General features: G+C 66.0%; 54 protein-coding genes (1 of these 54 only partly in view). 27 read left to right on the top strand and 27 right to left on the bottom strand.

The features are described from left to right. The 7 genes from RSW2DRAFT_RS06970 to RSW2DRAFT_RS06940 form a co-directional block, all read left to right on the top strand. A protein-coding gene (locus tag RSW2DRAFT_RS06970; RefSeq protein ID WP_008029419.1) for a rod shape-determining protein crosses the window boundary here: on the top strand, positions 1-983 show its 3' portion. The gene continues 55 nt to the left of window position 1, outside the view; the window shows 983 of its 1,038 coding nt (coding positions 56-1,038); the start codon falls outside the window, past its left edge; its stop codon occupies positions 981-983. 40 nt (positions 984-1,023) lie between these two features. Next, on the top strand, positions 1,024-1,950 hold the full coding sequence (gene mreC / locus RSW2DRAFT_RS06965; protein WP_008029417.1) for a rod shape-determining protein MreC: 927 nt from the start codon (positions 1,024-1,026) through the stop codon (positions 1,948-1,950). Next, positions 1,943-2,482: a hypothetical protein gene (locus RSW2DRAFT_RS06960; RefSeq protein ID WP_008029414.1), complete on the top strand. Its 540-nt coding sequence runs from the start codon at positions 1,943-1,945 to the stop codon at positions 2,480-2,482. The genes mreC and RSW2DRAFT_RS06960 overlap by 8 nt, the downstream gene beginning before the upstream one ends. After that, positions 2,479-4,422, top strand: a complete 1,944-nt coding sequence (gene mrdA / locus RSW2DRAFT_RS06955; RefSeq protein ID WP_008029413.1) for a penicillin-binding protein 2 — start codon at positions 2,479-2,481, stop codon at positions 4,420-4,422. The genes RSW2DRAFT_RS06960 and mrdA overlap by 4 nt, the downstream gene beginning before the upstream one ends. A gap of 25 nt (positions 4,423-4,447) precedes the next feature. After that, positions 4,448-5,587 carry a rod shape-determining protein RodA gene (gene rodA, locus RSW2DRAFT_RS06950; protein WP_008029411.1) on the top strand — a complete coding sequence of 380 codons (1,140 nt, stop codon included), beginning with the start codon at positions 4,448-4,450 and terminating at the stop codon, positions 5,585-5,587. 37 nt (positions 5,588-5,624) lie between these two features. Beyond that, entirely contained in the window at positions 5,625-6,557 is a 933-nt protein-coding gene (locus tag RSW2DRAFT_RS06945) for a 2-hydroxyacid dehydrogenase (RefSeq protein WP_008029409.1), read from the top strand. 73 nt (positions 6,558-6,630) lie between these two features. Next, entirely contained in the window at positions 6,631-7,515 is an 885-nt protein-coding gene (locus tag RSW2DRAFT_RS06940; protein ID WP_008029407.1) for a DMT family transporter, read from the top strand. Positions 7,516-7,606: 91 nt separating this feature from the next. On the opposite strand, the gene RSW2DRAFT_RS06935 is transcribed toward RSW2DRAFT_RS06940, so the two are convergent. After that, the gene (locus RSW2DRAFT_RS06935) at positions 7,607-8,476 is read right to left on the bottom strand and encodes a MurR/RpiR family transcriptional regulator (protein WP_008029406.1); all 870 of its coding nucleotides are present in this window, start codon (positions 8,474-8,476) and stop codon (positions 7,607-7,609) included. Between the two features lie 201 nt (positions 8,477-8,677). On the opposite strand from RSW2DRAFT_RS06935, the gene RSW2DRAFT_RS06930 reads away from it, so the two are divergent. The 8 genes from RSW2DRAFT_RS06930 (at position 8,678) to RSW2DRAFT_RS06895 (ending at position 17,705) form a co-directional block, all read left to right on the top strand. Further along, positions 8,678-9,469, top strand: a complete 792-nt coding sequence (locus RSW2DRAFT_RS06930; protein ID WP_008029404.1) for an N-formylglutamate amidohydrolase — start codon at positions 8,678-8,680, stop codon at positions 9,467-9,469. 7 nt (positions 9,470-9,476) lie between these two features. Beyond that, entirely contained in the window at positions 9,477-9,983 is a 507-nt protein-coding gene (locus RSW2DRAFT_RS06925; RefSeq protein ID WP_008029401.1) for a TRAP transporter small permease subunit, read from the top strand. Further along, complete coding sequence (locus RSW2DRAFT_RS06920) at positions 9,983-11,308, top strand: TRAP transporter large permease (protein WP_008029399.1); 1,326 nt, start codon at positions 9,983-9,985, stop codon at positions 11,306-11,308. The genes RSW2DRAFT_RS06925 and RSW2DRAFT_RS06920 overlap by 1 nt, the downstream gene beginning before the upstream one ends. 55 nt (positions 11,309-11,363) lie before the next feature. Continuing rightward, positions 11,364-12,404 carry a TRAP transporter substrate-binding protein gene (locus RSW2DRAFT_RS06915; RefSeq protein WP_008029398.1) on the top strand — a complete coding sequence of 347 codons (1,041 nt, stop codon included), beginning with the start codon at positions 11,364-11,366 and terminating at the stop codon, positions 12,402-12,404. Between the two features lie 83 nt (positions 12,405-12,487). Then, a complete protein-coding gene (locus tag RSW2DRAFT_RS06910) occupies positions 12,488-13,852 on the top strand; it encodes a glutamine synthetase family protein (RefSeq protein WP_008029396.1) in 1,365 nt (454 codons plus the stop codon). Positions 13,853-13,872: 20 nt separating this feature from the next. Then, entirely contained in the window at positions 13,873-15,261 is a 1,389-nt protein-coding gene (locus tag RSW2DRAFT_RS06905) for an aldehyde dehydrogenase family protein (protein ID WP_008029394.1), read from the top strand. Next, positions 15,258-16,418, top strand: a complete 1,161-nt coding sequence (locus RSW2DRAFT_RS06900) for an iron-containing alcohol dehydrogenase (protein ID WP_008029392.1) — start codon at positions 15,258-15,260, stop codon at positions 16,416-16,418. The genes RSW2DRAFT_RS06905 and RSW2DRAFT_RS06900 overlap by 4 nt, the downstream gene beginning before the upstream one ends. Positions 16,419-16,463: 45 nt before the next feature. Then, positions 16,464-17,705, top strand: a complete 1,242-nt coding sequence (locus tag RSW2DRAFT_RS06895) for an NAD(P)/FAD-dependent oxidoreductase (protein ID WP_008029389.1) — start codon at positions 16,464-16,466, stop codon at positions 17,703-17,705. A 175-nt stretch (positions 17,706-17,880) separates the two neighbouring features. On the opposite strand, the gene RSW2DRAFT_RS06890 is transcribed toward RSW2DRAFT_RS06895, so the two are convergent. Continuing rightward, positions 17,881-18,867: a 2-hydroxyacid dehydrogenase gene (locus RSW2DRAFT_RS06890; protein WP_008029387.1), complete on the bottom strand. Its 987-nt coding sequence runs from the start codon at positions 18,865-18,867 to the stop codon at positions 17,881-17,883. Positions 18,868-19,018: 151 nt separating this feature from the next. On the opposite strand from RSW2DRAFT_RS06890, the gene RSW2DRAFT_RS06885 reads away from it, so the two are divergent. From RSW2DRAFT_RS06885 to RSW2DRAFT_RS06875, 3 genes are all read left to right on the top strand, one after another. Beyond that, on the top strand, positions 19,019-19,666 hold the full coding sequence (locus tag RSW2DRAFT_RS06885; RefSeq protein ID WP_040671772.1) for an SH3 domain-containing protein: 648 nt from the start codon (positions 19,019-19,021) through the stop codon (positions 19,664-19,666). An 82-nt stretch (positions 19,667-19,748) separates the two neighbouring features. After that, positions 19,749-20,630, top strand: coding sequence for a cation diffusion facilitator family transporter (locus RSW2DRAFT_RS06880; protein ID WP_040671804.1), 882 nt, complete (start codon positions 19,749-19,751; stop codon positions 20,628-20,630). Between the two features lie 68 nt (positions 20,631-20,698). Then, entirely contained in the window at positions 20,699-21,190 is a 492-nt protein-coding gene (locus RSW2DRAFT_RS06875; RefSeq protein WP_008029384.1) for a DUF6455 family protein, read from the top strand. 18 nt (positions 21,191-21,208) lie between these two features. Here the strand turns inward: RSW2DRAFT_RS06875 and RSW2DRAFT_RS06870 are convergent, their stop codons facing one another. Genes RSW2DRAFT_RS06870 through RSW2DRAFT_RS06855 form a run of 4 tightly spaced genes read right to left on the bottom strand, consistent with a single transcriptional unit; the run spans position 21,209 to position 24,349 of the window. Further along, positions 21,209-21,979: an ABC transporter permease gene (locus tag RSW2DRAFT_RS06870; RefSeq protein WP_008029383.1), complete on the bottom strand. Its 771-nt coding sequence runs from the start codon at positions 21,977-21,979 to the stop codon at positions 21,209-21,211. Further along, a complete protein-coding gene (locus RSW2DRAFT_RS06865; RefSeq protein ID WP_008029382.1) occupies positions 21,976-22,728 on the bottom strand; it encodes an ABC transporter permease in 753 nt (250 codons plus the stop codon). Before RSW2DRAFT_RS06865 ends, RSW2DRAFT_RS06870 begins: the two co-directional genes overlap by 4 nt. A 7-nt stretch (positions 22,729-22,735) precedes the next feature. After that, positions 22,736-23,503, bottom strand: a complete 768-nt coding sequence (locus tag RSW2DRAFT_RS06860; protein WP_008029380.1) for a transporter substrate-binding domain-containing protein — start codon at positions 23,501-23,503, stop codon at positions 22,736-22,738. Between the two features lie 45 nt (positions 23,504-23,548). Continuing rightward, complete coding sequence (locus RSW2DRAFT_RS06855) at positions 23,549-24,349, bottom strand: ABC transporter ATP-binding protein (RefSeq protein ID WP_008029379.1); 801 nt, start codon at positions 24,347-24,349, stop codon at positions 23,549-23,551. 78 nt (positions 24,350-24,427) lie between these two features. Between RSW2DRAFT_RS06855 and RSW2DRAFT_RS06850 the strand changes: the two genes are divergently transcribed. From RSW2DRAFT_RS06850 to RSW2DRAFT_RS06825, 6 genes are all read left to right on the top strand, one after another. Next, positions 24,428-25,063, top strand: coding sequence for a TetR family transcriptional regulator C-terminal domain-containing protein (locus RSW2DRAFT_RS06850; protein ID WP_008029377.1), 636 nt, complete (start codon positions 24,428-24,430; stop codon positions 25,061-25,063). Positions 25,064-25,079: 16 nt separating this feature from the next. Beyond that, positions 25,080-26,267 carry a pyridoxal phosphate-dependent aminotransferase gene (locus RSW2DRAFT_RS06845; protein ID WP_008029375.1) on the top strand — a complete coding sequence of 396 codons (1,188 nt, stop codon included), beginning with the start codon at positions 25,080-25,082 and terminating at the stop codon, positions 26,265-26,267. Further along, positions 26,264-27,829, top strand: coding sequence for a 5-guanidino-2-oxopentanoate decarboxylase (locus tag RSW2DRAFT_RS06840; protein WP_008029374.1), 1,566 nt, complete (start codon positions 26,264-26,266; stop codon positions 27,827-27,829). The genes RSW2DRAFT_RS06845 and RSW2DRAFT_RS06840 overlap by 4 nt, the downstream gene beginning before the upstream one ends. Before the next feature lie 215 nt (positions 27,830-28,044). Beyond that, a complete protein-coding gene (locus RSW2DRAFT_RS06835; protein WP_008029372.1) occupies positions 28,045-28,824 on the top strand; it encodes an amino acid ABC transporter permease in 780 nt (259 codons plus the stop codon). A gap of 12 nt (positions 28,825-28,836) precedes the next feature. Then, complete coding sequence (locus tag RSW2DRAFT_RS06830; protein WP_008029371.1) at positions 28,837-29,637, top strand: transporter substrate-binding domain-containing protein; 801 nt, start codon at positions 28,837-28,839, stop codon at positions 29,635-29,637. Between the two features lie 10 nt (positions 29,638-29,647). Next, positions 29,648-30,535 carry an amino acid ABC transporter permease gene (locus RSW2DRAFT_RS06825; protein WP_008029369.1) on the top strand — a complete coding sequence of 296 codons (888 nt, stop codon included), beginning with the start codon at positions 29,648-29,650 and terminating at the stop codon, positions 30,533-30,535. Here the strand turns inward: RSW2DRAFT_RS06825 and RSW2DRAFT_RS06820 are convergent. Beyond that, positions 30,532-31,359, bottom strand: coding sequence for a DUF1684 domain-containing protein (locus tag RSW2DRAFT_RS06820; protein ID WP_232209660.1), 828 nt, complete (start codon positions 31,357-31,359; stop codon positions 30,532-30,534). The genes RSW2DRAFT_RS06825 and RSW2DRAFT_RS06820 overlap by 4 nt on opposite strands. Before the next feature lie 95 nt (positions 31,360-31,454). Here RSW2DRAFT_RS06820 and RSW2DRAFT_RS06815 point away from each other — a divergent pair, with 95 nt between their 5' ends. Together RSW2DRAFT_RS06815 and RSW2DRAFT_RS06810 are read left to right on the top strand one after the other, a co-directional pair. Next, the gene (locus tag RSW2DRAFT_RS06815; RefSeq protein ID WP_008029365.1) at positions 31,455-32,828 is read left to right on the top strand and encodes an aspartate aminotransferase family protein; all 1,374 of its coding nucleotides are present in this window, start codon (positions 31,455-31,457) and stop codon (positions 32,826-32,828) included. Between the two features lie 7 nt (positions 32,829-32,835). Then, on the top strand, positions 32,836-34,230 hold the full coding sequence (locus RSW2DRAFT_RS06810) for a glutamine synthetase family protein (protein ID WP_008029363.1): 1,395 nt from the start codon (positions 32,836-32,838) through the stop codon (positions 34,228-34,230). 112 nt (positions 34,231-34,342) lie between these two features. Here the strand turns inward: RSW2DRAFT_RS06810 and RSW2DRAFT_RS06805 are convergent, their stop codons facing one another. The 11 genes from RSW2DRAFT_RS06805 to RSW2DRAFT_RS06755 all read right to left on the bottom strand — a co-directional run bounded on the left by RSW2DRAFT_RS06805 (position 34,343) and on the right by RSW2DRAFT_RS06755 (position 45,950). Further along, positions 34,343-35,266, bottom strand: coding sequence for an aromatic ring-hydroxylating oxygenase subunit alpha (locus RSW2DRAFT_RS06805; RefSeq protein WP_008029362.1), 924 nt, complete (start codon positions 35,264-35,266; stop codon positions 34,343-34,345). 72 nt (positions 35,267-35,338) lie between these two features. Beyond that, positions 35,339-36,313: a quinone oxidoreductase family protein gene (locus RSW2DRAFT_RS06800; RefSeq protein ID WP_008029359.1), complete on the bottom strand. Its 975-nt coding sequence runs from the start codon at positions 36,311-36,313 to the stop codon at positions 35,339-35,341. Between the two features lie 5 nt (positions 36,314-36,318). After that, positions 36,319-36,729 (bottom strand): carboxymuconolactone decarboxylase family protein, encoded by a 411-nt coding sequence (locus RSW2DRAFT_RS06795; RefSeq protein WP_008029357.1) that lies wholly within the window; start codon positions 36,727-36,729, stop codon positions 36,319-36,321. A gap of 13 nt (positions 36,730-36,742) precedes the next feature. Continuing rightward, on the bottom strand, positions 36,743-37,591 hold the full coding sequence (locus RSW2DRAFT_RS06790; RefSeq protein WP_008029355.1) for a branched-chain amino acid aminotransferase: 849 nt from the start codon (positions 37,589-37,591) through the stop codon (positions 36,743-36,745). Between the two features lie 28 nt (positions 37,592-37,619). Beyond that, positions 37,620-39,116: a sugar ABC transporter ATP-binding protein gene (locus tag RSW2DRAFT_RS06785; RefSeq protein ID WP_008029354.1), complete on the bottom strand. Its 1,497-nt coding sequence runs from the start codon at positions 39,114-39,116 to the stop codon at positions 37,620-37,622. After that, on the bottom strand, positions 39,116-40,144 hold the full coding sequence (locus tag RSW2DRAFT_RS06780) for an SMP-30/gluconolactonase/LRE family protein (RefSeq protein WP_008029352.1): 1,029 nt from the start codon (positions 40,142-40,144) through the stop codon (positions 39,116-39,118). The genes RSW2DRAFT_RS06785 and RSW2DRAFT_RS06780 overlap by 1 nt, the downstream gene beginning before the upstream one ends. Next, complete coding sequence (locus RSW2DRAFT_RS06775; RefSeq protein ID WP_008029349.1) at positions 40,141-42,264, bottom strand: ABC transporter permease; 2,124 nt, start codon at positions 42,262-42,264, stop codon at positions 40,141-40,143. Before RSW2DRAFT_RS06775 ends, RSW2DRAFT_RS06780 begins: the two co-directional genes overlap by 4 nt. Before the next feature lie 78 nt (positions 42,265-42,342). Then, positions 42,343-43,356, bottom strand: a complete 1,014-nt coding sequence (locus tag RSW2DRAFT_RS06770; protein WP_008029347.1) for a sugar ABC transporter substrate-binding protein — start codon at positions 43,354-43,356, stop codon at positions 42,343-42,345. A 27-nt stretch (positions 43,357-43,383) separates the two neighbouring features. Continuing rightward, on the bottom strand, positions 43,384-44,370 hold the full coding sequence (locus tag RSW2DRAFT_RS06765) for an ABC transporter permease (RefSeq protein WP_008029345.1): 987 nt from the start codon (positions 44,368-44,370) through the stop codon (positions 43,384-43,386). Positions 44,371-44,498: 128 nt separating this feature from the next. Beyond that, a complete protein-coding gene (locus RSW2DRAFT_RS06760) occupies positions 44,499-45,428 on the bottom strand; it encodes a LysR family transcriptional regulator (protein WP_008029343.1) in 930 nt (309 codons plus the stop codon). A 78-nt stretch (positions 45,429-45,506) separates the two neighbouring features. Continuing rightward, positions 45,507-45,950, bottom strand: coding sequence for a DUF2383 domain-containing protein (locus RSW2DRAFT_RS06755; protein ID WP_008029341.1), 444 nt, complete (start codon positions 45,948-45,950; stop codon positions 45,507-45,509). A gap of 227 nt (positions 45,951-46,177) precedes the next feature. On the opposite strand from RSW2DRAFT_RS06755, the gene RSW2DRAFT_RS06750 reads away from it, so the two are divergent. After that, on the top strand, positions 46,178-46,690 hold the full coding sequence (locus RSW2DRAFT_RS06750; RefSeq protein WP_008029339.1) for a DUF4405 domain-containing protein: 513 nt from the start codon (positions 46,178-46,180) through the stop codon (positions 46,688-46,690). Positions 46,691-46,718: 28 nt separating this feature from the next. Here the strand turns inward: RSW2DRAFT_RS06750 and RSW2DRAFT_RS06745 are convergent, their stop codons facing one another. The 9 genes from RSW2DRAFT_RS06745 to RSW2DRAFT_RS06705 form a co-directional block, all read right to left on the bottom strand. After that, entirely contained in the window at positions 46,719-48,191 is a 1,473-nt protein-coding gene (locus tag RSW2DRAFT_RS06745) for a mannitol dehydrogenase family protein (protein ID WP_008029337.1), read from the bottom strand. A gap of 13 nt (positions 48,192-48,204) precedes the next feature. Further along, a complete protein-coding gene (locus RSW2DRAFT_RS06740; protein ID WP_008029335.1) occupies positions 48,205-48,987 on the bottom strand; it encodes an SDR family NAD(P)-dependent oxidoreductase in 783 nt (260 codons plus the stop codon). Continuing rightward, a complete protein-coding gene (locus RSW2DRAFT_RS06735) occupies positions 48,987-49,757 on the bottom strand; it encodes an L-iditol 2-dehydrogenase (RefSeq protein ID WP_008029334.1) in 771 nt (256 codons plus the stop codon). Before RSW2DRAFT_RS06735 ends, RSW2DRAFT_RS06740 begins: the two co-directional genes overlap by 1 nt. Next, positions 49,758-50,756, bottom strand: coding sequence for an ABC transporter ATP-binding protein (locus tag RSW2DRAFT_RS06730; protein WP_008029333.1), 999 nt, complete (start codon positions 50,754-50,756; stop codon positions 49,758-49,760). A 7-nt stretch (positions 50,757-50,763) separates the two neighbouring features. Next, a complete protein-coding gene (locus RSW2DRAFT_RS06725) occupies positions 50,764-51,594 on the bottom strand; it encodes a carbohydrate ABC transporter permease (RefSeq protein WP_008029331.1) in 831 nt (276 codons plus the stop codon). Between the two features lies 1 nt (position 51,595). Beyond that, entirely contained in the window at positions 51,596-52,468 is an 873-nt protein-coding gene (locus RSW2DRAFT_RS06720; protein WP_008029329.1) for a carbohydrate ABC transporter permease, read from the bottom strand. A gap of 70 nt (positions 52,469-52,538) precedes the next feature. Beyond that, positions 52,539-53,846 carry an ABC transporter substrate-binding protein gene (locus RSW2DRAFT_RS06715; protein ID WP_008029327.1) on the bottom strand — a complete coding sequence of 436 codons (1,308 nt, stop codon included), beginning with the start codon at positions 53,844-53,846 and terminating at the stop codon, positions 52,539-52,541. A 102-nt stretch (positions 53,847-53,948) separates the two neighbouring features. Beyond that, positions 53,949-54,914 (bottom strand): sugar-binding transcriptional regulator, encoded by a 966-nt coding sequence (locus tag RSW2DRAFT_RS06710; protein ID WP_008029325.1) that lies wholly within the window; start codon positions 54,912-54,914, stop codon positions 53,949-53,951. After that, positions 54,911-55,579: an HAD family hydrolase gene (locus RSW2DRAFT_RS06705; RefSeq protein WP_008029323.1), complete on the bottom strand. Its 669-nt coding sequence runs from the start codon at positions 55,577-55,579 to the stop codon at positions 54,911-54,913. The genes RSW2DRAFT_RS06710 and RSW2DRAFT_RS06705 overlap by 4 nt, the downstream gene beginning before the upstream one ends. Positions 55,580-55,710 lie beyond the last annotated feature (131 nt).

The following is a 55,710-nucleotide window of genomic DNA, read 5'->3' as shown; positions in this document are numbered from 1 at the left end:
CCAACACGCTGGTTTATGTGCGCGGCAAGGGCATCGTGCTGAATGAACCCTCGGTGGTGGCCTATCATGTCAAGGACGGCAAGAAGGTCGTGCTGGCGGTGGGCGAAGATGCCAAGCTGATGCTGGGCCGCACGCCGGGCAGCATCGAAGCCATCCGGCCGATGCGCGACGGGGTGATTGCCGACTTCGATTCAGCCGAGGAAATGATCAAGCATTTCATCCGCAAGGTCCACAAGCGCACCACGTTTTCCAAGCCGAAGATCATCGTCTGCGTGCCGCATGGCGCCACCCCGGTGGAAAAACGCGCCATCCGCAACTCGGTGCTGCAAGCAGGGGCCCGCCGCGCCGGGCTGATTGCCGAACCGATTGCCGCGGCGATTGGCGCGGGCATGCCGATCACCGAACCCACCGGCAACATGGTGGTCGATATCGGCGGCGGCACCACCGAAGTTGCGGTACTCAGCCTTGGCGACATCGTCTATGCCCGCTCGGTGCGGGTGGGCGGCGACCGGATGGACGAGGCGATCATCAGCTATCTGCGCCGCCACATGAACCTGCTGATCGGTGAATCGACGGCCGAGCGAATCAAGACCAGCATCGGCACGGCGCGGATGCCCGATGACGGGCGCGGTGCCAGCATGACCATCCGTGGCCGCGACCTGCTGAACGGCGTGCCGAAGGAGACCGAGATCAATCAGGCGCAGATTGCCGAAGCCCTCGCAGAACCGGTGCAGCAGATTTGCGACGCGGTGATGCAGGCGCTGGAAACCACACCGCCCGACCTTGCCGCCGATATCGTGGACCGTGGCGTGATGCTGACCGGGGGTGGGGCGCTGCTTGGGGATCTGGATCTGGCGCTGCGCGAGCAGACCGGACTTTCGATCTCGGTCGCCAACGAACCTTTGAACTGCGTGGCTCTGGGCACCGGCAAGGCGCTGGAGTATGAAAAGCAGTTGCGGCACGTCATCGACTACGACAGCTAAAAGCGGGCGCTGACGCCCCGCGTGTGACCAAGAGGCAGCCGTGGCAGGAAACCGGACATCGGAGGACGAATTTTCCCGCCCCATCCGCCGGATTCTGGTGGGGGGGCTGGTGCTGCTGCTGTTCGCGCTGTTCCTGCTGTGGCGCATCGACAGCCCGCGGGTCGAACGCTTTCGCACCGCTTTGGTGGACCGGCTGGTGCCAAGTTTCGCCTGGGCCATGGTGCCGGTGACCAAGGCCGCGGGGATGATCGACGCCTTTCAGTCCTATGCCAGCCTTTATGACCAGAACCAGGAACTGCGCCGCGAATTGCAGCAGATGAAGGCGTGGAAAGAGGCGGCGCTGCAACTGGAACAGCAGAACGCAAGGCTCCTGGACCTCAATCAGGTGCGGCTCGATGCCAAGCTGACCCATGTCACCGGCATGGTGCTGGCCGACAGCGGCAGCCCGTTCCGCCAGTCGGTGCTGCTGAATGTAGGCTCCCGCGACGGTATCCGCGACGGCTGGGCGGCGATGGACGGGCTGGGGCTGGTGGGGCGCATTTCCGGCGTGGGCGAACGCACGGCGCGGGTGATCCTGCTGACCGACAGCGCCAGCCGTATCCCGGTGGTGGTGCAGCCCTCGGGGCAGAAGGCGTTGATGTCGGGCGACAATTCGCCTGCCCCGCCGCTGGAGTTTCTGGAGAAACCCGATCTGGTGCGCCCCGGCGATCAGGTGGTGACCTCGGGCGATGGCGGGGTGTTCCCGGCGGGGCTGCTGGTGGGGCAAGTGGCCTTGGGGCCGGACCGGCGGCAACGGGTGCGGATGGCCGCCGACTATGAACGGCTGGAGTTCCTGCGGGTGTTGCGCAGCCACGAATTGCCGCCGATCTCGCAAGCCGGTGCCATGGTGGCGCCGCCGCTGCCGCCACCGGAACTGATCGGGCCGATGCCGCTGCCCGAGGCCACACCCGGGGGCAGCAATGGTTGACCCGCACAACCGCGACCTGTGGTTGCACCGCAGCCTGTTTGTCGGCTTTGCTCTGGTGCTGTTCTTTCTGCGGATGCTGCCGATGGGCACCACGGCGGGCAGTTGGCCGGGGCCTGACCTGATCCTGTGCCTGACCCTCGCATGGGTGCAGCGCCGCCCCGATTACCTGCCGGTCTGGCTGATCGTCGGGGTGGTGCTGACCGAGGATTTCCTGCTGATGCGGCCACCGGGCCTGTGGACGGCGCTGGTGGTGCTGGCCGCCGAATTCCTGCGCGGCCGGGCGGCACTGATGCGCGAGCTGAGCATCGGCATGGAATGGCTGGTGATCGCGGGTCTGATGACCCTGATGCTGCTGGCTTATCGGATGGTATTTGCCGTGACGTTCGTGCCGCAGCCGGGGTTTGGCTATGCGATGATCCAGGTTCTGGGGTCGATTGTCTGCTATCCATTGGTGGTGGGGGCCTCACGGCTGCTGCTGGGAGTGCACAAACCGGCAATGGGCGAGATTGATGCGCGCGGGAGGCGGCTGTGAGACGCTCGAACCGCGACACCGAAGAAACCGCCCGCCAGGTCAACCGCCGGGCGCTGCTGATGGGCGGGGCGATGGCGGCCATGGTGGCGGTGCTGGGCGCCAGGATGCGCTACATGCAGGTCGAACAGGCCGACCAGTTTCGCCTGTTGGCCGAGGAAAACCGCATCAACATCCGGCTGATCCCGCCCAATCGCGGCTTGATCCAGGACCGCAACGGCCGCCTGATCGCGGGCAACGAGCAGAATTACCGCGTGGTGATCACCCGCGAGGATGCCGGCGACGTGGACGCGGTGCTGCACCGCTTGGCGGCGCTGATCCCGATGACCGACGACGAGATCGACAAGACCACCCGCGAGGCGCTGCGCCACAGCCCCTTCGTGCCGATCATCGTGGCCGACCGGCTGAGTTGGGACGATTTTTCCAAGGTGGCGTTGAACGCCCCCAGCCTGCCCGGCGTGTCGCCCGAGGTCGGCCTTAGCCGCATCTACCCCTTGGACACCGATTTTGCCCATATCGTCGGCTATGTCGGCCCGGTGTCCGAGGCGGATCTCGCCAAGCTGGAAGACCCCGACCCGCTGTTGCAGATCCCGAAATTCCAGATCGGCAAGATCGGGGTGGAGAAATGGACCGAAGACACCCTGCGCGGTCGTGCCGGGGCCAAGCGGATCGAGGTCAACGCCCTGGGCCGGGTGATGCGCGAGCTTGACCGGCGCGAAGGCGTGGCGGGGTCGGATATCCGCCTGACCATCGACGCCGCCGTGCAGAACTTCGCGCAGGTGCGGCTGGGCGACGACAGCGCCGCTGCGGTGGCGGTGGATGTGCAGACCGGCGACATTCTGGCGATTGCTTCGGCGCCGTCGTTCGACCCCAACCTGTTCGTGCGCGGCATCAGCCAGCGCGACTATGCGGCGCTGACCGAAAACGACCACCGCCCCTTGGCCAACAAATCGGTGCAGGGTGCCTATCCGCCCGGTTCGACCTTCAAGATGGTGACGGCGCTGGCGGCGCTGGACGCGGGCGTGATCGACACCGAAACCAGCATCCGCTGCCCCGGCTATTACGAGGTCGGCGGGCGCAAGTTCCACTGCTGGAAGCGGGCAGGCCACGGCACGGTGAACCTCAAGCGCGGGCTGGCGGAAAGCTGCGATGTGTATTTCTACGAGATCGCGCAGAAGGTCGGCATCGACAAGATCGCTGAAATCGGCCGCAGGCTGGGCCTGGGCGGGCGGCACGATCTGCCGATGTCAGCGATCACCGAAGGCGTGATGCCCGACAAGGCGTGGAAAGTGGCGCGCTACAAGAAAGACTGGGTGATCGGCGACACCATCAACGCCGCCATCGGTCAGGGCTATGTGTTGACCTCGCCGTTGCAACTGGCGATGATGACGGCGCGGATCGCCAGTGGGAAAGCCGTGCAGGCCCGGCTGATCCACATGATCGACGACAAGCCGGTGCCGATTGCCGAAGCGCCGTCGCTGGGCTTTGATGCGGCCAATCTGGCGGCAGTGCAGCGCGGCATGTTCGAGGTGATGAACGGCGGCAACGGCACCGCGCGCAGCGCGCGCATCGACGATGACACCATGCTGATGGCCGGCAAGACCGGCACGGCGCAGGTGCGCAACATCTCGGCGGCCGAACGGGCCTCGGGCGTGGTGTCCAACGACCAGTTGCCGTGGAAATCGCGCGACCACGCGCTGTTCGTCGGCTTTGCGCCGTTCGACAACCCGCGGGTGGCGGTGTCGGTGGTGGTGGAACATGGCGGCGGCGGCTCGGCGGTGGCGGCACCGATTGCCCGCGACATCCTGCTGCGCTGCCTGCATGACGGCATCCCGCCGCTGTCGGCCTATCCGGCGGCGCAGCGCAACCGCATCGACAGCCAGTTCAAGGCGATGAAGCTGCGCGACCCGGACGGCGTGCTGCCGGGCAAGTCGCAGGCATGAGGGGCCCCAGAATGAATGGTCGCAGATGAGCTTTCTGGAATACCGCATCAAGATGGTGCCGACGGGGTTGCAGAAGTTCCTGCACCTGAACTGGCCGCTGATCCTGCTGCTGACCGCGGTGGCGGCGGTGGGCTGGCTGATGCTGTATTCGGTGGCGGGCGGCAATATCGACACCTGGGCCAAGCCGCAGATGCAGCGCTTTGGTGCAGGTCTTGGGGTGATGCTGTTCATCGCCTTCGTGCCGATCTGGTTCTGGCGCAACCTGTCGGCGCTGGCCTATCTGGTGGCCATCGGCTTGCTGCTGGTGGTGGAGTTCTTCGGCCACACCGGCATGGGGGCGCAACGCTGGATCAACCTTGGCTTCATCATGCTGCAACCTTCGGAGTTGATGAAGGTGGCGCTGATCATGTTGCTTGCGGCCTATTACGACTGGTTGCCGGGCGACCGCACCTCGCGTCCGGTCTGGGTGCTGGTTCCGGTGATACTGATCCTGTTGCCGACCGCGCTGGTGCTGACCCAGCCCGATCTGGGCACCGCCTTGCTGTTGATGCTGGGCGGCGGCGTGGTGATGTTCTGCGCCGGGGTGTCGTGGATCTACTTTGCCGTGGTGATCGGCGCCGGTATCGGGCTGGTGGCCACGGTGATGCTGTCGCGCGGCACCACCTGGCAATTGCTGCACGACTATCAGTTCAAGCGGATCGACACTTTCCTTGATCCCGGCTCGGACCCCTTGGGTGCCGGTTATCACATCAGCCAGGCCAAGATCGCGTTGGGTTCGGGCGGCTGGGGCGGCAAGGGCTTCATGCAGGGCACGCAAAGCCGGTTGAATTTCCTGCCGGAAAAGCACACCGATTTCATCTTTACCACGCTGGCCGAGGAGTTCGGCTTTATCGGTGCCTTCTCGCTGCTGACGCTTTACGCGCTGATCATCGGCTTCTGCGTGATCTCGGCGTTGCAGAACAAGGACCGGTTTTCCAGCCTGCTGATCCTGGGGGTGGCGGCGAACTTCTTCTTCTACTTTGCCGTCAACATGTCGATGGTGATGGGGCTGGCGCCGGTGGTGGGGGTGCCATTGCCGCTGGTGTCCTATGGCGGCTCGGCGATGCTGGTGTTGCTGGCCAGTTTCGGGCTGGTGCAAAGCGCGCATGTCCACCGACCAAGGTAGCGGGGACGGTGGTTTCGGGATGACAAAGGGGGGCGGCATGGCGGTGCGGGTGGGGTTCGCGGCGGGGGCTTCGGCTTGGCCGGAGTATCAGGTGCCGCTGGCGCGGGCTTTGGCCGAGGTTGGGGTGGTGGCCGAGGTCTCGACGCTGCTCGATGATCCGGCATCGGTGGATTATCTGGTGGTGGCCCCCGGCGGCGGCATCGAGGATTTCTCGGCCTTCGTGAACGCGAAAGCCGTGCTCAGCCTCTGGGCCGGGGTGGAAAAGATCGTCGGCAACGCGACGCTGACCCAGCCGCTGTGCCGGATGGTGGACCCCGATCTGACGCAGGGCATGGTGGAATATGTCGTGGGCAACGTGCTGCGGCATCACCTGGGGCTGGATCGCTATATCCGCGGCGGCACCGGCTGGGACCAGCAGGTGCCGCCGCTGTCGCGCGAGCGGTCGGTGGTGATCCTGGGGCTGGGGGCGCTGGGGCAGGCCTGTGCGGCGGCGCTGATGGCCTTGGGGTTTCCGGTGACGGGGTGGAGCCGGTCAGCGAAATCGGTGCCGGGGGTGGCATGTGTGTCGGGCGAGGATGGTCTGCAGGCGGCGTTGCGGCGGGCGGAAATTCTGGTGACGTTGCTGCCGAAAACCCCCGAGACCGAGGGGATGCTGGACGCGCGGCGTTTGGGCTGGTTGTCGGATGGCGCGGTGATCATCAATCCGGGGCGTGGGGCGCTGATCGACGATGACGCCTTGCTGGCGGCGCTGGATGCAGGGCGGTTGGGGCATGCAACGCTGGATGTGTTCCGCGTTGAGCCCCTGCCCGCTTCGCACCGCTACTGGAGCCATCCGCGCGTCACCGTGACGCCGCATATCGCCGCCGACACCCGCGCAGAAAGCGCCGCCCGCGTGGTGGCCGAAAACATCCGCCGCGGCGAGGCGGGCGAGCCTTTCCTGCATCTGGTGGACCGCGCCTTGGGATATTGAACGCCAAGGCGTCGGGAACGGGACAGACGCGGGGCTTTGGCCTTTTCACATTGGGCCAAAGACGGGGATTGGCATGAAATATCAGACGGGTGTGCTGCTAGTGGTGCTGGCAGGGGTGCTGTGGTCGGCGATGGGGCTGGCGATCCGGCAGATCGACGAGGCGGGCACCTGGGCCGTGCTGTTCTGGCGCTCGGCCGGGATGGTGCCGGTGCTGTTTGGCTATATCGCCTGGGCCTCGGGCGGGCACCCCTGGCAGCGGATGCGCAAGGTCGGGGGCGCCGGGGTGATCGGCGGGCTGGGGCTGGTATTCGCCTTTGCCGGGGCGATTTACGCCATTCAGGCGACCACGGTGGCGAACGCCGTGTTCCTGTTCGCCGCCTCGCCGTTCCTGACCGCCATTCTGGGATGGTTCCTGCTGCGCGAGGCGGTGCGCGGTGCCACCTGGATCGCCATCGCCGTGGCCGGGGTCGGCATGTTCATCATGGTGCGTGAAGGCCTGGCAGCCGGGGCGGCGGCGGGCAATATCGCGGCGCTGCTGTCGGCGCTGGGCTTTGCCGCCTTCACCATCACCCTGCGCTGGGGCCGGCTGGAGGACATGATGCCCGCCGTGGTGCTGGGCGGGATATTCTCGATGATCGTGGCGGCGGTGGTGTTGCAGGTGACGGGGCAGCCGTTGGGGGTGCCGCTGCATGACATCGGCATTGCCATGGCCATGGGGGCGCTGCAACTGGCCACCGGCATGGCGCTTTACACGCTGGGCAGCCGGGTGATCCCTGCCGCCGAACTGACGCTGCTGAGCATGGTCGAGGTGCTGCTGGCACCGATCTGGGTCTGGGCCTTGATGGGCGAGACCGCCTCGGTCGGCACCTTTGTCGGCGGGGCGGTGCTGATGGCGGCGGTGGCCGGGAATGCGCTTTCGGGGATGCGCAGGAAGCCGTTGGCGCCGCCTTTGACGTGACGCGGCAGCGTGGCGGCAAGGTGCCTCCGGCGGGGATATTTTCGCAGAGGTGAATGTGGAAGATGCGCGGGGGCTGTTGATCTGGCCGGTTTCAGCGGTGGCGGCGGAAGAAGCGGGCGCGGGCGTAGAGGTCTTCGAGGCGTTTCAGGCGGCCCTCGGTCTGGTCCCAGGTCAGGCTTTGCACCGCGGCCAGCAGGGTTTCCACAAGCACCAGAATGGTGACCGTGCTGTCCCAGGCCGAGGGGGCTTCGATATGGCACGACAGGGTATGGCGGGCGCGGGTGGCGGCGGGGGATACCCAGCGGTCGGTGATCAGGATCACTTCGGCCCCCTGCTCGCCCGCCATGTCCACCAGTTGCAGCACGGCGTTTTCATAGCGGCGGATGTCGAACACCAAGAGCACATCGCCCGGTTTCATGTCCAAAAGCGCCGGGGGCCAGGAATTGGACATGTTCGACAGCAGCGTGACCTCGGGGCGCACCGATTTCATCAGCGTGGTGAAATAGTCGGCCATGGCATGGGTGATCCGCCCGCCCACGGCAAAGATGCGGCGGGACGGGTCGGCCAGCAGGGCGCAGGCGGCGTCGAACTCGGCATGGTCGATCCGCCCCAGCGTCGCCTGCAGATTGCCCACAACCGCATCGGCAAAGCGGTTCAGGATATGGGTGTCGGGCACGCCCTCTGCCCAGCGGTCGTGCTTGGCCAAGGGCGAGATCAGCATCGCCTCGACCTCGGATCGCAGGGCGTTCTGGTAGTCTGGATAGCCCTTGAACCCCAGTTTCTGCACCAGCCGCACCACCGTCGGCGTGGAAACCTCGGCGGCCTTGGCCAGCGCCGTGATCGACGCGAGGGCCGCCACCGGGTAATGCCGCAGCATGTGGGTGGCCAGTTGCCGCTCGGCCCGTGTCATCTCGGGCAGGGCGGCCAGCATCTGGTCTTCAAGGGTCACGCCGGGCAGCATCGGGGCCTCGTTATCAAAGCGGGGCGCGGCCAGCGAAGACGCCGGATGCGGCGGATGAGCGCCCGGGTTGCCGCAAAATCATGCAGCAAACAGAAAACATTGTAACAGATTCTGCGCAACAGAATAATTCTTGACAGAAACCGCCGTGGCAGAGGACGTTGACCGCACGCAGGGGCCTGACCCGGGGGACGACTCGCCGCAATGACTGCCACCAATGCCGCATCAGGGGGCCGCTTTCCGGCCGTGATCGAGAATGACGATGCCGCGGGGCGGATCGTGCTGGTGTGCGAGCATGCCTCGAACGCATTCCCGGCCACCTGGGGCGATCTGGGGCTGACCGCGGCACAGCGGCAGGCGCATATCGCCTGGGATCCCGGCGCATTGGGGCTGGCGCGGGGCTTGGCGCAGCGGCTGGGGGCGGTGCTGGTGCATGCGCCGGTCAGCCGGTTGATCTATGACTGCAACCGGGCGCCCGACAGCCTGGGCGCAATGCCTGCGCGGTCGGAAGTGTTTGATATTCCGGGAAATGCCGCGATCACGCCCGCCGACCGGGCGGCGCGTGCCGAGGCTGTGTATCTGCCGTTCCATGCCGCCTTGCACGCCCTGCTGATGCAACGGCTGGCGCTGGGCCGCGCGCCGGTGGTGATCACCATCCATTCCTTTACCCCGATCTATCACGGCAAGCCGCGCAGCCTTGAATTCGGGGTGATTCACGATGCCGACCCGCAGCTTGCGCAGGCGATTCTGGCGGCGGCGCGGGCCGGCAGCCGGTTGAACGCCGCACTGAACGCGCCCTACTCGGCGGCAGACGAGGTGACCCACACCCTGCGGTTGCAGGCCACCCCCTATGGCCTACCCAATGCGATGCTCGAATTCCGCAACGACCTGATCGCCACGCCGCAGGCCGAGGCGGCGATGGCGGATATCGTGGCGCCGCTGCTGGCGCAGGCGGTTTCCACCCTTGCGCCTGCCCCGCAAGCCAAGGCAGGATAGGCGCGCAATGCCCCGCAGCATCATCATCTTCGTGCGTCTGGTGGACCGGCTGAATTACGGCGTCGGCCGCTTTGCGATGTATCTGCTGTTCGTGCTGATGGGCATCCTGTTGTGGTCCACCATCAGCAAGGCGGGCGGCGCCCCGTCGCTGTGGACGCTGGAAATGGCGCAGTTCACCATGGTCGGCTATTACATTCTGGGCGGGCCTTATTCGATGCAGATGGGCAGCCAGGTGCGGATGGATCTGGCCTATGCCCGCTGGTCGGACCGCAAGCGCGCCTGGTGGGATGCCTTCACCGTGCTGGCGCTGATCTTCTATCTGGGGGTGATGCTCTGGGGCGCGGTGGACAGCTCGATCTACTCGCTGACCTACAACGAGCGCAGCCCGACCGCCTGGCGACCCTACCTCTGGCCGGTCAAGCTAGTGTTCTGCCTTGGCTTTTTCCTGATGATCCTGCAATCGCTGGCCTTCCTGTTCCGCGACATCGCCACCATTCGCGGAGAGACCATCTGATGCCGTATGAGATGATTGCGGTCCTGATGTTCTCGACCATGCTGCTGATGATGCTGACCGGGCAGCGGGTGTTCGGGGTGATCGGCTTCGTGGCGGTGGTGGCATCCTTGGCGCTGTGGGGCACCGGCGGGCAGACCATGGGCTTTTCAGCAGCGATGAAGCTGATGAAATGGTATCCGATGCTGACGCTGCCGATGTTCGTGTTCATGGGCTACGTCATGTCGGAATCCCGGCTGGCCGAAGACCTTTACAAGATGTTTCACGTCTGGTTCGGGCCGGTGCCGGGGGGGCTTGCCATCGGCACCATCCTGCTGATGGTGATGATTTCGGCGATGAACGGGCTGTCGGTGGCGGGCATGGCCATCGGCTCGACCATCGCGCTGCCGGAACTTTTGCGGCGGCGTTATGACAAGCTGATGGTGACCGGGGTCATTCAGGCAGGCTCCAGCCTTGGCATCCTGATCCCGCCTTCGGTGGTGCTGGTGCTGTATGCGATGATCGCGCGCCAACCGGTCGGGCAGTTGTGGCTGGCAGGCGTGATGCCGGGATTGCTGATGGCCGGGGTGTTCATCCTTTACATCGCGGTGCGCTGCACGCTGAACCCCGCGCTTGGCCCGGCCTTGCCCGCCGAGGAGCGTGCCCTGATCACCAGGGCCGAGAAGTTCCGGCTGCTGCGGGCGGGCGTGTTGCCGCTGCTGATTTTCGGCACCATGATGGGGCCGTTCGTCTATGGCTGGACCAGCCTGGTCGAAAGCTCGGTAATCGGGGTTGCGGCCACGGTCGGGGCGGCGGTGATCAAGCGGCGCTTCACCATGGAAGTGTTCGAGGTCGCCACCCGCTCCACCCTGGCGATTTCCTGCATGTTCATGTGGATCATCCTGGCGGCGCTGTCGTTCGGCGCGGTGTTCGACGGGCTGGGGGCGGTGAAGGCGATCGAGGGGCTGTTTGTCGAGCAGATGGGCCTTGGGCCCTGGACCATCCTGATCCTGATGCAGCTTTCCTTCCTGATCATGGGGATGTTTCTGGACGACACCGCCATGCTGGTGATCGTGGCGCCGCTGTATGTGCCGCTGGTGGGGGCGCTGGGTTTCGACCTGATCTGGTATGGCGTGCTTTACACCATCACCTGCCAGATCGCCTATCTGACCCCGCCCTTCGGTTATAACCTGTTCCTGATGCGGGCTTTTGCACCGCCCGAGATCACCATGATCGACATCTGGAAATCGGTGGTGCCCTTCGTGATCCTGATGGTGATCTCGCTGGTGCTGATCATGGTGTTCCCGCAGGTCGCGCTGTGGCTACCCGAAACTGTTTACGGAAAATGACATCCCGAGGGGCGGGCAGAACCGCCCCCGCCAACCCCAACCAACGGAGGCTTCCATGACCACAAGACGCAAGTTCCTGACCACCGGCGCGCTGGCTGCGGGTGCGGCCACGCTGGCAGCACCTGTGGTGCGCGCCCAGGCCGCCCCGATCAAGTGGCGGCTGCAAACCTATGCCGGTGCCGCCTTGGGCGAGCATGTGATCAAGCCGGCGATCGACAGCTTCAACAAGATCGCCGAAGGCCAGATGAACATCGAATTGTATTTCGCCGACCAGCTTGTGCCCACGGGCGAGCTGTTCCAGGCGATGCAGTCGGGCACCATCGACGCCGTGCAATCCGATGACGACAGCATGGCTTCGCCCACCGAAGTCACAGTGTTCGGCGGCTATTTCCCGCTGGCGCTGCGCTACTCGCTGGATGTGCCCGCGCTGTTCAACAGCTACGGTCTGGATGCGATCTGGAAGGAAGAATACGCCAAGGTCGGCGTGCAGCACATCAGCGCCGGGTCGTGGGATCCGTGCAACTTTGCCACCAAGACCCCGATCAACTCCCTGGCCGACCTGCAGGGCAAGCGGGTGTTCACCTTCCCGACCGCGGGCCGGTTCCTGACCCGCTTCGGCGTGGTGCCGGTGACGCTGCCGTGGGAAGATGTCGAAGTGGCACTGCAAACCGGCGAGCTGGACGGCATCGCCTGGTCGGGCATCACCGAGGATTACACGGTGGGCTGGGCCAACGTGACCGAGTATTTCCTGACCAACAACATCTCGGGCGCCTGGATCGGCCATTTCTTCGCCAACATGGACCGCTGGAACGAGGTGCCACCGCATCTGCAGGAACTGCTGAAGGTCTGCTTCGAACAATCGCACTACTACCGCCAGCACTGGTATTGGGCGGGCGAGGCCAGGCTGCGGGTCAACGAGACCAAGCTGAAGCTGACCACCATCCCCGATGCCGAATGGGCCAATGTCGAGGCCGAGGCGGTGAAGTTCTGGGACGAGATCGCCGCGGAATCCGAGGTCAAGGCCAAGGTGGTGGCGGTCATCAAGCAATACAATGAAACCATGACCAAGGCCGGCGTGCCCTATCGCTTTGGCTGATGCAATTGGCGGGGTCGGCATTTGCTGGCCCCGCTTCTCCGCCCCTTGCCGGGGCATAGACCCGCTAAGGAACGAGGCGCGACATGCCTGCAAACCTGACCTTCGACGCGCTGATCGACGCCGTGGCGCGTGGCGAGATCGACACCGTCGCCGTCTGTATCGTCGATATGCAGGGCCGCCTGATGGGCAAGCGGTTCGAGGCGAATTTCTTCGTCAACGGCGGCCATGACGAGACGCATTGCTGCAACTACCTCTTGGCCACCGACATGGAGATGGTCACCGTTCCCGGCTACAAGGCGTCGTCCTGGGCCGCGGGTTACGGCGATTATGTGATGAAGCCCGACCTTGCCACCCTGCGCCGCATCCCCTGGATGCCGGGCACCGCCATGGTGATGTGCGACGTGCTGGACCATCACACCCACCAGCCGGTGCCGCATGCCCCACGTTCGATTTTGAAAGCTCAGGTCGCCCGCGCCAAGGCGATGGGGTTCGATGCGATGATGGCCACCGAGCTGGAATTTTTCCTGTTCGAGGAAAGCTTTAGCGCGCTTTTCGACAGTGGCTACAAGACCCTGACCCCGATGGCCCGCCACAACGTCGATTATTCGATTTTTGGCACATCGGCCGACGAGCGGGTGATGCGGGCGGTGCGCAACGGGCTTTATGGCGCCGGTATCCCGATCGAATGTTCCAAGGGCGAAGCCGACGCCGGGCAAGAGGAGGTGAACGCGAGATACTCCGACGCGCTGGACACCGCCGACATGCATGTGATCATCAAGACCGGGGTAAAAGAGATTGCGCAAGCCGCTGGCGCCTCGGTCACCTTCATGGCCAAGTATGACCACCGCCGCGCCGGGTCTTCCAGCCATGTGCATCAATCCCTGTGGCAGGATGGCAGACCGGCGTTTCAGGATGCCGCCGACAGCCACGGCATGTCGGCTGTGATGAAGCACTACATGGCCGGGCAACTGGCGCATGCTGCGGAAATCACCTACTTTCTGGCGCCGTTTGTGAACAGCTACAAACGCTTCGTGGTCGGCATGTTCGCCCCCACCAAGGCGGTGTGGAGTCTTGACAACCGCACCGCAGGCTTCCGGGTTTGTGGCGCGGGCACCAAGGCAGTGCGGGTGGAATGTCGGATCGGCGGCGCCGACCTGAACCCCTACCTCGCCTGTGCGGCGCTGCTGGCGGCGGGGCTGGACGGCATCGAGCAGAAGATGGAACTCGAACCGGAGGCCCGCGGCGACATCTATCAGGCGGGGGCGGTGCGCGAGATACCGAAAACGCTGGGCGAGGCGGCGGCGGCGCTGCGCGAGTCGCGCATGCTGCGCGCGGCCTTTGGCAGCGAGGTGGTGGACCACTATTGCCACGCCGCCGAATGGGAAATTGCGGAACAGAACCGCGTCGTCACCGATTGGGAAGTGGCGCGGGGATTTGACCGGGCCTGAGTGGCCCAAGTGAGGGAACGATGACGAAACCTATCCAGTTGATCTCGCCGGTGGACGGCTCGGTCTATGCCGAACGCACGCCTTTAACGCGCGAGGCCGCGGTGGCGGCGGTGGCGCGCGCCCGGGCGGCGCAGAAACCCTGGGCGGCGCGGCCCCTGGCGGAACGCATTGCGCTGGTCAAGGCCGGGGTGGCCAAGCTGAACGAGATGAAGGACCGGGTGGTTGAAGAACTCGCCTGGCAGATGGGCCGCCCGACCCGGTTTGGCGGCGAGTTTGGCGGGGTCAACGACCGCACCAATTACATGTCCGACATCGCGGAATCCGCCCTGGCGCCGATCGTTGCGGAAAGCTCGGACCGCTTTGAACGCCGCATCATGCGCGAGCCGGTGGGCGTGGTGTTCATCGTCGCACCGTGGAACTACCCGTATCTGACCACCATCAACACCCTGGCCCCGGCGCTGATCGCCGGCAACAGCGTGATGCTGAAACACGCGAGCCAGACCCTGCTGGTGGGCGAGCGGCTGGCCGAGGCGTTCCATGCCGCGGGCGTGCCTGCCGATGTGTTCCAGAACGTCGTGCTGGACCATGCCACCACCGAACACCTGATCGGCAGCCGCGCCTTCAACTTTGTCAACTTCACCGGCTCGGTCGGCGGCGGGGCGGCGATGGAGAAGGCGGCGGCGGGCACGTTTACCGGGCTGGGGCTGGAACTGGGCGGCAAGGACCCCGGCTATGTCCGCGCCGATGCCGATCTGGACGCGGCGGTGGACAGCCTGATGGATGGCGCGATGTTCAACGCCGGTCAGTGCTGCTGCGGCATCGAGCGGATTTATGTGCACGAAAGCCTGTATGACGCCTTCGTGGAAAAATCGGTGGCCTGGGTGAAGGCGCTGAAACTGGGCAACCCGTTTGAGGCCTCCAGCACGCTTGGCCCGATGGCCAACAAGCGGTTCGCCGCCGTGGTGCGGGCGCAAACCGCCGAGGCGATTGCCGCCGGAGCGACGCCGTTGATCGACCCCGCTCTGTTCCCCGCCGATGACGGTGGCGCCTATCTGGCCCCGCAGATTCTGGTGAACGTCAATCACTCCATGCGGGTGATGATGGAGGAAAGTTTTGGCCCGGTTGTTGGAATAATGAAAGTCAAGGACGACGCCGAGGCGATTTCCCTGATGAATGACAGCCCCTACGGGCTGACATGTTCGATTTGGACAAGTGACGCCGAAGCCGCCGCCACCATCGGCGCGCAGGTCGAAACCGGCACCGTGTTCATGAACCGCTGCGATTACCTCGACCCGGCGCTCTGCTGGACCGGCTGCAAGGACACCGGCCGCGGTGGCAGCCTGTCGATCCTGGGCTTCTATTCGGTGACGCGGCCGAAATCCTACCATCTCAAGAAGGTGACGAAATGACCCATAGTGTTCCCAACCGGAACTGGTCCTACCCCACGGCGATCAAGTTTGGCGTCGGCCGGGTGGCCGAACTGGCCGAGCATTGCAAGGCTGCGGGGATCAAGAAGCCCTTGCTGGTGACCGACAAGGCGCTGGCAAGTCTGCCGATCACCGCAAACGCGCTGGCGGTGCTGGACGCAGGCGGTCTGGGTCGCGCGGTGTTTTCCGACGTTGACCCGAACCCGAACGAGACCAACATGGCCGCGGGCATCGCGGTCTATCTGGCGGGCAAGCATGACGGGGTAATCTGCTTTGGCGGCGGCTCGGCGCTGGACCTGGGCAAGATGATCGCGCTGATGGCGCATCAGCCGAAAGCCCTGACGGTGTGGGAGCTGGAGGATATCGACGACTGGTATACCCGCGCCGATGCCAGCAAGATCGCGCCGATCATCGCGGTGCCGACCACCGCCGGGACCGGCTCGGAAGTGGGTCGCGCCGGGGTGCTGACCAATTCGGTCACCCACAAGAAGAAGATCATCTTCCACCCCAAACTGCTGCCGGTGGTGACGATCTGCGACCCGGCTTTGACGGTGGGGATGCCGAAATTCATCACCGCAGGCACCGGCATGGACGCGCTGGCGCATTGTCTGGAGGCCTATTGCAGCCCGTTCTACCACCCGATGAGCCAGGGCATCGCGCTGGAGGGCATGCGGCTGGTGTTCGAGAACCTGCCGAAGGTTTATGCCAACCCGAATGATCTGGATGCGCGGGCGCATATGATGTCGGCAGCCGCCATGGGCGCGGTGGCGTTCCAGAAGGGTCTGGGGGCGATTCACAGCCTGTCGCACCCGATCGGTGCGGTTTACGGCACCCATCACGGCACCACCAACGCCGTGGTGATGCCGATGGTGCTGGACTACAACCGGGCGGAGATTGAGGAGCGGATCGACCGGCTGGCGGCCTACCTTGGCATGAAGGGCGGTTATGCCGGCTTCCACGAGGCGGTGATGCAATTGCGCGCGGCGCTGGGCATCCCGGCCAACCTGTCGGCGATGGGCGTGCAGTTTGCCGATCTCGACATGCTGACCGACATGGCGCTGGAAGACCCGTCCTGCGGTGGCAACCCGGTGGTGATGACCAAGAAGAACACCCGGGCCTTGTTCGAGGCCTGCATGTAAGGCTTTGGCCGGGCTGATGAAAGCCCGGCCAAGCGAAAGGCGCCGATGACCCAGCACCGCACCACCGATATTGCCGTGATCGGTGCCGGCGTCGTCGGCATGACCATCGCTTTGCGGCTGGCACAAGCGGGCCGCGAGGTGGTGTTGATCGACCCCGCGCCGCCGGGGATGGGGGCGTCTTACGGCAATGCCGGAACGGTTGCCGACTATGCGGTGATGCCGGTGGGCACGCCGGGGGTGCTGCGCAATCTGCCGTCCTTGATGTTCGACCGCAACTCGCCGCTGTCGATCCGCCATACGGCTTTGCCAAGCCTCGCGCCCTGGCTGATGCGCTTTGCCCGCCAGTGCCTGCCCGGCCATGCCGCGCGCAATGCGCAGGCGATTGCGGCGTTGCTGGCCACGGCCTCGCCCTCCTGGCGCGACCTCGCCGCCGAGATCGGCGGGGCGGCGCTGATGCAACAGCGCGGTTGTCTGTATCTTTATCAGACCGAAGTCGCCCTGCGCGGTGCTGCCGCCGATCTGGACCAGCGGCGCCGTTTGGGCATTGCGGTGGAGACTTTGGACCCGGCGCAGGTGGCGGCGCTGGAGCCGGGCCTGCCCGCGGCGGCGGGAGGGGCGTTTTTCCCGCAGGCGCGGTTTCTGACCGATCCGGGGCGGATGATGCAATTGCTGGCCGGGGCGGTGACCACGGCGGGGGTGGAACTGCTCGCGGCAAGGGTCGAACAGTTGCAGCGACTGGTCGATGGCGTGGCGCTGACCGGGCCGGGATTGCAACTGCATGCCCGGACGGTAGTGATCGCCGCTGGTGCCCATTCCCGCCGCATGGCCGCCATGGCAGGCGACGCGGTGCCGCTGGACACCGAGCGCGGCTATCACGTGGAATGGGAGATGCCGCAGCCGAAGCTTTCCCGCCCGGTCTGCCCGACCGCGCGCGGATTTTACCTGTGCCCGATGGACGGGCGGCTGCGGGTGGCGGGCACGGTGGAACTCGGCGGGCTGACCGCCCCGCCCTCGCCGCATCGCATTGCCCGGCTGGTGGAAGGCGCGCGGACGATTTTTCCCGACCTGGGCGCGCCGGACCGCGAATGGATGGGGTTCCGTCCATCGATGCCCGACAGCCTGCCGGTGATCGGCCCGTCGCGCGCCGGGGCCGAGGTGATCCATGCCTATGGCCACGGCCACATCGGCCTGACGCTGGCGCCGATCACCGCGCGGCTGGTCTGCGACGTGATCGCCGGGCGTCCGACCGAAGTGGATATGGCGCCCTATCTGCCGGGGCGGTTCTGACTTCAGCGACAGGTGGGGGCCAGCCCCCCCAGCCCGGCCACGGGCCAGGCGTTCGTCGCTGAAAACCTTCCACTGGAAGGTTTTCCGGGCGCGCCTCACCCCGGGATATTTGCACAAAGGAGAATGGAGGCAGGCAAAGGGTTTCAAATCCGCTGCCCAGCCCTGCGAAGGGGGCTTACATCATCCCCGGCAGCACCTGATCCGGCGGGCGGTGGCCGTCGGCGAAGGTCTTGATATTGATGATGACTTTCTCGCCCATCTCGGTGCGGCCCTCGATGGTGGCCGAACCCATGTGCGGCAGCAGCACCACGTTGGGCAGTTCGCGCAGGCGGGGGTTGATCTCGTGGCCATGTTCGAACACATCGAGCCCGGCGCCTGCCAGTTCGCCCGCCCGCAAGCCGCGGGTCAGGGCGTTTTCGTCGATCACCTCGCCGCGCGAGGTGTTGACGATCACCGCCGAGGGTTTCATCAGCTTCAGCCGCCGCGCGTTCATCAGGTGGAAGGTCGAGGGCGTGTGCGGGCAGTTGATTGACAGGATGTCGATGCGGCTGACCATCTGATCCAGCGATTCCCAGTAGGTCGCCTCCAGTTCCGCCTCCAGTTCCGGGCGCAGGCGCTTGCGGTTGTGGTAGTGGATCTGCATCCCGAAGGCCTTGGCCCGCCGCGCCACCGCCTGACCGATCCGACCCATGCCGAGGATGCCCAGCCGCCGCCCGCCGACCCGGCCGCCCAGATGCGCCATCGGCGCCCAGCCCTGCCAGGCCCCGGCCTGCATCTCGGCCAGACCTTCGGGGATGCGCCGCGTCACCGCCAGGATCAGCGCCAGCGTCATGTCGGCGGTATCCTCGGTCATCACGCCGGGGGTGTTCGACACCAGAATCCCGCGCTGCCGGGCGGTGGAGACGTCGATATGATCGACCCCCGCGCCGTAGTTGGCGATCAGCTTCAGCTTGTCGCCCGCCTGCCCCAGCAGCCCTGCGTCGATGTGATCGGTGATGCAGGGCACCAGCACATCGGCCCGCCGCATCGCCGCCGCCAGCTCGTCGCGGGTCATTTTCGTATCGGGATCGCGCAGTTCCACGTCGAACAGCTCTTTCATCCGGGTTTCCACCACCTCGGGCAAGCGTCGCGTAATGACAACACTCAGGCGTTCTGCGGGCATGACGATCCTCACTGCACTTCCAAATCGGGCCTTGTGGTGGCAAGGTGACGCCAAGTGGGGCGGCATACAAGCCCCGGACGACAATGGTTGGGCACGAGTGGCGAAATCCGGGCGCGTTTGCGGGCTGCGGATTGAAGGGCGGGCAGGCAGGATGATCGGCAAGACGGCTGGCAACAGGGTTGCGGCGCTGCTTTTCGCAGGCGCTTTGGCGATGGCACAGATCGGCGCTGCCGAGGAGGCGGGCGAGACCTCGCTGCCCGATCTGACCGGCGTTGCCGGGGCGGCGCCTGTGATTGCGCCAGTTGTGCAGCCCCGGGCCGCCGCCGAGACCGCCATGGTGCCAGTGGTGGCGACCCCGCAGCACGACCCCAACCGCGGGTCGGTAACCAATCTGCCGCTGCCACGCTATGTGACGCTGAAGAATGGCGAGGGCAATGCGCGGCGTGGGCCGGGGCTGACGCATCGCATCGACTGGGTGTTCACCCGCGTCGGTATGCCGCTGCGCATCACCGCCGAATACGAGCACTGGCGCCGGGTCGAGGATGCCGAGGGGGCTGGCGGCTGGGTGCATTACTCGCTGCTGTCGGGGGTGCGCTCGGTGCTGGTGGCGCAGGACATGGCGGGTATTCACGCCTGGCCTGCCCCTGACGGCGAGGTGATTGCGCAGGCCGAACTTGGGGTAATTGCCAAGCTGCTGGAATGTCTGCCCGACTGGTGCCGCATTGCCGTGGACGGTGAAAAGGGCTGGGTGCCGAAGGCGGCGCTGTGGGGCGTCGATCCGGGCGAGGTCATCGAGTAGCCTTGGCCGCCGCTTGCGCTATGGTGCCGGTTCGGGGTAGCTGTCGGCTTCCCGATCCGGGGCGGCGCGCATGGGGCGGCAGATGGCACAACCAGATGGTATCCGGCTGAACCTGTCGGCGGGGCTGGCCTCGGTCGCGGTGGCGGGCGTGCTGGTGGCGCTGAAGCTTTGGGCTTTGGGCGAGACCGGCGCCTTGTCGGTGGCGGCATCCTTGGCCGATAGCGCCATGGATCTGATGGTGTCGCTGGGGGCGATGGCAGCACTGATCTATGCAGCACGTCCTGCGGATGAGGATCACCATTTCGGCCACACCTCGGTCGAGGATCTGTCGGCGCTTGGGCAAGCCTTGTTCATCCTGATTTCGGCGGCGGTGATCTGTTGGGCTTCGGTGCAGCGGCTGGCCGATCCGCAGGCCGGGCGGCTGACGCAAGAAACCACCGGCATGGTGGTGATGGGGGTTTCCATCGCGCTGACGCTGGGGCTGGTGCTGTGGCAGGGCCGGGTGGCGCGGCGCACCGGCAGCCGGGTGGTGCAGGCCGACCGGCTGCATTATCTGGGCGACCTTCTGCCCAACATCGGCGCGATTGCCTCGCTCTGGGCCTCCAGCCGTTTTGGGATGGCGCAGATTGATTCGGTGGTGGCGCTGGCGGCGGCGGGGATGATGGTGCTGGGGGCGGTGCGGATCGGCAAGGGCGCCTGGGACGCGCTGATGGATCGGCGCGCTGACCCTGCGGTGATCGCGGGCATCGCGGCGCTGGCGCGCGACTGGCCGGGGGTGCGCGGCTTTCACGACCTGAAGACCCGCACCGCGGGCAGCCAGATTTTCGTGCACCTGCATGTGGAACTGGATGGTGAGCAGTCGCTGCGCGAGGCGCATGCCATTGCGGCCGGGTTGAAGGCGGCAATCATCCGCGATTATCCGATGGCCGATGTGATCATCCATCAGGATGTGGCGCGGGTCTGAAACGCTTCACGCTTTGGTAACCGGTATCTGTCAGCCTGTGGGTTGCAGGTAACCGCGAGGAAGCGTCGATGCCAAACACCCGGCCACCCACGCCCGAGGGCTATCAGGGCCAGATCGAACTTATGGCGCTTGAAATGGGCGTCGATCTGGAGGTTTCTGTGGCCAAGGATATTGTCAGCCTTGGGGCGGTGGAACGGATGATGCGCCATTGCGCCGCCTGTTCCGACCACAAGTCCTGCACGGCGTTTCTGGTGGCCCAGCACGGCCAGATCGAGGCGCCGCCGTCGTTCTGCGTGGACCGAAAGCTGATCCTGTTCCTGCATGATCTGATGCCGAAACCGGTGGTGGTGCATATGCCCGAGGCGGAGGAGGCCGAGGCCGAAGCGGACAGTGCCGATATGCCATTGGTCGAAGCTGCTGACGCCGGGCTGCCCGATGCCGATGATGCCGATGCCGATGCGCCCGCTGCGCCGGACTCCGAGGGCCACCAGGTCGACCGGATCGTGCCCGAGGCTGCACCCTCCACCGCACCTGCCCCGCGCCTGCATCTCAGCTTCTGACGCTTTGCGCCACCCGCCTCAGGCCACCCGCGCCGGAACCCGGTGCTCCAGCCAGCGGAAGGCCAGCACCAGCAGGCCGGTGATGGCCATATAGACCACCGCCAGCAGCAGCAGCGGTTCATAGACGATGAAGGTGTCCTGCCGCACCCGGCTGGCCACCGAATAGATATCGACCACGGTGATCGTCGCCACCAGCGGCGTTGCCTTCAGTTGCAGCACCACCTCGCCGCCCAGCGTCGGCAGGGCGCGGTGCAGGGCTTGCGGCAGCCAGATGCGGCGCAGGATGGTCAGCCGCGGCATGCCCATCGCCCGCGCCGCCTCCAACTGGCCGCGCTGCACGCCCTTGAAGGCGCCGCGCATCACCTCGCCCTCGTAACCGGCAAAGGAAAGCGTCAACGCCAGCACCGCATAGGGCCAGGCCTGCCGCAGATAGGGCCAGAGGCTGCTGTCCTTGATCCAGGGAAACTGCGGGAACAGCGAGCCCAAGCCGAAATACAGCAGCCAAAGCTGCAACAGCAGCGGCGTGCCGCGAATGACGGTGCAGAACACCCGCGCCGGGGCGGCCAGAAACCACGGCCCCACCGCCTGCGCCAGCCCCAGGGGCACCGCCAGCGCCATGCCCAGCACGGTGGTGACGACCAATATCCAGATGGTGCGCCAGATGCCCTGCCCGATCATCGGCAAGTATTTCGGCAGCCAGTCCCAGCGCAGGTTCAGCACGCACCACACCACCAGCGCCAAGGCCAGCACCAGCATCACCACCCGGTGCGGTTGCAACAGCGCCCTCATTTCGACGCCCCGCCCACACCGGGCTGGCCGCGCCGCGCCCAGGCCTCAAGCCGCCCGAATACCAGCCCCGACCCCAGCGAGATCGCCAGATACAGCACCCCCGCCGCCATGAAGAAGGTGAAATAGGCCTTGGTCGCCCCCGCCGCCTGCCTTGTTTCCTGCGTCAGTTCGGCAAAACCCACCACCGCCAGCAGGGCGGTATCCTTGGTCGCCACCAGCCACAGATTGGCCAGCCCGGGCAGCGCGAAACTCAGCATCGCGGGCAGGGTGATGCGGCGGGCCAGCAGAACCGGCGGCATCCCCATCGCCCGCGCCGCCTCGATCTGGCCCGCGGGCACTGCCAGAATGGCGCCGCGCAACACCTCGGTGGCATAGGCGCCCTGCACGATGCCCAGCACGCCGATCCCGGCGGCAAGACCGGAAAGCTGGATACGCTCGTAGCCCAGTGCCACCAACATCTGGTTCACCGCATCGGTGCCCGCATAGTAAAGGATCAGGATCAGCACCAGCTCCGGCACCGCCCGCACCACCGTGGTATAAACCGCCAGCAGGTCGCGCAGCACCGGGCCGCCGTAAAGCTTGCCATAAGCGCCGCAGATGCCGATCGCCGCCCCCAGCCAGAAGGCGCCAGTGGCGATCAGGATCGAATTCAGCAGCCCGCGCAACAGGTTCGCCCCCCAGCCGGGGGGCGACCATGCCAGCAGATCAAGGGTCGAGGCCGCCGCGGTGGCCCCGATGATCCCCAGCATCTAAGCCTCAGCCGCCGTAGATCGACGAGGCGAAGTAGGGCTTCGAGATCGCCTCGTAGGTGCCGTCGGCCAGCACCTTGGCGATGCCCGCGTTGAACTTGGCCTTCAGTTCCTCCTCGCCCTTGCGCAGCCCGACGCCGACACCAAGGCCCAGAATCGCCGGATCATCGGCCACCGCCCCCATCACCTCGCAGCAGGCCTTGCCGGCATCGGTGGCCAGGAAGGCATCCAGCGCGATGCTGTCGGCCTGCGTCGCGTCGATCCGCCCGGCGGCAAGATCCTGATCGGCCTCGTCCTGGGTCTGGTAGATCTTGATCTCGGCCGCGGTGGCCGCGAAATGCGCCTGCACATAGGCCTCGTGCACGGTGGAAACCTGAACGCCGATGATCTTGCCTTTCAAACCTTCGGCATCCGGGGTGATGGCAGCACCTTTGGCCGCCACGATCACCGTCGGCGTATTGTAATATTTGTCCGAAAAATCAATGGTCTGCATCCGTTCCTCGGTGATCGACATCGAGGCCATGATGGCGTCGATCTGCCCGCCGGTCAGCGACGGGATGATGCCGTCCCAGGCCACCGGCGTCACCACGCACTCCAGTTCCGCCGCCTTGCAGACCGCGCCGATCATGTCCACCTCCCAGCCGACCCAGTTGCCTGCGGCATCGGGGCTGGCAAACGGCGGATAGGGCTCGGCGGCGATGCCGACCTTGATCGGGGCGGCAACGGCGGCGGTGCCCAGCAGCAGGGCGGCGACGGTCAGGATGGTCTTTTTCATCAGGTAGGCCTCTCTGTTGAAGATGATCCGGGTTGGCCCCGGATTTCAGGAAACGGATTTCAGGAATTGCTTCAGCCGGTCGGATTTCGGCGCGCCGAACAGCGCTTCGGGCGGGCCTTCCTCCTCGATCACGCCATTGTACAGGTAGATGACGTGGCTGGCGACCTCGCGGGCGAATTTCATCTCGTGGGTGACCAGGATCATCGTGCGCCCCTCGGCGGCCAGATCGCGGATCACCCCCAGCACCTCGCCCACCAGTTCGGGGTCCAGAGCGCTGGTCGGTTCGTCGAAAAGCATGGCGCGGGGTTCGATGGCCAGGGCGCGGGCAATGGCGGCGCGCTGCTGCTGGCCGCCCGACAGGAAGGCCGGATAGGTCTGCGCCTTTTCCGCCAGGCCAACACGGGCCAGCAACGCCTCGGCCCGCGCCACGGCCTCGGCTTTTGGCGTGCCCAGCACATGCACCGGCACTTCGATCAGGTTTTCCAGAATGGTCTTGTGGGTCCACAGGTTGAACTGCTGGAACACCATGCCAAGATGCTGGCGCAGTTTCTCGATCTGGCGGCGGTCGGCGGGGCCACCGTCGGGGCGCAACGCCACCACCTCGCCGCCGATCACGATCCGGCCTGAGGTGGGGTTTTCCAGAAAGTTGATGCAGCGCAGCATGGTCGATTTGCCCGACCCCGAGCCGCCGATGATCGCCACCACATCGCCTTCGCGCGCGGTCAGCGACACGCCTTTCAGCACTTCCAGTTTGCCGAAAGATTTGTGCAGATTTTCGATCCGGATGGCTTCCGGCCGCTGGGTCTCGGGGTAAAAGGAAAACTGTGGCGGAATGTCGCTATGCATCAGGGCCCCGGCGGAATCGAGGTTGAAGTTAGCCGCCTCCCCTGCAATTATGCAAGCGTATAATAAGGGGGCAATCCGGTGACCGGCGAGCGGCGGAAATTTCGGCGCGAGGGCGAGGAGCGCAGGCGGGATGCGCTGATCGCCGCGGCGCTGGAGCTGGTGGCCGAGGGCGGCACCGGGGCTGCCACCGTGCGCGCCATTGCCGACCGCGCCGGAGTGACGCCGGGGCTGATCCGGCACTATTTCCAAAGCAAGGAAGACCTGACCCGCGCCGCCTATCGCGCGATGATGGACGCGATGAACGCCGACAACGCCTCGGTTCTGGAGACCGCCCCCGAGGCCCCCGAGGCACGGCTGGCGGCGTTTGTGGCGGCCTCGTTGCGCCCGCCGGTGGTGGACCCCGCGTCGATGGGCCTGTGGGCCGGGTTCATCCACATGGTGCAGCGCGACCCGGCGATGGCGGCGGTGCACGAGGCGACCTATCTGCATTACCGCGACCTGTTGCAGGGGTTGATCGCCGCCCTGCCCCGCGATACTGACGCCGCCACCCTGCGGGCGCAGGCGATTGCCTGCAATGCGGTGATCGACGGGCTGTGGCTGGAAGGCGGGGCTGCGCCGCACCAGTTCGGCCCGGACGAATTGGCGCGGATCGGCGTGACTTCGGTCGGAGCCATTCTGGGGATCGACCTGCTGCCGCACCTGCCAAAGCCTTGAAAATAAAGGAACTGCGATGAAATACGCCTCGATCACCGACCGGCTCGACGGCCTTGGCGGCGCCAAATGGACGATCCACGCCCGCGCCCGCGCCCTGAAGGCCGAGGGCCGCCCGATCATCGAGCTGACCATCGGCGAGCCGGATGTGCCGACGCCGCCCGAGTTGATGCGCACTGCCACCGCGGCGAAGCTGGCCGGCCGCACCGGCTATTCCAACGGCCGCGGCGAGCCTGCCCTGCTGCGCGCGCTGGCCGACCGCTACACCGCCCGGCGCGGGCGCGAGATCACCACCGATCAGGTGATGTGCTTTCCCGGCACCCAGACCACGCTTTTTGCCGTGCTGCTGGCGCTGGCCGAGGCGGGCGACGAAGTGCTGGTGGGCGACCCGATGTATGCCACCTATGAAGGCCTGATTGCCGCCACCGGGGCAACCTTGGTGCCGGTGCCGCTGCGCCCCGAACACGGCTTCCGGATGCAGGCCGAGGATATCGCCGCCCGCATCACCCCCCGCAGCCGGGTGATTTTCCTGAACTCGCCGCACAACCCCACCGGCGCCGTGCTGCACCGGGCCGAGATTGCCGCCATCGGCGCGCTGGCGCTGGCGCATGATCTGTGGATCCTGTGCGACGAGGTCTATGAGGAGCTGGTGTTTCAGGGCACCGATTTCGCCTCGCCCTTGGACGATCCGGCGCTGGCCGACCGGGTGATCGTGGCCTGCTCGATCTCCAAATCCCACGCCGCGCCGGGTTTCCGTTCCGGCTGGTGCATCGGCCCTGCCGATTTCACCGCCCGGCTTTTGCCGCTGTCGGAAACCATGCTGTTCGGCAACCAGCCCTTCATCGCCGACATGACGGCGCAGGCGGTGTCGCAGACCTCCCCCATCGCCGCCGGTATGGCCGAACGGTTCCAGCGCCGCGCCGCCCTGATCGCCCGGCGGCTGGACGGTGTGGCCGGGCTTGCGGTCAACCGCCCCGAAGCGGGGATGTTCGCGCTGATCGACGTGCGCAACACCGGGCTTTCGGGCGAGGATTTCGCCGCCGGGCTGCTGGAAACCAAAGGCGTCGCGGTGATGCCCGGCGAGTCTTTCGGCGCTGGCCTTGCAGGCTGGCTGCGCCTCAGCCTGACCCAGGAAGACGACCTGATCTCCGAGGCTTGCGACCGGATTGCCTGCTTTGCCGGGGCTTTGGGAAAGGACGCCGCATGACCACGGTCGGTCAGGCGCTGGTGGCCGGTCTGCACGCCCGCGGGGTTCAGGTGGTGTTCGGCATCCCCGGCGTGCACACCATCGAGCTTTACCGCGGCCTGCCCGGTTCCGGCATCCGCCACGTCACCGCCCGGCATGAACAGGGGGCCGCCTTCATGGCCGACGGCTATGCGCGGGTGTCGGGCAAGCCCGGCGTGGCCTTCGTCATCACCGGCCCGGGTCTCACCAACGCGCTGACCGCGATGGCGCAGGCGCGGGCGGACTCGGTGCCCATGCTGGTGATCTCGGGCGTCAACCGCCGCTCCAGCCAGGGCCACAACCTTGGCCTGCTGCACGAGTTACCCGACCAGACGGCGATGGTGGCCGCGCTTTGCCCCAGTTTTCAGGTCACCAATGCCGAGACGCTGGATCGCACCCTGAGCCGCGCCTTCGCCGCCCTGAACTCCGACCGCCCCGGCCCGGTGCATCTGCAGGTGCCGACCGATGTGATGGCGCTGGCTTCGGCCGATCTGCGCCCGCCAGCCGCCCCCCCGGCGCCTGCGCAAGCCGACTCCGCCGCGATCAAACGCGCTGCGGCAAGGCTGGCACAGGCGAAACGCCCGCTGATCCTGGCCGGTGGCGGCACCCGCCATGTCGGGGCGGCGTTGCAGGCACTGGCCGAGCGGCTGGACGCACCTGTGGTGCAGACCGTCAACGCCCGTGGCCTGATGCACGGCCATCCGCTCACCGTTGCCGCCAGCCCCAGCCTTGATGCGGTGCGCGCCCTGATTGCCGCCGCCGATCAGGTGCTGGCCATCGGCACCGAGCTTGGCCCCACCGATTACGACATGTATGTGCGCGGCGGCCTGCCCGAGCTGTCGGGGATGATCCGCATCGACCTTTGCGCCGACCAGCTTGCCCGCCACCCCGCGGCAATGACGCTGCAAGCCGATGCCGGGGCGGCGATGGCGGCGCTGCTGGCCGTGCTGGCACCTCGCCAAAGCGACGGCCCCGCCCGTGCCGAGGCCGCACGCACGGCGGCCCGTGCCGAACTGCCGCCCGCCCTGCAACAGCAACTGACGATGCTGGAGGCGATGCGCGCCGCCCTGCCCCGCAGCATCATCGTCGGCGACAGCACCCAGCCGATTTACGCGGGCAACCTTTTCTACGACCACGACCGCCCCGGCGGCTGGTTCAACGCCGCCACCGGCTATGGCGCGCTGGGCTATGGGCCCGGTGCCGCCGTCGGCGCAGCCCTTGCCGCCCCCGGCAGCGAAATCATCTGCCTGATCGGTGACGGCGGCCTTCAGTTCAGCCCCGGCGAGTTGCGCACCGCCGTGGACGAGGGCCTGCCGATCAGCTTCGTGGTCTGGAACAACGCCGGTTTCCGCGAGATCGCCGAGGCGATGACTGCCGCAGGCGTCCCCGTCACCGGCTGCACCCCCTCGCCCTTGAACCTGGAACCCTTCGCCGCCGCCTGCGACCTGCCCTTCACCAGCATCCCCAACAAACCCGCCGCCCTGCGCAAAGCCCTCGCCACCCGCCACGCGGGCCCCCGACTGATCGAGATTCGCGTCCCCTGACTCCCTACATTCTTCTCTGCCCGGCGCTCCGCGCGTTCCGGCCTGAAACGCTCCACTCGAGCGTTTCCGAGACGGCCTTCACCCCCGCCGGAGGCTCCAACGCCAAACGGCAGATTCTGCGGTAGCCAATCCCGCCCCGGCGTGACACCCTTGCCGCGATGACATCGGCACCCAGACCCTTCCCCGGCCCCAGCCCGCGCCGCGACCAGGCCCGCATGGCGCTGGTGCTTGCCGTTCTGGCGCTGCTGCTGTGGCTGGGCGGCAGCACCTTGCCCTACGACTGGCAATGGGCGCGGGCCTTTGGCTTTGTGCTGCGCTGGCAGGACGGCACGCCCGTTCCCGGCCCCTTGCTGATCGGCCTTGGCCAAACGCTGCGCATCGCCGCCCTTGCCGGGGTCATCGCACTGGTGATCGCCCTGATCACCGCGATCTTGCGGCTGTCCAATTCCATCTCGGGCCGCTGGCTGGCGCGGGCCTATGTCGAGGTGATCCGCAACACGCCGCTGATCGTGCAGATCAGCATGTTCTACTTCGCCATCGCCCCGCTGCTGGGGATCGAGCGGTTCTGGGCCGGCGTGCTGGCGCTGGCGCTGTTCGAGGCGGCCTTCCTGTCGGAGATCATCCGCGCGGGCATCCTTGGCGTGGCACTGACCCAGTGGGAGGCGGCGGCCTCGCTGGGCCTGACCCGCCCGCAGACCTACCGGTTGATCGTGCTGCCGCAAGCCCTGCGCGCCATGCTGCCGCCGCTGACCTCCTCGGCGGTGGCGCTGGTGATGGACAGCTCGATCGTCTCGGTGATCGCCCTTGCCGAACTGACCACCGCCGGGCGCAACGCCATCGCCGACAACTTCCTCAGCTTCGAGATCTGGTTTCTGGTGGCCGGGCTTTACCTGACCATCACCCTGACGCTTTCCGCCTTTGCCCGCAGGCTGGAGCGGCGCTATGTCAGCACTTCCGGCCCTGCCCGCGGGGCCCGCATCCGCACGATATCCTGAAAGGTTTCCCCGATGAACAGACGCGCCTTTACCGCCATCAGCCTTGCCCTTGGCCTTGGCCTCGCCGCCCCAGCATGGTCAGAAGACAAGCCGGTGATCGACCAGATCAAGGAAACCAAGGTGTTGCGCGTCGGCCTTGGCACCTTTGTGCCCTGGGCTTTCGTGAACAAGGACGGCGCGCTGGTGGGGTTCGAGGTCGATGTCGCCACCCGACTTGCCGCCGATCTGGGGGTAGAGCTGGAGCTGGTGCCGACCGCCTGGGATGCCATCATCCCGTCGCTGGTGGCGGGGCAGTTCGATGTGGTGATCGGCGGGCTGACCATCACCGAGGAACGGGCACAAACCGTCGATTTCACCAAGCCCTACGAACATTCGCAGACCTATGTGGTGGTCAACGCCAACGTCGCGCCCGAGATCACCACGCTGGAGCAGGTGAACGCGGCGGGCGTCACCATCTCGGCCCGGCGCGGCTCTTCGGCCAATCCGCAGGCCTTCTTCCCGCAGGCGACCGCCCTGCTGTTCGACGACGAGAACATGCAGATACAAGAGTTCTTCAACGGCAACGCCAAGGCGATCTTCACCTCGACGCCCACACCGGCGCTGCTGGTTGAACGTGACCCGGCGCTGGCCCGCATCCTGGAACCGGCGGTGTCGCAAAGCGACGAGGCCTTTGCGCTGCGCAAGGGCGATCCGGCCAGCCAGGCCGCCTTCAACGACTGGATCGACGCCCGCTGGGCCGATGGTTTCCTGACCGAGCGTTACGACTACTGGTTCAAGGGCCGCGACTGGGCGGCTCAGGTGGCACCCGAGTGATCCCGCACCGATGATCCCAGGCAGCGGCAAGGCACGGTTCGGGCTGATCGACGTTGTGGTGCTTTGCACCGTGGCGGCGGCAGTCTGGTTCGTGCTGGCGCGGCTGCAGACGGGCATGAACTACCGCTGGCAATGGGGCGTGCTGGCGGATTTCGTGATCCGCCGCGACCCCGTCAGTGGCGATTGGGTGCCCAACATCATCCTGCTGGGGCTGTTCACCACGCTGCGGCTGGCGCTGTGGGGCGGGGTGGTGGCGCTGGTCGTCGGGCTGGCAATCGGGTTGATGCGCGTTGTTCCCAGCCCCACGGCGCGGACGCTGGCCGCGGTCTATGTCGGGCTGATCCGCAACATCCCGCCGCTGGTGTTCCTGTTCATCTTCTACTTTTTCCTGTCCAGTCAGGTGATCCCGCTGACCGGGCTGCAATCGGCGGTGCGGTCGGCCAGCCCGCAGACGCTGGCGGCTCTGGAGGTGTTGTTCGGCCCGCCCCGGCAGATCGGGCCGTTCCTGTCCGCCGCCGCCGCCATCGGCCTTTACGCCGCCGCCTTCATCGCCGAGATCATTCGCGCCGGGGTCAACGCCGTCGGCACCGGCCAGATGGAGGCGGCGCAGGCTTTGGGGATGGGCTGGGCAAGTGCCATGCGGCGGGTGATCCTGCCGCAGGCGCTGGCGCGGGTCTGGGCACCGCTGGCCAACGAGTTCATCCTGATGATCAAGTTTTCGGCGCTGGCCTCGTTGGTCTCGGTGCCCGACCTGACGTTTCAGGCGCAGCAGGCCGGCATCACCACCCGCAGCATGTTCGAGGTCTGGCTGCTGGTGGCGGCGATCTATTTCGTGATCTGTTTCGGCCTTGCCTCGCTGTTCGGCGCGCTGGAGCGGCGGGCGATGCGGGCGCGTTAAAGCTGCGGCAGCAGTTCCCCGGCCTCGATGCGGAACGGCAGGATGTTCTGCTGCGGCGGCAGCGGGCAGATGGCGTGGTCGGTAAAGGCGCAGGGCGGGTTGAAGGCCTTGTTGAAATCCAGCGTGATCTGGCCGTCGCTTGCATCCTCGCCAAACAGGAAGCGCGAGGCGGCGTAGGTTTCCTGCCCCGCCGTCCGGTCGCGGAACACGAACATCGGTTTGCCCTGCTTCAGATGCGTCGGCAGCAGGTCGATGCGCTGGCCGTCGTGCTGAAACACCGCGCGATGGGTCAGGGTGACCGAGCTTGCCACGCCATTCACCATGTCGATGGCCAAGGCCTGCGGTGCGTCGAAAGCCTGCCAAGCGGCCCGGATGCACCAGGCCGGGTTGGTCGGGAAATAGCGCAAGTCGTTGAAATTGCGGCGATACGGGGCGTCGATGTCGCGCACCCGAAGCGCCGGGGCACCTTCGACCACATGCAGTTCCAGCAACAGCCCGGCATGGCGCAGCCGGGCGGGCGTTTCGGGCTGCGGCTGGAACGGCAGGGCAGCGCCACCTTCGGTCCGCAGGCTGGCGCGGCCATCGTCGTCCAGCACCAACACCCCCAGGTGCGCCGGGCCTGCCGTCAGCACCAGGTCATTGTCGGCGGCGCTGCCGACCCGATGCGTGCCGGGGGTCAACTCCAGCCGGTCGGTCAGGTTCAGCCAGCCATCCTCGGCGGCAAGGTCCGCCAGCCGCGCGGCGCGCCAGTCGGCAAGGGTGTCGGCATAGGCGGGGTCTATCATCGGTTGCTCCGGCGTGGCGGTGGTCTGCGGCCACAACATGCCAGCGCCGCCGCCACGTCAAGCCCGGCCAATCTGCCACCTTGAATTTGATCAAATCAGGTCGCATAAGGGAGGCTTGCAACCGCGGGGGCACCATGCCGGCTGAAACCGATCTGATCGCAGGCGTCCGACCCGACCGCCTTCAGGCGCTGGCCAGCCGCGAGTCGCGGCGCTATGGCAAAACCCGGCCGCAGACCCGGGCGGCGCTGGCGGCGGGTGCCGGGGCCTGGCTTGCCGGCGTGCCGATGCACTGGATGACCGACTGGCCGATGCCCTTCCCGCTGCTGGTGGCCAAGGCCAAGGGCGCGCGGCTGACCGATATCGACGGCTATGGCCTCGATGATTTCTGCCTGGGCGACACCGGCTCGATGTTCGGCCATTCGCCCAAACCGGTGGCCCGCGCCATCCGCAAGCAGGCGCGGCTGGGGCTGACCTATATGCTGCCCAGCGAAGACGCGCTGGAGGCCGGGCGGCTGCTGACCAAACGCTTTGGCGATTTTCGCTGGCAGGTGGCCACCACCGCCACCGATGCCAACCGCTTTGCCTTGCGGGTGGCGCGTGCCGTCACCGGGCGGCCCAAGGTGTTGGTGTTCAACGGCTGCTATCATGGCACGGTGGACGAGGCGATGGTGGAGATGCGCGACGGCAAAACCGTGGCGCGGCAAGGGCTTGTGGGTCAGGTTGCCGACCTTGGCCTGACCGCCACTTGCGTCGAGTTCAACGATGTGGCGGCAGTCGAGGCGGCGTTGCAAAGCGGCGAGATTGCCGCGATCCTGACCGAGCCGGTGCTGACCAACTCCTGCATGGTGCTGCCCGAGGCCGGGTTTCACGACGCCCTGCGCACCCTCAGCCGCCGCTATGGCGCGCTGCTGATCCTGGACGAGACCCATACCATCTCCAGTGGCTTGGGCGGTTACGGCCGGGTGCACAGCCTGTCGCCCGACATTCTGGTGGTGGGCAAATGCGTGGCGGGGGGGATGCCGACCGCCGTCTGGGGCCTGCGCCCCGATCTGGCGGAACGGTTTGCCGCCTACAATGCCACGCGCCCCGCGGGCCATTCCGGCATGGGCACCACGCTTTCCGGCAACCCGATGCAATTCGCCTGCCTGCGCGCCACCTTGCAGGACGTGATGACCCAAGACGCCTATGACCGCATGGAAAAAGGCGCCACACGGCTGTCGGCGGGCCTTGCGCGGGTGATCGACGCCCATCGCGCGCCCTGGCATGTGGTGCGGGTGGGTGCCCGGGTCGAGTTCATCTGTGCCCCCGGCCCGCTGACCAATGGCACCCAGGCCGCCACCGCCCATCACCCCGATCTGGAGGCCGCCCTGCATCTGGCGCTGCTGAACCGCGGCTGCCTGATTGCGCCGTTCCACAACATGATGCTGATCAGCCCCGCCACCCGCAAACGCCAGATCGACCGGCTGATTGCCGCCTTCGACGAAATCCTGACCCACCTTTTCACCTGAGTTTCCCATGACCCAAATCCCCAGCCCCTCGGGCTCTACCGTCGCCGAGGCCGAAGCCTTTCTGGCCGCCCATCCCGAAATCGAGGCCTTCGACATCGTGCTGCACGACGCCAACGGCATCGGCCGCGGCAAGATCATCCGGCGGCACGAACTGCTGTCGTTCTACAAGGGCGGGCGGCACCTGCCGATCTCGATCCTGGGGCTGGATATCTGCGGCGAGGATGTGCATGAAACCGGGCTGATCTGGGATCAGGGCGATGGCGATCTTCGGGCCTGGCCGATCCCGGGCACGCTGGTGGCGCTGCATGGCACCAGACCGGCGCGCGGCGAGGTGTTCATGTCGATGTATGATCTGGATGGCGCCAAGATGACCTCCGACCCGCGGCACGCCTTGCAGGCGCAGGTCGATGCGCTGGCCGCCGAAGGGCTTTACCCCGCGGGTGCGTTCGAGTTGGAGTTCTTCCTGCTGGCCAACGACCGTGGCCCGGATGGCAAGGTGCAGCCCGCCCGCGACGTGCTGGACGGGCGGGCTTCGGCCAAGACCGAAGTTTATTCGGTCGATCACCTGCACGGCATGTTGCCGCTGTTTTCCGACATCTACGCCGCCGCCGCATTGGCCGGCATCAAGGCCGAGACCATGATCTCGGAATACGCCCCCGGCCAGTATGAGCTGACGCTGCACTACCGCGCCGATGTGATGCAGGCGGCGGATGATCTGATGCGGCTGAAGCGCATCGTGCGCGCGCAGGCCCGCAGCCACGGCGTCACCGCCTGTTTCATGGCCAAACCGGTCGAGGCCTATGCCGGGTCGGGGATGCATTTCCATGTGTCGATGCTGGACGCCGCGGGCAAGAATGTGTTCGTCGAGGCGGTGGAGGGCCAGTGGTCCGACACCATCCTGCACGCCCTGGGCGGCCTGCGCGCCACCATGGGCGAGTCGATGCTGGTTTTCGCGCCGCACGCCAATTCCTGGCGCCGCTTTGCCGCGCAATCCTATGCGCCGGTCAGCCCGACCTGGGGGGTGAACAACCGCTCGGTGGCGCTGCGCATCCCGGCAGGCGACATCAAGGCCCGGCGGATCGAGCATCGCCCGGCCGGGGTGGACGCCAACCCCTACCTCGTGGCCGCCACCGTGCTGGCCGGCATCCGCCACGGACTGACGCACCAGATCGACCCCGGCCCGGAAACCACCGGCAACGGCTACACCGGCCCGCAGGACGCGCCGCCAATACCGGTCGATTGGCGGGGTGCGATCGAGGCGGCGACGGCATCGGAGTTCCTGAAATTCGCGCTGGGGGAAGACATGCACCGCACCTTCACCGCCATCAAGGCCGCCGAATACGCCCGCGTCGCCCGCACCATTTCCGAGGTCGATTTCGATCTTTACCTGCATACGGTGTGAATGTGGCCAAGGTCGATGGGTATTTGGTCCAGGAAGATGCCGATGCATTCTCCTTTGCACAAATATCCTCGGGGGGTCCGGGGGGCAGACAGCCCCCCGGCCTTGGCCGCCATCATGCCGGTAGCCGACTGGCCAGATAGCGGCCAAAGGCGCCATCGGGCAGGCCTGGGTCGCGGGCGTCGTCCTGCACCGCTTGCAGCAGCGTCATGACCTGTGCCAGCAGGGCCTGGGCGTCGGGGTCGTCGTGGTGGCCGGGGGCGAGGGCGGCGCCAAAATGCAACCGCACGGCATCGGCGCCATCGGGTGTCAGGCACAGATACCACAGGCACTTCGGGGTCAGGGTGATCAGCAGGCCGGGATAGATCGCCAGCAGCCAGGTCAGGTGACGCCGGTCGCCCGGCAGCGGCGTGCCTGCGGGTTGGGCGGCAGCAAGGTGCACCACATCGGTTTCCAGCACCGACTGACTACCCGCAGCGCCGGGCAGCGGCGCGCCGTTCTGGATGAAACTGCCGGCCAGCGCCTTCCAGTCGATCGGCCAGCGGAAATCTTCGCACAGGACCTCGGCATAACCCGTCATGTCGCAAGGTGCGATCCAGCGGGCCACCTCGGCCAGCGCCTCGGTGGGCCGGGCTGCCCCGGGGTTCAGCGTCAGCAGCAGCCAGCCCTGCCAGACCAGCAGCCGCAGCGGGTGCAGCGTGGTCTGCGCCTGGCACAGCCCCTGCCCCAGCAGGCTGGACGCGCCACGCAGATGGCCATCCAGTCGATAGCTCCACGCATGATAGGGGCAGGTGATCGCCGCCACCTTGCCACGGCCTTGCAGCAACGGCAGCTTGCGGTGCAGGCACAGGTTCAGCATCGCCCGCAACTGGCCGTCGGCATCGCGCAAGACCACCACCGGCTGATCGGCCACCTGAAGCGTCAGATAGCACCCCGGATCGGGCAGGCTTTCAACGCGACCGGCGCACAGCCAGTCGCGGCCGAAAATCTGCCGTGTCTCGGCTGCAAGACCTGCGGCAGCGGCAGTTGGATCGGGCATGGCGGCCTCTTGCGTCATTGCCGACAACATGGCGCTGTGTGGCGGCCATGCAAAGCGCCGATTGCCGCAGGCTCAGGCCAGCAAAACGCTGGACCCCGTGGTGCGCCGCGCCTCCAGATCGGCATGGGCGGCGGCGGCTTCCTGCAAGGGTCGGCAGTGCGGCGCCTGGGTTTGCAGGCTGCCGCTGGCCAGCCGGGCGAACAGATCAGCGCTGCGCGACATGAGTTCGGCGCGGCTGGCGATGAAATCGAACAGCACCGGCCTTGTGGCGGACAGCGAGCCGCCCTTGGCCAGATCGGCCAGCGCAAAGCCCTGAATCATCCCCGAGGCCTGACCGAAACTGACAAACATCCCGCGCCGGCGCAGGCATTGCAGCGACCCCGCCCAGGTGTCCTGCCCCACCGAGTCGTAAACCGCGGCCACCCCCTGCCCGGCGGTCAGATCGCGCACCGCCGCCACGAAATCGTCGCTACGATAGTTGATGACATGGGCATAGCCGTGCTGGCGGGCCAGTGCCACCTTCTCGGCCGAACCGGCGGTGCCGATGGCGGTGGCGCCCAGCGCCTTCAGCCATTGCCCCAAGAGCAACCCCACACCACCCGCCGCCGCATGCACCAGCACGGTATCGCCCGGCTGCACGGCATAGCAGGCATTGACCAGGTATTGCGCCGTCAGCCCCTTCAGCAGTGCCCCGGCGATCTGCACATCGGAAATGCCATCCGGCAGCGCCAGCAACCGCTCGGCCGGCACCACACGGCGCTGGCGGTAGGCACCATTTGACAGCACATAGGCCACCCGGTCGCCGGGGACAAAATCGGTCACGGCGGGGCCGACCGCCTCGACCACGCCTGCCGCCTCGGCCCCCGGGATCATCGTGGGCGTGGCCCAGGGGTAAAGCCCCGAGCGGTGATAGACATCGAGGAAATTCACCCCGATGGCGGTCTGGCGCAGCAACACCTCGCCGGGGCCGGGCGCGGGGGTGGCCAGGTCTTGCCATTGCATGACCTCGGGGCCGCCGGGGGCATAGGCGATCAGGGCCTTGTCCATTGGGGTCAGCCTTCGATCAGGAACACGGGGTCCACCGGCACCTGCAACGCCGTCACCAGATGGTTGGTCTGCGCCGCAAGTCCGATGATCGCCAGCAGTTCGGCATGTTGCGCCTCGGTCATGCCCTTGGCGCGGGCGGCGGCGGTGTGGGAATGGATGCAGTAGCTGCAGCCATTGGCGGTGGAAACCGCGATATAGATCATCTCCTGAAACGCCGGGCCGAGGGTGCTGTCGGCGGCCATCACCGCCTTCAGGCTGGTCCAGGTGCTTTGCAGCAAGGCCGGTTGATTGGCCAGCGCGCGCCAGAAATTGTTGACGAAATCCGATTTTCGGGTGGCGCGGATGTCGTCGAACACCGCCTTCACTTGCGGAATGGCCTCGGCCTCGGCGTCGGTCAGCAGTTTCACGGTTGCCATGATGTCCTCTCTTTCAGGCTTTCGCCCAATCCCAGTAAAGTTTGCGTGCCTGTTGCGCGATCGGCCCGAACGCCAGTTTCCGGTCGTCGAACCCGATCACCGGCACCACCTTCGAGACGTTGCCGGTGGAAAAGATCTCGTCGGCCTCGCGGAAATCCTGCACGGTCAGGGTGGTTTCATGCACCGTCACCCCGGCCCGGCGCAAAAGCCAGATCACCCGCTGCCGGGTGATGCCGTCCAGAAAGGTGCCGTTGGGCTGCGGGGTGAACACTTCGCCGCCCCGCGCCATGAACACGTTGGCGGTGGCAAGTTCGGCCACATTGCCGTTGGCATCGCAGGTCAGCGCGTTCTGGTAGCCGCGCGATTGCGCCTCGCGCACCATGCGGGCGTTGTTGGCGTAAAGGCAGGCGGCCTTGGCGTTGACCGGCATCACCTCCATGGTGGGGCGGCGAAAGCGGGTGGTGGTGATGGTAAAACCGGTCGGCGCCACCATCGGCATTTCTTCAAGGCACAGCGCGAAATCGGTGGACTCGGGCTTGGGCGGCAGGATGCCGGTGTCGGAAAGCTCGGCCCAATACATCGGCCGGATATAGACATCGGTGCCGGGGGCGAATTTCTTCAGCCCTTCGAAGGCCAGCGCCTGAATTTCCGGCCCGGTCAGCGTCGGAATCAGCCCCAGCGCCACGGCGGAATCGTTCACCCGGGCGCAGTGGCGGTCCAGATCGGGCGCCACCCCCTCGAACAGCCGCGCGCCGTCGAACACCAGCGAGCCCAGCCAGGTGGCGTGCGAGGCCGCCCCCAGGATGCGCACATCCCCCTGATGCCAGTCGCCCTTGTAATAGGTCCAGGTCGTGCGGGTCATTTCCTTGCTCCGTTCCTTGGGCGCCGCATCAATGCACCGCCGCATACATGATCTTTTCCTCGGTCGCCTCGGTGGGCGACAACTCCTCGACGATCCGGCCCTGACGGCACACCAGGATGCGGTCCGACAGGTTCAGAACCTCGGGCAGGTAGCTGGAGATCACCACCACCGCCAACCCCGCATCGGCCAAGCCGTTGATGATCTGGTGAATTTCGGCAATCGCCGCCACATCGACACCGCGGGTCGGCTCGTCAAAGATCACCACGCGCGGCGCCTGCACCAGGCCCTTGCCGATCACCACCTTCTGCTGGTTGCCCCCCGAAAGCTCGACCACGCGGGCGTCGGCGTTCAGCACCCGGATGTTCAGCCGCGCGGTCCAGTCGGCGGCCAGCGCCTTGATGTCGGCCAGCCGCACCACCCGCGCCTTGGCCTTGCCCGAGGCCAGCAAGCCGCCGAACAGGTTTTCGCCCACGCTCATCGTCTCGAAGATGCCTTCGGACTTGCGGTCCTCGGTGACATAGATGATGCCGTCGCGCACCGCCGGATAGGGCGTGACATAGCGCACCGGACGATCGTCCAGCGTGATGGTGCCGCCGCGCAGGAAGTCGCGCTTGGCGATGCCGGCCACGATCTTGAAGGTCTCGGTGCGACCCGAGCCGATCAGGCCGAACACGCCGGTGATCTGGCCCTCGAACACCGAAAACGAGGTATTGCGCACCATGGCGCCCATGGAAATATCCTGCACCGACAATACCTTGCGCCCCGGTTTGCGCAGGGCGGCATCGTCGCGCGCCTTGTAGATCGAGGCCGAAAGGCTGCGCCCGACCATGGCGGCGATGATGCTTTCGCGGCTGAAACTGCTGGTTTCCCCGGTGATGACCAATTCGCCATCGCGCAGGATGGTGATGCGGTCGGAAATCGCCAAAGCCTCCTCCAGCGCGTGGCTGATGAAGATGATCGACACGCCGCGCGCCTTCAGCCGGCGCAGCAGCGCGAAGAAATGCCGCTTTTCCTCGGGCGTCAAAGTGGCGGTGGGTTCATCGAAAATGATCACCTCGGCATTGTGATGCACGGCGCGGGCGATCTCGACCATCTGGCGCTTGGCGGCCCCCAGGGTTTCCACCATCGCCGTCGGATCGACCCCGAAATTCAGCGATTGCAGGAATTGCTGGGCGGAAATGGTGATGCCGCGCAGCCGGTTCAGGAAGCTTTCCGACCCCAGATACAGGTTCTGCGCCACCGTCATCGACGGCACCAGCGAGGTTTCCTGAAACACCATGGCAATGCCCGCCGCGAGGGCCGCATTGGGGGTGGCGAAACTGGTTTCCACCCCGTGATGGAACATCCGGCCCGAGGATGCCTGCACCACCCCGGCCATGATCTTGGTCAGCGTGGATTTGCCCGCGCCATTTTCCCCCAGCAGCGCATGAATCTCGCCGGGCATCAGGGTGAAATCCACACCGCTGACCGCAGGCACGCCACGGTAGGCCTTCGAGATCGCCTCCAGTTTCAGGATCGGTTGCATCAGCGCGCCTCCGCAGTGTGGCCCGCCGACAGCACGCAGTCGCCGCCCTTGGCCGCGATGTGCAGCTGGCCCTGATGCTCCAGCACCGAGGTGACGCCGTGGCGCGTGCCATTGGCGCGGCTGTGCAGGCTGAACAGCGGTGTCATGTCGGCCCCCAGCCGCACCACGAGGCCATAGGACCGGGTCGGTGACCAGGCCTTGTGCACCCCCAGCATGCGGATGCCGCCGCATTGCAGGGGTTCAAGGAAGCTGCGGCCCGAGGCCAGCGCCGGGGCGATCCAGAACGCGGGCGGCACCTCGGCCATCATCGCCAGCCGGTAATGGGTTTCCTGCAACACGAACTCGATCAGCCGGTTGCGCGGCGCAAACAGCGCCAGCCAGGCCCCACCTCCCGCTGCCGAGGCCAGCCGCGCGGGATAGCCGGGCAGGCTTTCCAGCATCGGCTGCGGTTTGCCCTGCCCCAGCCGCAGCAACCGGTGCCGCCACGCCTCGGAGACAATCACCCCCGCCGCATCGGGCAGCAGCCCGTAGGGCCAGGCCAGCCCTCCCGCCACCTTCTGCCAGCCGCCATCCTGCACCCAGACCGAGCCGGAGGCGTTCTTCATCATCAGATCCGCCGCCCATTGGCCGGGCGGCAGGCTGGCCGAGCCATTGGCCAGCCACAGCCGCCCGTCGGGGCCATAGGCCAGCGCTGTGATGCAGCGCACATCGGCGGGCAGGGCAACCGCCGCCCCTCCAACCGACAGGCTGCCATCCGCCAGCCCCACCGCCAGATCGCCTGTGGGCGAGACGGCAAGGGCCGTGACATCGGCCCCAAACCGCTGCACCACGTCGCCGCCCGGGTCCATCAGGTTCGCCCCGGAACTGGCCACCACCCGGCCCTGCCAGAACACCAGATTGTCGGGCGCGGGCATTTGCGCGAACACCGGCGCATCGTCCAGCGCGGTGTTGGGGCGGAAGGCCCCATCCAGCGGCGGGATGGTAACGGCCTTGCCGCGGAAGATATCCAGAATGGGGTCGAAGATCATGGCTTTGCCCCCCAATAGGCGCGCATCCCGGTCCAGTCGGGGTCGGCACCTTCGATTGCAAACCGGCCGATGCGGTTGTTGAAGATGCCGCCGATGAACAACTGCCCCTTGTGCTCGCGCATCGAGGTGACCATGGCATGCGACGCGCCCCCCAGATCGCCCATGGTCTGGATGATGCGGCCCTGTTCATCAAACTTCACCACGCCGCCGGTGTTGATGTTGGGAAACAGCCATTCATCCTGCGGCAGCCTGCGCGCCATCCGCTTGCGCATCGCTGGATGCCGCAAGGAAAGGTCGAAGCTGGGCGTGCGCATCCCCAGCCAGGCCATCCAGTATGTGCCATCCGAGGCGCGGTTGATGTTGTCAGGATAGCCCGGCATGTCGCGGATCACACATTCCGCCGTGCCCGCCTTTGGCCCTTCCAGCCAGTAGCGGTGAATCCGGCAGGCCCAGCTTTCGGCAAAGAACAACGACTTGTTGTCATGCGCCATGCAGACGCCATTGGTATAGCGATAGCCGTCCAGCAGCGTCTTGGTGGAGCCATCCTTGGGATCAAAGACCAGCAGCCGCCCGGTGGCGCGGTTCTCGATGCTGTCCAGCGTCCAGTCGTGGGCGTCGTAGCGCTTGGTGCTGTCGGTGAAATAGATCTTGCCGTCGGGGGCGATGTCGAGGTCGTTGGGGTCGCGCAGCCTTGCGTCATCGACGATCGAGGTCAGCGACCGCGCGGTTTCCGCCGAGAGCTTGGTCACCTGCCGGTCGGGCGAGATGGAATAGAGCCCCATGGCACCGACGCAGGAGATCAGGTTGCCGCTCGCGTCGAAGGCCAGACCCAGGGGAAAGCCGCCGACATGGGCGAACACTTCGGACCGCGTGTAGTCGGGGGCAAAGAACCGCACGATCTCGCCATGCCTTGTGCCGCAATACAGATGGTCGTCGGCATCCAGGATCACATCCTCTGGCCCTTCCAGCGCCCCCAGCCCGATGGCATCGGCCACCGACAGCCGGTTGTTCAGCGCATAGGGCGTGCCCGATCCGGGTTCGGCCGATTGCGTCGGCCCCATCGCCAGATAGACCGGCGCCACATAAACCTCGTTCAGCACCTTGTGGCGGTTTTTCAGCCAGCGGATGTCGATGGTGACGGCCACCGCCAGCAGCAGGCCCAGCACCATCTGGTTGGTGCCGGTGCCATAGCCCAGCCGGATCAACCCGTTGGTCATCACCAGCACGATGATGGCGCCCATCAGCCCCTTGGCCACCGAGCCGCGCCCGCCGCCAAGCGAGTTGCCGCCCACCACCGCCGCCGTAAGTGCCGCAATTTCAAGGCCTTGGCCAGTGCCGGGGCCAGCGCCCGACAGCCGCGTGGCGATCAGGAAACCGGCGGTGGCCGCCGTCAGGCCCGAGAAGACATAGGTCAGGAACACGGTGCGCCGCACCTTGATGCCGGCGTTGTAGGCCGAGCGGCGCGAGCCGCCCACCGCCAGCACATGCCAGCCGGGGCGCGAGCGGGTCAGCGCGATGTGGGTGACGATGGCCAGCCCGAAGGCCGCCCAGACCGGCACCGAAATTCCCAAGGCCGTGCCATCCCCGATGAAATCCCAGATGGGCGAGGTGGCGGACGACATCTGCACCCGGGATGCAAAAGCCACCACCAGAATGTCATAGATCGCCCGGCCGATGATGAAGGTCACCAGCGTGGTCAGAAACGCCCGCAGCCGCAGATAGCCGATCAGATAGCCGTTGATCGCGCCAAACGCCGCACCAACCGCCAGCGAGGCGGCAAAGGCCACCCAGACCGGCAGCTCGAAGATGAAAAAGCACGACACCGCGGCAAAGGCGGACAGCGCAAAGATCGACCCCACCGCAAGGTCGATGCCGCCGCCCAGCATCACCACCGTCAGGCCGATAACGACCAGCGAGAACTCGCCCAACTGGCGGGTGCTTTCCTGCAAGGACAACGGCTTGAAGAAGCCGGGGATCAGCGTGCCGAAGGTCGCCACCGTCACCACCAGCGCCAGGAACGGAATGGCGTTGTCGGTCCAGCGCTTGGTCAGGATCTCGCCGATCAGATGATCGGGCACAAGGTTGTAGCGCCAGGCTTGCAGCCGCTCTCGCAGGGTCATCAGCTATGCTCGGTCAGGAAGGGGGGCGGCGCGCGGGGTTTTCAAACCCCGCGCGCCGCCCGGTCGGGAAAGGCCGGCTCAGTTGCCCGCGGCGGCTTGCATGGCTTTCAGATCCCAGCAGCTGTCGGGGGCAAGGTCGGCCTTGGTCGTGGCCTTCAACAGCGTGTAGATATAAGGCGAGGCGGTGCCGGCCGGCTGACCGCTTTGCAGCAGATACTTGATCATCGCCACCATGTCGCCCGACTCGCGCGCAAGGTCGGTCATCACCACGGCACCGTAAGTGCCATCCTCCAGCGTGGCGCAATCGGCGGTCTTTTCGCCGCCGCCGGTGGTGACCAGGAACACCTTGTCGGAAAGCCCGGCGTCGCGGATCGCCGCCGAAGTGCCCGCAGCGGTGGCATCCCAGAAGTCGATGATGCCACAGATGTCGGGGTTCTGTTGCAGCATGGTGGCGGTGACGTTGCGGGCGGTGGTGGCATCCCAGTTGCTGTCGGGCTTGGCGACAACGCTGAATTCGGGATGCTCGGCCAGCACCTTCATGATGCCCTCATACTGGTAAAGCGAGGTGGCGTTGACCTGGTCGCCCTGCACCAGCCCGATCTTGCCCGACGAGCCTTCGCCACAGCCCTTGATGACCGCCTCGGCCTCCAGCTGCCCCAGCTTGTTCCAGTCGGAGCCGACATAGGCATCGGCGGGGAAGTTGGCGGGGTTGTCGATCAGGATCACATAAATCCCGGCCTCCTGCGCCTTTTTCAGGATCTTGGCGAAAGAGTTCAGGTCGGGCGACATCACCACCAGCACATCGGGGTGCGGGTCGGACGAGATCGCCTCGGTCAGCGCCTGGGCACCCGCTTCGGTCGACCAGTTCGGGTCGCGGGTCTCGAAGCTGCCGCCAAAGGCCTCGACCTCGCGTTTCAGGATGGCCGACCAGCCCTGCGCCAGGTCGAACCCCATCGCCAGCGGCACCAGGACCACCTTCTTGCCAGTCAGGGCGGCGGAATAGGCGGCCGGGCCCGGGTCTTCGGCCATCGCCGGGGTCATCAGCGCCGCCGCCAATGCAATCGCGGAAACCATGGTCTTGAGAAGCTTCATTGTCGTCCCTTTCCCTGTTGAGGTTGGTCAGATGTCGCCCTGTTGGGCGGTTTGTTCATCGCGCGGGTTGATCACGCCGTCGAAGATAATGGCGGCCAGCAGGATGGTCGATTTGATCAGGTTCTGATACAGCAGCGGAATGTCGATGATGGTCATGGCGTTCAGCAGGATGCCGATCAGCGCAGCACCATAAAGCACGTTGCGCACCCCGCCCTTGCCGCCGGAAAGGCCGATGCCACCGATCACCGCCACCAGCACGATGTCGTAAAGCAGGGTCGAGTTCACCATGCGGGTGTTGATGGTCTGCAGGCTGGCCGCCGTCAGCAGCCCCGCCACCAATGCCGCCAGCGCCGAGATCACATAGCGCAGCATCAGCATCGGCCGCACCGGGATGCCGATGTTGCGCGCAGCCTGCGGGTTGTCTCCGGCGTAATAGACAAAGCGGCCCCAGCGGCTGAAGCGCAGGAACAGGAAGGCCAGAAACGCCAGGCCTGCGAAAAGGAACACCTCTGGCGGCACCGAGGCCAGCCGCAGCCGCCCCAGGGTTTCCACCCAATGACCGCGCGGCACCGGCACCGCGTCCTGCGAGATCAGTTGCGAGCGCACGAAGCCGAACACGAACGACCCGCTGGCCAGCGTCACGAAAATCGCCGGCACCTCGGCATAGGCCACCAGAAAGCCGTTGACCAAACCGACGCCGATCACCGCGGCCAGCACCAGTGCGAAAGCCGTGCCATCGGCCACGCCATTGCCCAGCATCTGCAGATACCAGGCCACTGACATCGCCATCACCGCCACCATCGACAGGTCGATGCCGCGGCCGATCACCACCACCGCCATGCCCAGCGCCAATATCCCCAGCACCGAGACCGAGCGCAGGATTGCCACCAGATTGCCGGTGGTCAGAAACCCCGGCAGCGCCAGCGCGGCCATCACGAACAGACCGATGGCAATCGCCAGCACGATCCGCTCTTGATTCAGGCTTTTCCAGCCAAAGCTGCGCAGAATGGCCATGCTGTCCCCGACAAATCCGCATCCGCCGGTTGGCCCGGCGCACTGCGGTTTTCCGACCCTAGTGCGGCTTCAAACCATACGTCCAATGAATTGTTTTATCGCCAACCCATGCGGATCGCGCATCGGTCTCAGGCGATCAGCCGCGGGTTGAGCGCCAGCGCCGCCGTCTCGCCCTGCCGCATGTGCGCCGCCAGATCGGCCACAAAACGGCGACCATACAGCGGCAGCGGCGCGCGGCTGTTCCACATCGCGCCGATCTCGAACTCGATCGGCGTGCCGCGCAGGGCGATGGGGCGGCTGACCAGCGCCCGCCCCTGCACCTGCGCCGACGAGGGCACCACCGCCACCCCGTTGCCCCCCGCCGCCATCGCAAACAACGTGGCCGGCGCGCTGCTTTCCAGCACCACCTGCGGCACCGCCCCCAGCAACCGGCAGGCCGCATCGAACACCTCGCGCGAGGCGTGGCGGCGGTTCAGCGTCAGGATCGGCAGCGCCATCAGATCGGCAATCTCGACCGCGCGGGGGCTGGCAGGCAGATGCGCCGCCGTCGCCACCGCCAGAAACCCCAGCTTGCCCAGCCGCAGCGATTCAAACAGCGCGATCGGCGAGGCCGGCATGGCGCTGACGGTCAGATGCACCTCGCCCGCCCGCAGCTTTTCGGCCAACTCGGGTCCGCCGCCATCCTCGATGCGGATGTCGATATCCGGGTTCTGCGCCCGCCACGCGGGCAGAAACTCTGGCAGAAACCGCTCGATCAATTGCGAACAGAAGCCGATCTTCAAAAGCCCGGTCTGGCTGTTGGCAATGTCGTCGGCAAAGGTGCGCAGAGTGCGGTCTGCGATCAGCACGGCGTTGATGCGCGAAAACAGCGCCTGCCCGGCATTGGTCAGCCGCACGTTGCGCCCCGATTTCTCGAACAGCGCCACGCCCAGCGATTCCTCCAGCGCCTTGATCTGCCGCGACAGCGCCGATTGCGTCAGGTTCAGCCGCTGCGCCGCCAGCGTGATGTTCATCGCCTCGGCGGCGGCGACAAAGCCGGTATAGGCCCGCAAATCCATGATGCCCCCTGAAGCAAGACCGATGCCGGTCGGGCAAACCATAGGCCGGCCAATGACGCTGTCAATCGCGCCAGCGGCTCAGGCCAGATCGCGGGTGTTGTCCAGCAGCGCCAGCAACTCGCCCTGCATCGTCAGCACGCGCGCCTGTTCGCTGGCAGGCAATCCGGCCGATACCGCCTTGGCAAAGGCGTGCAGCACCGACTGTTCGCCGCTGCGCACATGCTTCATTTCGTGCTGGTCGATGGCGCCGAACACCGAGGCCAGCGTCACCACCGCCTTGTCCAGCTTGCCCATGTAAGAGCCGCTCATGTCGGGCACGCCGCCCAGCCGTTTCACCATCTCGGCCAGACTGGTGGAATGGCTGGCATGCAAGGCGCGGAACCTCTCGGCAATCGGGCGAAACTGCGGTTCGGCCTTTTCGACCATCGTCGCATAGCCTTCCAGCGCATCAAGGCTCTGGGTCAGCACTTCCGCCACCGCGTCGATGGCCGCCGTGGTTTCGCGATGTTCAAGGCTGGGCATGGCAGGCTCCTTTCAATGGGCCTTTCCCGGGCGCGGGGCGCCACAAACCGCCGGTGTCACGGCACTGACGGTGCACGACGTGATGCACATTCTAGCAGAGACCGAAGAAGGCACGCAAATCACCTTCGGGCGACTGGTCGGGCGAATTCTTCTGCGCTGCGGCGACGGAAGTTGCGGCGCGCAGCGTTCAATACCCGAAATGCAACAAGATACCTGAGGATACCAAAATGACCGTTTCGCTGCGTGCCTGGGCCACCCCGCTTGTCATCGGGGCCTTTCTGCTGATGGGGGTGACCGGGGTGTTGATGTTCTTTCATCTTAACACCGGTCTGGCCAAAGAGCTGCACGAATGGGCGGGTCTGCTGTTCGTGGCCGGCGGGCTGGCGCATCTGTGGCTGAACTGGCGCGCCTTCACCACCTACCTCAAGCGGCCGCTGGCCTCCGGGATCATGGGGCTGGGGGCGCTGGCGCTGGGGGTGTCGTTCCTGTCGCTGGGTGGTGGCGGGCCGGGCGAAGCGATTGCCGGGGTGATGCAGTCGGTCGGCAACGCGCCGGTGTCAGTGCTGGCGCAGCTTTCGGGCAAAAGCGCCGATGACGTGGTGGCCACACTGTCCGGGCTTGGCCTGACCGGCGCCAATGCTGACAGCACGGTCAGCGCCCTGACCGGGGGCGACCGCGAAGGCCAGATGGCAGCACTTGGCGCGGTGTTCGCCAGCCCGGCCACCAGCCAGTCCGAATGACAGACCCAGAGTCGGGCTTGGGAAACCCCTAGGCCCGGCGCTCCAGATAAGCCGCCATCGCCGCACGGCTGCCATGCTGCCAGACGGCCGTCAGGGCACGATCAAAGGCCACCACCAGCTTGGGGTTGCTGACCAGATCGCCGTAAACCTCGGGCATCGCCAGCCATTCGGCGGGGTGCGCCTTCGCGGCGCGGGCGCGATCCTGCAAGCGGTCCCAGTTGGGGTCATTGGGTTCGATCACCGCCCCGCTTTCGCTTTCGCCAAAGCAATAGCGGCACCACAGCGCCGAGGCCAGCACCAGCCCCGCCACATCCCGCCCCGCCGCCAGCCCGTCGCGGATCGAGGGCACGATGAACTTCGGCTGCCGGTTCGAGCCGTCAAGGCACAGCCTGCGCACGGTATCGGCCACCTCGGGATTGGAAAACCGTTGGATGATCAGGGCCTTGTAGTCGCTAAGGTCCACCCCCGGCACCGGTGGCACGATCGGCAGCACCTCGCGCGTCAGCACCGCATCGACAAAGGCAAGGATTTGCGCATCGGCCATCGCCTCGTGCACATGCTCGATATCGGCCAGCCCGCCGGGATAGGCGATGATCGCATGGCCGCCGTTCAGGATGCGGATCTTCATGGTCTCGAAAGCGTCCACATGGGGCGTGAAAGTCACCCCCACCTGTTCCAGCGGCGGGCGACCGGCAGGGAAATGATCCTCCATCACCCATTGCCGGAACGGCTCGCAGGTCACCGGGGCGGCATCGTCCAGCCCCATATCCGCCGCCATCGCCCGTTCGCGCGGGCCGGTGGCCGGGGTGATGCGGTCCACCATCGAGTTCGGAAACGCCACGCTGGCGGCGATCCAGGCCGCCAGTTCGGGGTTGGACAGGCGGCAAAGCCCCACCACGGCGTCGCGGGTGACATGGCCGTTGTGCGGAACGTTGTCGCAGCACATCACGGTGAAAGGCGGGATGCCCTTGGCCCGCCGTGCCGCCAGTGCCGAGATGATGGCACCAAAGGCTGTATCGGGGCGTTCGGGGTTGGCCGCGTCACGGCGAATGTCGGGGTGTTCCGGGCTGAAGGTGCCGGTGGTCGGGTCGATGTAATAGCCGCCCTCGGTGACGGTCAGCGAAACGATGCGGATTGCCGGGTCGGCCATCGCCGCGATCAGCGCCGCATTGCCCGGCTGAACCTGCACGAAACCGGTCATCGCCCCCACCACCCGCGCCTTGTGCGCGCCGGGGGCCAGTTCGATCACCGACGACAGATAGTCCTGCGCCGCCAGGGCGCCGCGCATCTGCCCATCCGCCGCACGCACCCCGGCGCCAAGGATCGCCCAGTCGTGCCCCAGCCCCTTGGCGAACAGGTCATCCAGATACACCGCCATATGGGCGCGGTGAAAGTTGCCGCAGCCGATATGCACGATGCCGGGGCGCAGGGCTGTGCGGTCGTATCCGGGGCGGGCCACATCGGCGGGTAGCTGGCTCAGGGTGGCGTTGGAAAGTTTCATGGTTTCAAGCCCTTCACAGCGTGCGCAGCATGCCGCCGTCCACATGGTAGGTTGACCCGACCGAATAGGACGCCCGGTCCGAGCACAGGAACACGAAGAAATCGGCCAGTTCTTCCACGGTGCCGAACCGCTTGATCGGCGCGTGCTCGTCGGCCACCGATTGCAGATAGCCCTCCCAGTTGCCGTCCGCAGCCAGTTGCTTGGCGGTCTTCACCCAGTCGGGGGTCAGGATCAGGCCGGGGTTCACCGCATTGACCCGGATGTTCATCACAATGAACTCCGCCGCCATGTTCTTCGACAGCATCAGCAGCGCCGCCTTGGTGACGTTGTAGATCGGCTCGTACCACAAGGGCTGCACGGCGCAGATCGAGGCGTTGTTCAGGATCGCCCCACCGCCGCGCGCCGCCATCACCGGCGCCAGCCCGCGCGCCAGCCGCACCGCTGCCATCACATGCAGATCCCAGTAGTGCTGCCATTTGTCGTCGGGCGCGTCCTGAATGGTCTCGTTAGAGCCGGTTCCGGCGTTGTTCACCAGAATGTCGGCGCCGCCAAAGCCCTGCACCGCCTCCAGCAGGGCATCGCAGCCCGCAGCGGTGGACACATCGCAGCCCACCCCCAGCGTTTTTACCCCGTATTCGGCGGCAATCGCCAAGGCCACCTCGCGCACCCGATCCTCACCCCGCGCCGCCAGTACCAGATGCGCGCCCTCGCGGGCAAAGGCTTTCGCCACGCCCAGCCCGATGCCCACCGAGCCGCCGGTGATCACGGCGGTCTTTCCTGTCAATCCAAGGTCCATCAGCTCATCCAGTTCCCGCCATCGACGTTGTAGGTTTGCGCCACGATGTAGTCGGCGTCGGCGCTGGCCAGAAACACCGCCATTCCGGTCAGATCCTGCGCCGTGGCCATCCGGCCAATGGGCACCGCCAGCCCGACCTGACGCTTTTTCTCGCCCTTCGGCAGGCCCTCGGCCTTGGCGAACAGCGCATCCACCCCGTCCCAATGCGCGCCGTCCACCACGCCCGGGGCAATCGCGTTGACGTTGATGCCGTGCTTGATCAGATCGAGGCCCGCACTTTGCGTCAGGCTGATGATGGCGGCCTTGGTGGCGCAATAGACCGCCACCAGCGCCTCGCCCCGCCTGCCCGCCTGTGACGCCATGTTGATGATCTTTCCGCCTTTTCCCTGCGCGATCATCGCCTTGGCGGCGGCTTGCAGGGTGAACAGCGTGCCTGCGACGTTGATGGCGAACAGCCGGTCGTAACTGGCGCGGGTGATCTCGACAATCGGGGCGAGGTCAAACAGGGCCGCATTGTTGATCAGGATATCCAGACCGCCCTGCCGCGCCACCACGGCGGCGATGCAGGCGTCGATGCTGGCCTGATCGGTGACGTCCAGATGCAGCGCATAGGCCGCGGGGCCGATCTCTGCCGCCGTGGCCTCTGCCGCCGCCAGATTGATGTCGGCAATCGCCACAGTCGCACCTTCGGCCACATAGGCCTGCGCAAACGCCTTCCCAATACCCCGTGCCGAGCCGGTGATCAGCGCCGATTTTCCCTGCAACCTCATTCAGAGTGCCTTTCCGTCTGGTCCGAACCGATGAATCCTGTCGGCCTGTAGCGTCAGCCAGACCGTATCGCCATGCCGCGCCGCCACCTCGCCACCCGCCCGCACCGTCACAACCCCGACCTCGGGCACATGGACATGCAGGAAGGTGTCCGATCCAAGGTGTTCCGACACCCCGACCTTGCCCTGCCAATCGCCATTTTGCGCCGAAAGATCAATGTGTTCAGGCCGGATGCCAATGGTCGGCGCACCATGGGCTTCCGCCTCGGCGCCGGTGACGAAATTCATCTTCGGGCTGCCGATGAACCCCGCCACGAACAGGTTGGCCGGGCGGTTATACAGCGTCAGCGGGCTGCCGACCTGCTCGATCCTTCCTGCATTCAGCACCACGATCTTGTCGGCCATGGTCATCGCCTCGACCTGATCATGCGTCACATAGACCATGGTGGTCTTCAGCGTCTGGTGCAGTTCCGAGATTTCCAGCCGCATGTTGACCCGCAAGGCGGCGTCAAGGTTCGACAGCGGCTCGTCGAACAGAAAGGCTTTCGGTTCGCGCACGATGGCACGGCCGATGGCGACGCGCTGGCGCTGGCCGCCGGAAAGTTGCCCCGGCTTGCGGTCAAGGTAGGCGGTCAGGTTCAACACCTTCGCCGCCGCCTCGACCTTCTTCGCCGCAGCCTCCGGCGACAGCCCGGCCATCTTCAGCGGAAAGGCGATGTTCTTGCGCACCGTCATATGCGGGTAAAGCGCGTAAGACTGGAACACCATCGCCAGACCGCGCTTGGCCGGTGGCGTGTCGGTGGCGTCCAGCCCGTCGATCGAAATCACCCCGTCCGAAGTATCCTCCAGCCCGGCGATCAGCCGCAGCAGGGTGGATTTGCCACAGCCAGACGGCCCGACGAACACCACGAACTCGCCGTTCTCGATATCCAGGTCCAGCGGCGGAATCACCTCGGCATCGCCAAAGCGTTTCACCACATTGCGCAGGGTTATCTTGCCCATTTCGCCCTCATTTCACCGCGCCAAAGGTCAGGCCGCGCACAAGTTGTTTCTGGCTGAACCAGCCAAGGATCAGGATCGGCGCAATCGCCATGGTCGAAGCCGCCGACAGCTTGGCGTAGAACAACCCCTCGGGGCTGGAGTAGCTGGCGATGAACTGCGTCAGCGGAGCGGCATCCGACGTGGTCAGTTGCAGCGTCCAGAACGCCTCGTTCCACGCGAGAATCACGTTCAACAATACCGTCGAGGCAATCCCCGGCACCGCCATGGGCGTCAGCACATGAAGGATCTCCGAGCGCAGCGAGGCCCCGTCCATCCGTGCCGCCTCCAGAATTTCGCCCGGAATTTCCTTGAAATAGGTGTAAAGCATCCAGACCACGATCGGCAGGTTGATCAGCGTCAGCACCGCCACCAGCCCCGACCGCGTGTCCAGCAGGCCGAAATCGCGGAACATCAGATACATCGGGATCAGCACCCCGACCGAGGGCATCATCTTGGTCGAAAGCATCCACATCAGCAGGTCCTTGGTCCGCCTGCCCGGCACGAAGGCCATCGCCCAGGCCGCCGGAATGGCGATCACCAGTGCAGCCAGGGTCGAGCCGAACGAGATCACCACCGAATTCCAGAAATGCAGCGCATAGTTGGAACGGTGCTGCACCTCGCCGTAACTCTCGAAGGTCCAGGGTGAGGCCAGCATGGCGAACGGCCCCTTGATGGCGTCGCCTTCGGAATGAAAGCTCATCAGCACCGTCCACAGGATCGGAAAGAAGATCAGGAAACCGATGCTCCATGCGGCGACGGTGGTCAGGGCCTTGCGGGTCTGGGTGGTTTTGCGTGCCATGTCATGCGTCCAGGTTCTTGCCGATCATCCGCATCACGAAAAAGGCGACGATATTGGCCAGGATCACCGCAATGATCCCCCCCGCCGAGCCGCCGCCGACATCGTAATTCAGCAGCGATTGCGCATAGACCAGATAGCTGATGTTGGTGGACGCCGTGCCGGGACCACCATTGGTGGTCACCAGAATCTCGGCAAACACCGACAGCAGGAAAATCGTCTGGATCAGGATCACCACCGTCACCGCGCGGGTCAGATGCGGCACCGTCAGATAGACGAAGCGGTTGAACACCGAAGCGCCATCCATCTCCGCCGCTTCCTGCTGCTCGCGGTCAAGCGATTGCAGCGCCGTCAGCAGGATCAGCGTCGAAAACGGCAGCCATTGCCAGGCCACGATGACGATGATCGAAGCCAGCGGCGCATGGGCCAGAAAGTCGTAGGGTTGCAGCCCCATGGCCTTGGCCATGTGGGCGAACATGCCGTTCACCGGGTTCATGAACATGTTCTTCCAGACCAGCGCCGAGACGGTGGGCATCACGAAGAACGGGGCGATCACCAGCACCCGCACCACGCCCTGCCCCCAGATCGGCTGATCCAGCAACAGCGCGAGACCAATACCGCCGAACACCGTGATCACCAGCACCCCCAGCACCAGCGTCAGGGTGTTGGTCAGCGCCTGAAAGAACGCCGGATTGGTCAGGAAATAATAGTAGTTGTCAAACCCGGCAAAGCCGCCCTGCGTGGGGTTCAAAAGGTTGTAGCGCAGGAAGCTGAAATAGAGGGTCATCGCCAAAGGCACGATCATCCAGCCCAGCAGCAAGATCACCGCAGGCGAGACCATCGCGCGTGCCGCCGTGCGTGAGGCTTTGGTGGCCATGTTCAACCCCTTGCGATGAAAGGAAAATGCGGGGCCGGTCTGGGAGAAACCGGCCCCGCAGGTGGCCTGGTTACTTGATGTAACCGGCCTTGGTCATTTCCGTCACCGTCAGCGCCTGGGCGGCCGCCAGCGCCTCGTCAGCGGTCATCGTGCCGGCAAGGGCTGCACTCAGTTGCTGGCCCACCGCCGTGCCAAGCCCCTGGAACTCGGGGATCGCCACGAACTGCACGCCGACGTAAGGAACCGGGTCAACCGTCGGATGCGTCGGGTCGGCCGAGTTGATGCTGTCCAGCGTCATCTTGGCAAAGGGCACCGTCTGGTATTCCGGGTTGGCATACAGCGAGGCACGGGTGCCCGGCGGCACGTTGGCCCAGCCTTCCTTGGCGGCAACCAGCGCCAGATATTCCTTCGAGGTCGCCCAGGCCACGAAAGTCTTGGCCGCGGCTTCCTTCTGGGTGCCCGCCGGAATGGCCAGCGACCAAGCCCACAGCCAGTTGCCGCGCTTGCCCAGACCGTTGTCGGGGGCCAGCGCAAAGCCGACATGCTCGGCCACCGTGCTGTCCTTGCCGGTCACGAAGGACGCCGCCACCGTGGCGTCGATCCACATGCCGCATTTGCCCGACTGGAACAGCGCCAGGTTCTCGTTGAAGCCGTTGTTGGATGCCCCCGGCGGGCCGTAGTTGGTCATCAGGTCCAGATAGAACGCGAGGGTGTCCTTCCACGGCTGCTGGTCGAATTGCGGCGTCCAGGCCTCGTCGAACCACTTGGCGCCGAACGAGTTCGACATGGCGGTGAGGAAGGCCATGTTCTCGCCCCAGCCGGCCTTGCCGCGCAGGCAGATGCCGTAAATCTCGTTGTCCTTGTCGGTCATTGCCGCCGCGGCGGCCTTGATGTCGGCCCAGGTCGGGGCTTCGGGCATGGTAAGCCCGGCCTTTTCCATCAGGTCGGTGCGATACATCACCATCGACGACTCGCCGTAGAACGGGGCGGCATACAGGTTGCCATCCACCGTCAGGCCACCGGCAATCGCGGGCAGCAGGTCGGCGGCATCCCATTCGGCGGGCAGGTCGTTCAGCGACAAAAGCCACCCCTGCTTGCCCCAGATCGGCACTTCATAGGTGCCGATGGTCAGCACGTCGAACTGGCCGCCCTTGGTGGCGATATCGGTGGTCACCTTCTGGCGCAGGACGTTTTCTTCCAGCGTCACCCATTCGACGGTGATATCGGGATGCTTGGCGTTGAAATCCTCCATCAAGCCTTGCATGCGGATCATGTCGCCGTTGTTCACGGTGGCGACGGTGATCGTTTCGGCAGAAACAGCGCAACCAAGCGCCGTGACTGCGCAGGCGCCCAAAAGCGCCCGAACCGTGATCGTCATCAGTATCCTCCCTTGGTACACGTGAGCATTGCATCGTGTAGTGAGCAAATATTCACTCAAGTTCAGAATCTGTCAACGGCCTTGTCGGGGCGCGGCAGGGCCTTAGCGGATCGAGGCGGCCAGTAGCTTGCGCGCGGTCAGCTCGTCGGTGACCAAGCCGTTGAAAATCCGGCCCTTCAGCCCCGCCACCAGCGCGGTCAGCTTGGCCGGGCCACCGGCGATGGCGATGGCCAGACGCCCCTCCTCGGCCACCACCCGCACGCCCGCCACCCGGTGGTTGATGCTGGTCTCCATGTAGCGGCCCGCCGAATCATAGACCCAGCCCGCCACCTCGCCCGCCGCCCCTTCGGCCTGCATCCCGGCCAGTTCGGCGGCGGTGATGAAGCCGTCCTTCAGCAAGGGCGCGTCGTCCGACATCTGGCCGACGCCGACAAAGGTCACATCCGCGCCCTGCGCCAGTTGCAGCACCGACCGGATCGGCTTGAGCTGATGGAACAGGTCACGTTCCTCGGGCGACTGGGCGATCACCGGCATCGGCATCGGGTAATGCGGCGCGCGCACCCGGTCGGCAATGCGCATGATCACGTCGTAATACGACGCGGAACCGTCGGGCGAGATGTTGCCGTTCAGCGACACGATCCGGTGCTGCTCGCATTGCATCCGGGTCAGTTCTTCCACCGTGGCGCGCAGGGTGCGGCCAGTGCCCAGCGCAATCACCAGGGGGTCGGGCGAGCGCAGCACCCGCTCGATCTCCGCCGCCGCCGTGGGCGCGATGCTGGGCAGCGGGTCGATATCGGCACCCAGCCCCGGCGCCACCCGGCACAGCCGCAAGCCAAAGCGCCGGGTCATCGCCGCTTCCAGATCAAGGCACCCCGAGATGCGGTGTTCCAGCCGCACATGGATCAGCCGTTCCGCCATCGCCCGGCCCACCAGCCGCTGCGCCCGCTGCCGCGACACCCCCAGTTCGCGGGCGATCTGGTCCTGCGTCAGCCCGCCGACATAGTAAAGCCAACCGGCGCGGGCGGCGTCGTCCAAGGGGGTGGCGTCGATATCGGGTTTGTCGGTCATGGCGGCTCCGCTGCGGTCAGGCCATCGAAAAATTCTGCGAAATCATTGAATTGCCGGTGCGGGGTGGCATCGGGGGGCGGGCGGATATCCAGCCCGCGCAGGTGGCTGCCGCCGGTAAACCGCCAGACCTCCATCCCTGCCGCCAGCCCGGCCCGCACGCCGTTGATGCTGTCCTCGATCACTAGACAGCGCGCGGGGTCCACCCCAAGCGTGGCGGCCACATGCAGGAACAGATCGGGCGCGGGCTTGCCATTGGCGACCATGCTGGCGGTGAACAGCCGCGGCCCCAGCAGATGCCCCAGCCCCGCGATCTGCAACGACTGCCGCGCCCGCACCGGGCTGGAGGAGGTGGCCACGCAATAGGGCAACCGCAGCCGCGCCAGCACCTCGGCCACGCCCGGCATGATCTTCAGATCGGCGGCAAAGGCGTCCAGCAACCGTTGGCGATAGCGGTCCTCAAAGGCGGGCGGCAGGTCCAGCCCGAATTCGCGGCGGATCTGCGCCATCACCACCGGATAGCTGCGCCCCAGAAAATGCCGCGCCACATAGTCGAGGTCGATCTTCACCCCCAGCCCGGCCAGTTCCGCCACCAGCATGCGGGCGCTGATGATCTCGCTGTCGATCAGCACGCCGTCACAGTCGAAGATCACAAGCGCGGGCGGCAATGGCGGCTCCTTCGCGCAGCAGTCTGGCACCGGGCGAGGCTGCGAGCAAGCCGCAGCGCAGGCCGAAAAGTTTTCCAAAACTTTTCGCAAAATCCTTCGAAGGATTTTGTCTTCCCCGGCCACGCAGGCCT

Source organism: Rhodobacter ferrooxidans (genome assembly GCF_000176015.1).
GTDB lineage: Bacteria > Pseudomonadota > Alphaproteobacteria > Rhodobacterales > Rhodobacteraceae > Pseudorhodobacter_B > Pseudorhodobacter_B ferrooxidans.
Note: the sequence above shows the minus strand (reverse complement) of the source record. Positions and strands in the feature narration are given on the sequence as shown.

Coding starts and splice junctions, on each gene's coding strand:
- RSW2DRAFT_RS06960 (WP_008029414.1), top strand. CDS start 1,943: ATGGTTGACCCGCACAACCGCGACCTGTGGTTGCACCGCAGCCTGTTT.
- rodA (WP_008029411.1), top strand. CDS start 4,448: ATGAGCTTTCTGGAATACCGCATCAAGATGGTGCCGACGGGGTTGCAG.
- RSW2DRAFT_RS06945 (WP_008029409.1), top strand. CDS start 5,625: ATGGCGGTGCGGGTGGGGTTCGCGGCGGGGGCTTCGGCTTGGCCGGAG.
- RSW2DRAFT_RS06940 (WP_008029407.1), top strand. CDS start 6,631: ATGAAATATCAGACGGGTGTGCTGCTAGTGGTGCTGGCAGGGGTGCTG.
- RSW2DRAFT_RS06935 (WP_008029406.1), bottom strand. CDS start 8,476: ATGCTGCCCGGCGTGACCCTTGAAGACCAGATGCTGGCCGCCCTGCCC.
- RSW2DRAFT_RS06930 (WP_008029404.1), top strand. CDS start 8,678: ATGACTGCCACCAATGCCGCATCAGGGGGCCGCTTTCCGGCCGTGATC.
- RSW2DRAFT_RS06925 (WP_008029401.1), top strand. CDS start 9,477: ATGCCCCGCAGCATCATCATCTTCGTGCGTCTGGTGGACCGGCTGAAT.
- RSW2DRAFT_RS06920 (WP_008029399.1), top strand. CDS start 9,983: ATGCCGTATGAGATGATTGCGGTCCTGATGTTCTCGACCATGCTGCTG.
- RSW2DRAFT_RS06915 (WP_008029398.1), top strand. CDS start 11,364: ATGACCACAAGACGCAAGTTCCTGACCACCGGCGCGCTGGCTGCGGGT.
- RSW2DRAFT_RS06910 (WP_008029396.1), top strand. CDS start 12,488: ATGCCTGCAAACCTGACCTTCGACGCGCTGATCGACGCCGTGGCGCGT.
- RSW2DRAFT_RS06905 (WP_008029394.1), top strand. CDS start 13,873: ATGACGAAACCTATCCAGTTGATCTCGCCGGTGGACGGCTCGGTCTAT.
- RSW2DRAFT_RS06900 (WP_008029392.1), top strand. CDS start 15,258: ATGACCCATAGTGTTCCCAACCGGAACTGGTCCTACCCCACGGCGATC.
- RSW2DRAFT_RS06895 (WP_008029389.1), top strand. CDS start 16,464: ATGACCCAGCACCGCACCACCGATATTGCCGTGATCGGTGCCGGCGTC.
- RSW2DRAFT_RS06890 (WP_008029387.1), bottom strand. CDS start 18,867: ATGCCCGCAGAACGCCTGAGTGTTGTCATTACGCGACGCTTGCCCGAG.
- RSW2DRAFT_RS06885 (WP_040671772.1), top strand. CDS start 19,019: ATGATCGGCAAGACGGCTGGCAACAGGGTTGCGGCGCTGCTTTTCGCA.
- RSW2DRAFT_RS06880 (WP_040671804.1), top strand. CDS start 19,749: ATGGCACAACCAGATGGTATCCGGCTGAACCTGTCGGCGGGGCTGGCC.
- RSW2DRAFT_RS06875 (WP_008029384.1), top strand. CDS start 20,699: ATGCCAAACACCCGGCCACCCACGCCCGAGGGCTATCAGGGCCAGATC.
- RSW2DRAFT_RS06870 (WP_008029383.1), bottom strand. CDS start 21,979: ATGAGGGCGCTGTTGCAACCGCACCGGGTGGTGATGCTGGTGCTGGCC.
- RSW2DRAFT_RS06865 (WP_008029382.1), bottom strand. CDS start 22,728: ATGCTGGGGATCATCGGGGCCACCGCGGCGGCCTCGACCCTTGATCTG.
- RSW2DRAFT_RS06860 (WP_008029380.1), bottom strand. CDS start 23,503: ATGAAAAAGACCATCCTGACCGTCGCCGCCCTGCTGCTGGGCACCGCC.
- RSW2DRAFT_RS06855 (WP_008029379.1), bottom strand. CDS start 24,349: ATGCATAGCGACATTCCGCCACAGTTTTCCTTTTACCCCGAGACCCAG.
- RSW2DRAFT_RS06845 (WP_008029375.1), top strand. CDS start 25,080: ATGAAATACGCCTCGATCACCGACCGGCTCGACGGCCTTGGCGGCGCC.
- RSW2DRAFT_RS06840 (WP_008029374.1), top strand. CDS start 26,264: ATGACCACGGTCGGTCAGGCGCTGGTGGCCGGTCTGCACGCCCGCGGG.
- RSW2DRAFT_RS06835 (WP_008029372.1), top strand. CDS start 28,045: ATGGCGCTGGTGCTTGCCGTTCTGGCGCTGCTGCTGTGGCTGGGCGGC.
- RSW2DRAFT_RS06830 (WP_008029371.1), top strand. CDS start 28,837: ATGAACAGACGCGCCTTTACCGCCATCAGCCTTGCCCTTGGCCTTGGC.
- RSW2DRAFT_RS06825 (WP_008029369.1), top strand. CDS start 29,648: ATGATCCCAGGCAGCGGCAAGGCACGGTTCGGGCTGATCGACGTTGTG.
- RSW2DRAFT_RS06820 (WP_232209660.1), bottom strand. CDS start 31,359: ATGTTGTGGCCGCAGACCACCGCCACGCCGGAGCAACCGATGATAGAC.
- RSW2DRAFT_RS06815 (WP_008029365.1), top strand. CDS start 31,455: ATGCCGGCTGAAACCGATCTGATCGCAGGCGTCCGACCCGACCGCCTT.
- RSW2DRAFT_RS06810 (WP_008029363.1), top strand. CDS start 32,836: ATGACCCAAATCCCCAGCCCCTCGGGCTCTACCGTCGCCGAGGCCGAA.
- RSW2DRAFT_RS06805 (WP_008029362.1), bottom strand. CDS start 35,266: ATGCCCGATCCAACTGCCGCTGCCGCAGGTCTTGCAGCCGAGACACGG.
- RSW2DRAFT_RS06800 (WP_008029359.1), bottom strand. CDS start 36,313: ATGGACAAGGCCCTGATCGCCTATGCCCCCGGCGGCCCCGAGGTCATG.
- RSW2DRAFT_RS06795 (WP_008029357.1), bottom strand. CDS start 36,729: ATGGCAACCGTGAAACTGCTGACCGACGCCGAGGCCGAGGCCATTCCG.
- RSW2DRAFT_RS06790 (WP_008029355.1), bottom strand. CDS start 37,591: ATGACCCGCACGACCTGGACCTATTACAAGGGCGACTGGCATCAGGGG.
- RSW2DRAFT_RS06785 (WP_008029354.1), bottom strand. CDS start 39,116: ATGCAACCGATCCTGAAACTGGAGGCGATCTCGAAGGCCTACCGTGGC.
- RSW2DRAFT_RS06780 (WP_008029352.1), bottom strand. CDS start 40,144: ATGATCTTCGACCCCATTCTGGATATCTTCCGCGGCAAGGCCGTTACC.
- RSW2DRAFT_RS06775 (WP_008029349.1), bottom strand. CDS start 42,264: ATGACCCTGCGAGAGCGGCTGCAAGCCTGGCGCTACAACCTTGTGCCC.
- RSW2DRAFT_RS06770 (WP_008029347.1), bottom strand. CDS start 43,356: ATGAAGCTTCTCAAGACCATGGTTTCCGCGATTGCATTGGCGGCGGCG.
- RSW2DRAFT_RS06765 (WP_008029345.1), bottom strand. CDS start 44,370: ATGGCCATTCTGCGCAGCTTTGGCTGGAAAAGCCTGAATCAAGAGCGG.
- RSW2DRAFT_RS06760 (WP_008029343.1), bottom strand. CDS start 45,428: ATGGATTTGCGGGCCTATACCGGCTTTGTCGCCGCCGCCGAGGCGATG.
- RSW2DRAFT_RS06755 (WP_008029341.1), bottom strand. CDS start 45,950: ATGCCCAGCCTTGAACATCGCGAAACCACGGCGGCCATCGACGCGGTG.
- RSW2DRAFT_RS06750 (WP_008029339.1), top strand. CDS start 46,178: ATGACCGTTTCGCTGCGTGCCTGGGCCACCCCGCTTGTCATCGGGGCC.
- RSW2DRAFT_RS06745 (WP_008029337.1), bottom strand. CDS start 48,191: ATGAAACTTTCCAACGCCACCCTGAGCCAGCTACCCGCCGATGTGGCC.
- RSW2DRAFT_RS06740 (WP_008029335.1), bottom strand. CDS start 48,987: ATGGACCTTGGATTGACAGGAAAGACCGCCGTGATCACCGGCGGCTCG.
- RSW2DRAFT_RS06735 (WP_008029334.1), bottom strand. CDS start 49,757: ATGAGGTTGCAGGGAAAATCGGCGCTGATCACCGGCTCGGCACGGGGT.
- RSW2DRAFT_RS06730 (WP_008029333.1), bottom strand. CDS start 50,756: ATGGGCAAGATAACCCTGCGCAATGTGGTGAAACGCTTTGGCGATGCC.
- RSW2DRAFT_RS06725 (WP_008029331.1), bottom strand. CDS start 51,594: ATGGCACGCAAAACCACCCAGACCCGCAAGGCCCTGACCACCGTCGCC.
- RSW2DRAFT_RS06720 (WP_008029329.1), bottom strand. CDS start 52,468: ATGGCCACCAAAGCCTCACGCACGGCGGCACGCGCGATGGTCTCGCCT.
- RSW2DRAFT_RS06715 (WP_008029327.1), bottom strand. CDS start 53,846: ATGACGATCACGGTTCGGGCGCTTTTGGGCGCCTGCGCAGTCACGGCG.
- RSW2DRAFT_RS06710 (WP_008029325.1), bottom strand. CDS start 54,914: ATGACCGACAAACCCGATATCGACGCCACCCCCTTGGACGACGCCGCC.